This window comes from Bacillus sp. FSL K6-2944 (assembly GCF_038005385.1).
Taxonomy (GTDB): Bacteria; Bacillota; Bacilli; order Bacillales; family Bacillaceae_G; genus Bacillus_A; species Bacillus_A cereus.
On the sequence record NZ_JBBOTE010000001.1, the window covers coordinates 805,568 to 863,238 of the forward strand.

The following is a 57,671-nucleotide window of genomic DNA, read 5'->3' on the forward strand; positions in this document are numbered from 1 at the left end:
TTGTTCATCCAATGTACTTAGTGGAATTGAAAAAGGACATTTGGTCAGATAGTCCAGTGCCAGCAAAATTAACTTATGGAAAAAAGAAGTATGATATTGATATCGTATACCGAGGAGCTCATATTCGCGAATTTGAGAAAAAGTCTTATCATGTTATGTTTTATAAGCCTAAAAAATTTCAAGGTGCGAAAGAGTTTCATTTGAATTCGGAGTTTATGGATCCGTCTCTCATACGAAATAAATTATCTTTAGATTTTTTTCATGATATTGGTGTACTTTCGCCAAAATCACAACATGTATTTATAAAAATTAATGGTCAAATTCAAGGTGTGTATTTACAGTTAGAATCGGTTGATGAAAATTTTTTGAAAAATAGAGGATTACCGAGTGGTTCTATTTATTATGCGATAGATGATGATGCGAATTTTTCATTAATGAGTGAACGAGATAAAGATGTTAAGAAAGAGCTCTTTGCGGGTTATGAATTTAAATATTCGAATAAAAATAGTGAAGAACAACTGAGTGAATTTGTATTTCAAGCGAATACTTTGACGAGGGAAGCCTATGAAAAAGAAATTGGGAAGTTTCTACATGTAGATAAATATTTACGATGGTTAGCAGGAGTTATTTTTACGCAAAACTTTGATGGTTTCGTTCATAACTATGCACTATATCATAACGATGAAACAAATTTATTTGAAGTTATACCGTGGGATTATGATGCGACTTGGGGGCGAGATGTACAAGGGAGACCACTTAATCATGAATATATTCGCATTCAAGGGTATAATACGTTAAGTGCAAGATTGCTAGACATACCTGTATTTAGAAAGCAGTATCGAAGTATTTTGGAAGAAATATTAGAAAATCAATTCACAGTTTCGTTTATGAGGCCGAAAGTAGAAGGGTTGTGTGAATTGATTCGCCCATATTTACTACAAGATCCATACATGAAAGAAAAATTAGAAACATTTGATCAAGAGGCTGATATGATTTATGAATATATAAATAAAAGAAGAAAGTATATACAAGACCACTTACATGAATTGGATTAATTTTGAAAGAGATTGAAACGTTATCAATCTCTTTTTTTTGTATAATAAAGATGTATCAATAAAAATGAAGTAATATATTTGATAGAGAATGGGGATGCGGATATATGACGATTAAATGGATTGATTGGGTAAAACAAATACAATCTATAGCTCAAGCGGGTTTAACGTATTCTAAGGATGTGTATGATATTGAGCGTTTCCAGCAATTACGAGATATTTCTATTTCAATGATGTCACATTACACGAAAACAGATTGGGAAGTCGTAGAGAAATTATTTGCAAGTGAGACAGGCTATCAAACACCTAAAGTTGATATAAGAGCGGTTGTTTTTCAAAATGAAAAGTTATTATTTGTGAAAGAAAAAAGCGATGGGAAATGGGCATTGCCAGGTGGATGGGCTGATGTCAGTTATACGCCAACCGAAGTTGCAGCAAAAGAAGTTTTCGAAGAGACTGGTTATGAGGTAGGTCATTTTAAGTTACTAGCTATATTTGATAAAGAAAAACATCAACCATCTCCATCGGCGACGCATGTATATAAGATTTTCATTGGATGCGAGATTATTGGTGGAGAAAAGAAAACTAGTATTGAAACAGAAGAGGTGGAGTTTTTTGGTGAAAATGAATTGCCTAATTTATCAATTGCTAGAAATACAGAAGACCAAATTAAAGAGATGTTTGCCTACATGAAAGACCCGCAGAAAGAGAAATTAATAGATTAATCCTGCTTGAATTGTACATATTGTTAAAATGAAGATATTGGCAGATTGCAGCCTTTATGTAATAATGGGATGGTATGTGAAGAAAAAAGGAGATAAAAAAGAACATGTTAGCAAACATAATAGATCAGTTATTGCAATTTTTTGCAAGCTTAGGTTACTTTGGAGTAGCTCTTGCTTTAATGATTGAAGTAATCCCGAGTGAAATTGTACTTTCGTATGCTGGCTTTTTAGTAGCGAATGGTAAAATTAGTTTTGTGGGTGCAGTTATCGCCGGAACGATTGGTGGTACTTTAGCGCAAATCTTTTTATACTGGCTTGGATACTACGGAGGGCGTCCGGTTGTAGAGAAATATGGGAAATATCTACTTATTAATAAACATCATTTAGACATAGCGGAAGGTTGGTTTAAGCGTTATGGAGCAGGCGTAATATTTTCTGCGCGCTTTATCCCAGTAGTACGTCATGCGATCTCTATTCCAGCAGGACTAGCTAAGATGCCATTAAAACTATTTACACTTTATACGGTTGTAGCGATCATTCCATGGTCAATTCTATTTATATACTTAGGTGAAAAACTTGGTGGGAATTGGCGACAAATTAAAGAGTATGCATCTGATTACACACATTACATAATTATAGGAGCTGTTCTTTTTATTGCTCTATACTTTGGTTTAAAATATTTCAAAAAGAAAAAAGCAGCGCGTTAAAGTCAATGATTTTTCATTGGCTTTTTTTGTTTGTTTCGGTTCTAAAGAAAAGGAGTTGTCCATAATGTGTAATAATAAAGCGTAGCGGAGGAATGTGATGAAAGGGTCACCGTTTATACGTGGAACTATATTTTTAACGATGGCAACGATGATATCAAAAATGTTAGGGTTTATATATGTTATACCATTTACAGCGATGGTCGGTACGAGTGGTTACGTTCTATACACATATGCATATCGTCCTTATACCATCATGCTCAGTATAGCAACAATGGGATTACCGCTAGCTGTTTCAAAGATGGTATCAAAATATGATCAACTGAATGATTATCATACGGTTAAGAGAGTGTTGAAAAGTGGAATCGTGTTTATGTTTATAATGGGAGTCATTTCGTGTTTTACGTTATATATGCTAGCTCCGCATTTAGCTAAACTTGTCATCGATGGGAATGATCAAACGGGGAATAGTGTAGGAGCGGTTACTACTAATATTCGAATTGTAAGTTTTGCGTTAATACTTGTGCCAGTAATGAGTTTATTAAGGGGCTTCTTTCAAGGATTCCAATCGATGGGGCCTTCTGCATTAAGTGTAGTTGTAGAGCAATTTTTTCGGGTTTTAACCATTTTAATAGGAAGCTTTGTCGTTTTATATGTTTTAAAAGCTTCTGTTTCGCTAGCGGTTGGTATTTCAACGTTCGGTGCATTTATGGGAGCTGTAGGTGGATTAACTGTTTTAAGTGCGTATTATATAAGAAGGAGAAGGCACTTAAAGAAAAAAGAGATGGAAAGTATACCACAAACAACGAAATCTTGTTTCTCATTGTATAAGGAGCTCTTTACATATTCTATTCCTTTTGTTGTGGTGGGCTTAGCAATTCCGTTGTATCAGACGATTGATACATTTACAATTAATAAACTACTTATACAAATAGGGTATATGCAAGGAGAAGCGGAAAAAATTAATGCGATAATTGGTCTTGTTCAAATGGTTGTACTTATCCCGGTATCCGTTGCGACAGCTTTTAGTATGTCTCTCGTACCAGAGATGACGAAAGCTTACACAGCAGGAAATACGAAGCTATTGTACAAACATTTTACGAGAACAAATGTATTAGTAGTAGCAATTACGGTACCGGCGGCAATTGGAATGATGGTGTTAGCCAAACCTGTATATACTCTTTTATTCGGTGCTGGAAATGATCCAGAGATGGGGAGAATCATTTTACAGTATTATGCTCCTGCTTGCATACTATTTTCTCTTTTTACAGTAACGGCTGCTATGCTACAAGGAATCAATCAACAGCAGAAGACGGTGCTAGGACTAGTGATTGGAATTATTGTGAAGATAGTTTTAAATATTGTATTGCTTACGTATTTCGATTATGTAAGTTTTATCATTTCAACATACGCGGGCTATACGATTTCAGTCGGGTTTAACTTGTGGATGCTTTCTAAATATGTTATAAAGGCAACATAAGCTTTTAAGGCAGAGAGCACTCTGTCTTTTTCTATGTTTATCCCGCTTTAACGGGCAGTGAGACCCTCACCGCACAATTCAGCGAAAGAAAAGAAGTTTGGTTGGGGGCGGATAACCCGTAAAAGCCCGATTTGTAAGGGCTAATAATTAGTGAGGATGAAGCCCCCCACTGATTAAAGTTTCACTTTATAATATTTTTCTTATAAAAACGTTTTCAAAATAATTTTTCTATTGAAATTTAAACGTATGTTTCATATGCTGAGAATGGCGGTTTAAAAACTGTGATTTAAGAGAGGTAGATTCCTACATGTAAAAAGAATCGGGGTGATAGTATGTTAAATATATATTTAACAGACCGAAACGGAAAACTACAAGAGATTGAGGAAATGCAAAAGGGGTGCTGGATTAATGTACTTCATCCAACAGAAGAAGAAATTCAATATCTAGTACAAACTTTAAATGTAGACTTAGATTTCATTAAAGACCCTTTGGATGATGAAGAACGCTCTCGTATTGAAAAGGAAGACAATAATACTTTAATTATCGTGGATATTCCGACAGTTAGACATGATGAAGAAGGAAATTCGATTTATGACACGATTCCAATAGGTATGATTGTGATGCCGGATTGTTTTGTTACAATCTGCTTAGAAGAGAATCCAATTTTTGAACGTTTTATTAATCAACGTATTAAAGAATTTTATACGTTTAAGAAGACGCGCTTTGCACTTCAGCTCTTATATACGATTTCTACTTATTATTTAAGATACTTAAAGCAAATAAATCGAAAAACAATTGATTTAGAGCATCAATTAAATCAGTCAATGAAAAATAAAGAGATTTTCACATTGTTAGGCCTTGAGAAAAGTTTAGTATACTTTACAACGTCATTAAAGGCTAATAAAATTGTAATTCAAAAGTTAATGCGTAATAGTACATTTTTAAAAATGTATGAAGACGATCAAGATTTATTAGAAGATGTATTAATTGAAAATAAACAGGCTATTGAAATGGCGGAAATATATAGTCACATTTTAAGTGGAATGATGAATACTTTTAGCTCCGTTATATCAAATAATTTAAATAGTGTTATGAAACTGTTAACGTCAATTACGATCATTTTATCTTTACCGACGATGGTTTCTAGTTTCTTTGGAATGAACGTAAAGGTTCCGTTTGAAGGGGAAGCCCACGGTTTTGTAATTGTACTCATCATATGTGTAACACTATCTTTCACGTTAGCTTTTGTTTTTTGGAAGAAACGTTACTTTTAACGATAAGAAAGCTGCTCTAGCATAGTTATATAACTACGCTAGAGCAGCTTTTTTGCTATGAAATCTCAAATTTTGAATAGAATATAACTTGTACAATGTAATGTATATAAAGGGTATGTATGCCATATAAACCTTGTTCAATTAATGAAATGGGGTTAAAATTACATATTGTTAATGAAAAGTTGGAGGAAATACATCATGGAATTGTTTCAATTACCGAAAGCATTCCTGCAAATGAATACAATTTTTATCTCCATATTGATCGAAGCACTTCCTTTCGTGCTCATTGGTGTATTTATTTCAGGATTCATTCAAATGTTCGTGACAGAAGATATGGTGGCAAAATGGATGCCGAAGAACCGATTTCTGTCTGTTTTATTAGCTACTTTTTTAGGTATGTTGTTTCCAGGTTGTGAATGTGGGATTGTTCCGATTGTAAGACGATTAATTGGAAAAGGCGTTCCACCATACGCAGGGATTGCATTTATGTTAACTGGACCTATTATTAATCCAGTTGTATTATTTGCTACTTATGTTGCCTTTGGGAGTAGTATGCACATGGTATGGTATCGTTCTATTGTAGCGATTATCGTAGCCATTATCGTTGGAATTATATTATCCTTTATGTTTAAAGAACATCAATTAAGAGATGATCACTTCCCAGAAGTGAATAATAAGCGTCCACTGCGTAAAAAAATGTGGGATGTATGTACACACGCTGTTGAGGAATTCTTCTCAATGGGAAAATATTTAGTACTAGGTGCGTTAATTGCAGCAGCGGTACAAACGTTTGTACAAACTTCAACACTTCTTGCTATTGGACAAGGTCCGTTTTCTTCATCAGCTGTTATGATGGGACTTGCTTATATATTATCACTTTGTTCAGAGGCAGATGCATTTATCGCTTCTTCGTTCCAAAGTACGTTTTCAACAGCTTCACTTGTCGCGTTCCTCGTTTATGGACCGATGGTGGATATTAAAAATATGTTTATGATGCTTGCGACATTTAAAACTAAATTTGTAATTGTTGTTATAGTTACAGTTACTCTTGTTGTTTATGCAAGCTCACTACTCATTTATGCGATGGGGTGGTAGGTTATGTTTCGAGCATATATATTATTAGGTTTTACAATATTAATTGCGCAGCTTCATATTTCCGGTAACATTACGAAGTATATCAATATGAAGTATGCCTATTTATCAACAACAGCAGCAATTATTTTAGGTTTCTTAACGATTATACAAATTATCGTCGTTTTCCAAAAAGAGCACCAAAAGGAAAAAGAGAAAAATGATTGCAGTTGTGACCATAGCCATTGCGGGCATGATCATTCAAAAGATGAGAATACATGGTGGAAAAAAGCATTTTCGTACTCCTTGTTTTGTTTTCCAATTATCTCAGGGTTATTTTTCCCAATTGCGACGTTAGATTCGGATATTGTTAAAGCGAAAGGATTTCACTTTCCTGTTGCACAAGCAGAAAGTAAGGATCCATTTATGACAAGACAATTTCTAAGACCTGATACGAGCATTTATTACGGGAAAGAAGGATACCGTGGTGTAATGGAAAAAGGGAAGAAAGAGTTTGTTACGAAAGACAATATTAATTTGAAAGATGAAGACTTCCTAAAGGGTATGGAAACAATTTATAATTATCCTGGCGAGTTTACTGGGAAAAAATTATCTTTTAAAGGGTTTGTTTTTAGGGATGATTCTTCTAAAAAAGAACAATACTTCTTATTCCGTTTCGGTATTATACATTGCGTAGCAGATTCTGGTGTGTATGGTATGTTAGTGAAAAAGCCAGAAGGCGTAGAGTGGAATAATGATGACTGGATTCAAGTAGAAGGAGAGATAACTACTGAGTTTTATCAGCCGTTTCATGCGAATATTCCTGTATTAGAAGTAACAAAATGGAATAAAGTTGAACAGCCGAAAGAACAATATGTATTTAGAGGAGCCGATTGATAAAATCGGTTCTTTTTTGTGGACTAAAAGTTCTGAATGTTGTTAATATTAAACGTGTAGTTCATTTAGTATAGTGATTATTGAAATATTAGGGATAAATCATTAAAGGGGTGATAACAATGACAGAAGTAAAGGGGAAAACAGCCAATGAGTCAAGGGTGTTCAAAACGAGCCGAGTATTCCCAACAGATTTAAATGATCATAACACGCTATTTGGTGGGAAGATATTAGCGGAGATGGATATGGTTGCTTCTATTTCAGCATCCAGACATTCGAGAAAGGAATGTGTCACAGCATCTATGGACTGGGTCGATTTCTTACATCCTGTTCGTTCTTCAGATTGTGTTAGTTATGAATCATTCGTAATTTGGACGGGAAGAACTTCGATGGAAGTGTTTGTGAAGGTAGTAGCTGAAGATTTAATTTCAGGTGAGAAGCGTATAGCGGCAACGTCATTCGTTACTTTTGTGGCACTTAGTAAGGAAAATAATCCAGTTCCAGTACCGCGTGTTATCCCTGAAACAGAAGAAGAGAAAGAATTACATCGTATTGCTGTGTTACGTGCAGAACAGCGTCATATACGTAAGGCAGAGAGTAAGAAAGTAGCCACATTGTTAACCTTTTGAGATGAATATTTAGCCATTTAAGTTACTATAGCAGTCGGAAATGGTTTTAAAATGAAAAGCGGACACCTAAAAATAGGTGTCCGCTTTTATAGTTTTTTCATCCACATATCATATGACAGTAGCTACTTAGCAGAAGCAAGCAGCACCGACGATGATTAAGAGGATAAATAATACGACTAATAGCGCAAATCCATTACCATGTGCGAAGCCCATTGTTATTTCCTCCTTTTATTTTAAGATACAACATACAATATGCAAATGAGCTATTGTTTGATATGGACATATATCATGCAATGACATATTTTCTTGAATGATAATGTAATAAAAAAGGGAAGATATAGAAATAACAGTAAGTGGAGAAAGGAATTTATCCATGAAGCACTTTTTCGCTATAATCCTTTGTTTAATAGGTGTATTCATTTGGATGAACATCGATGTGGAAATGGGGAAGGAAATGGCTAGTGAATATGAATTAGGACAAGTTCGATTAGGTGAATTTCAATTATATACGAACGGTGAAGAGTTATATAGAAAATTATTTGAGGATATAAACGATGCAGAAAAGTATATATATATCCATTTTTATATTGTAGGAAAAGATGAAATAAGCCAAGAGTTTTTACAGTTATTAGAGAAAAAAGCATCTAGCGGAGTAGAAGTGAAATTGTCAGTCGATCGGATAGGTGGATATAAGCTGAAGAAAAAGGTAATTAGCCGATTAAAGGAAAACGGTGTGAAGTTTACATTTAGTAAAAAACCGAAACTGAAAAATGTGTTCTATTCTTTGCATCAACGGAATCATAGACGTATTGTTACGATAGATGGAAAGGTATCATACGTCGGTGGTTTTAATATCGGAAAGGAGTACCTTGGACAAAATCCAAAGTTTGGGCCATGGCGTGATTATCACGTGCGCATCCATGGTGAGGGTGCAGCGGATATGGAAAGAAAGTTCGCCGAAGATTGGAAAGAAGATACAGGAGAAAAAATGCCTATACATGAAAGTATACCTACATTAGGGAATGTGAAATATCAATATTTATTTTCAAATGGAAAAGGCTTATGGGAAAAGTATGGGGCACTTTTAAAAAAGGCTAAAAAGTCTTTAATTATCGCTACACCATATTTTGTACCAAGTAAAGAAATGGTGAAAGAGTTAAAAGCTGCATTAAATCGTGGTGTTAATGTGAAAATTCTCGTGCCATTTAAAAGTGATGCCATATTGTTAAAACAAGCTGCCTATCCATATTTGAAAGATATGTTACATGCTGGAGCGGAGATTTATCAATATCGAAATGGATTTTTTCATGGGAAAGTAACAATTATTGATGGAGAAATTGTTGATATTGGGACAGCGAATTTTGATAATAGAAGTTTTTATTTAAATTGTGAGTCTAACTGTATCATATATGATAAAACAGTTGTTGATGAAGTATGGAGTCGATTACAGGTAGACTTTCATAAATCAAAACGATTTTCTGAAGAAGATTTTGAGAAAATTAGTAGATGGGATTGGTTTTTAGCGAGAATAGCGAATGTTTTAGCATCATATTTATAGTATATGGACAAAAGAGAAGGGAGGCGCTTTAATGGACTGTATGAAAGAATTAATGGAATATAGTTATATGCTAATATACAAGGTTGGAGAGTATGCTGGAAAGGTCAGAGACGAAGAATTAAAAAATCTATTACAGCACCATTTACCATATATGTTACAAGCATATAATGAACAAGTAAATTTTCAAGAAGGAGAGAATGTGCAGCATATAACCTGTGAAACAACGGAGTTTGATTTGCATGAAATGGAAAAGGAAACAGTTAGTAAATATACAGGGGATATTCATATTGCAACCAGTTATATTGCGCATTTGAAACGATTAGCTTTAAAGTTTGCTCAAGTTGCAGTGGAAGTTGCTAACCCAGAGTTTCGCTCATTTTTGGAAAATTGTTTCCTGAAAATGAACCGTTACGCTTATAGTGTGTGGCAATATGTTATGAAGAAGGAATATAAGATTACACATCTATATGAAAATGAAAAGTTTGCATGAGAAACTAAGGCGAAATGGTATGCGCCTTAGTTTTTTTACGTCCATTGAGAGAAAAAAACTAATTTTATTGTGTATCGATTGGAAATGAAATATATAAATTAAAATTAGGTTTTGTTATCGGAAAATTTACAAAAATTCACCGTATATTTACTGTTTTTCAATCTCTCCTTTAAAAATAGAGAGTAATATGAGGTTGTACATATTCTATCACAAGGAGGAAACGCAAATGAACAAATGGGTTAAATCATTAACTGCTATGGCACTTGCAAGTTCTTTATTAATGGTAGGTTGTAGTAAAGGTGAGGACAAGAAGAAAGAAGACGACACAACAACACAACAAGAGGACAAAAAGGATAAAGAAACAAGCGGAACCGAGAAGTCTACTGATTCTAAAGAAAAGAAATAAAGTAATAATAAAGCTTCCTCTTATATATGAGGAAGCTTTTTTGTTGTAAATTGACTGAGATTATTGAAAAATAGAAAGAGAATGAAAGAGGGGGAAAACAAATGAAAGTATGTATATTGGGAGCAACAGGACGAGTAGGTTCAAACATAATTAATTTAGCATTAAAGGATTCAGCTGAAGTGACTGCATTAGCGCGTGATTTAAATAGAATAGAAATACAACATGAAAGGTTAAGAGTGATAGAAGGGAATGTATTGAACGAAAATGATATAAAGAAAGCGATAGAAGGAAGCGATATAGTAATTAGTGCACTTGGAACGGATCAAAATGGAACATTAGCGAAGAGTATGCCACAAATTATAAAGAAAATGGAAGAAGAAGGGATTCGTAGAATCATAACAATAGGAACAGCTGGTATTTTACAAGCAAGAACAGATCTAAATTTATATCGTTTTCAATCACCGGAATCAAAAAGGAAAACGACAACGGCAGCGGAAGATCATTTGGCTGCATATAAGGTACTAAGTAATAGTAATAATTTATGTTGGACAGTTGTTTGTCCGACACATTTAATAGATGGTGAGGCGACAGAGGTATATCGAACTGAAAAAGATATATTGCCAGAGGGTGGATCAAAAATTACAGTGGGTGATACAGCACACTTTGCATGGGATCTATGTAAGAAAAATATATATGAAAATAGTCGAGTAGGTATTGCATATTAAAAAACCATCCCGAAGTCGGGATGGTTAAAAGATGATATAACACAAGAAGATGATAATCATAATGATTTGGAGAATTGCTTTCGCTACTGTACTGCTTAAAAAACCAACTACAGTAGCGACTCCAACTAGAAAAGCATCTTTTGGCGATTTTTTATGTACTAGTTCTGTTATAAATACTGATAAGAACGGTATGATAATAAGTCCGAATGGTGGGAAGAAGAACGAGCCGACAATGATAGAAATCATTCCGACACGTTCGCCCCATTTAGAACTACCGTATTTTTTTAAGAAATATCCATTTGCAATAAAATCAGCAACGAAAATGAAAAGAGTGAAAATGACTTGAATAATCCAAAAAGAAGTTGTTAATTCGCCTCCATTTATACCGAAATGGTAAATCAAATATCCAGCCCAGACAGCTAGTATGCCAGGGATAATTGGATAAATAAAGGCGAGAAATGAAACAACGAAACAGGCAATGATACAAATTGTTAATAAAACAGTCACTTTATAGCTCCTTTTTAATATCTAGTTTATGTACAGCAACTTTTTTGACTTGATGTCCATCAAGTTCTAATACTTTAAATTGAAAACCAGCATATTCAATGGAATAGCCAGCTTCAATATTTAAGTCAACTGCTTGAGAGAGAAGCCATCCTCCGATTGTATCTAAATCACTATCATCAATATGTAGGCCAAACATATCATTTACTTCAGAAATAAGCACCTTTCCATCTAAAACAGTAAGCTTAGGTGTACGCTTTTCAATCATAGGTGATTCATCAGCATCGAATTCATCTTGAATTTCTCCAATGATTTCTTCAAGAATATCTTCCATCGTTAAAAGTCCGGCAGTACCACCATATTCATCCATAACGATTGCCATCTGAACGCGATTTTTTTGAAGGTGGACTAACGTTTTACGAATTGGAACTGTTTCAAATACAGTTAGAACAGGATGTATATAAGATTCAAGTGGTTTATAAATACCTTTCGTTTGATCATGGAATACTTCTTTCGTATTGATCATTCCAATGATATCATCTTTATCTTTTTCAATGATTGGATAGCGTGTATATTTTTCAGTAGCGACGATATCCATATTTTCTTCTAACGTATTTTCAGTAGACAAGCAAATCATTTCGGTACGAGGAACCATAATTTCTTTCGCAACTCGATCATCAAATTCAAAAATGTTATTTACATATTTATATTCGGTTTGGTTTATTTCACCGCTTTTAAAACTTTCACCTAAAATGAGTCGCAATTCCTCTTCAGAATGAGCAAGTTCACTTTCCTTCGCAGGTTCTAATCCGAGTAGTTTTGTGAAAAATATAGCTGTACTATTGAGTAGCCAAATGAATGGATACATAATTTTATCAAATAAAATAAGCGGTCTTGCAAATTTGAGTGTGATTGCTTCTGCTTTTTGAATTGCGAAAGACTTTGGAACTAATTCACCTAATACAACGTGGAAAAATGTAATAACACTAAAAGCAATAACAAAAGATAAAGTGTTAGCCATTGTTCCAGTAATATTAATTTTTTCAAAGAGCGGTCGTAGTATATGTTCCACAGTCGGTTCACCAAGCCAACCAAGCCCTAAAGAAGTGATTGTAATTCCGAGCTGACAAGCTGATAAATAAACATCTAAATTAGATAGGACGCTTCTTGCAGCTAAAGCTTGTTTATTACCTTCATTTGCAAGTTGGTCAATTCGACTTTTTCGTACTTTTACAACAGCGAATTCTGATGCAACGAAAAAGCCAGAAATAAGAATAAGTACAAAGATGAGAAAAATATTTAATATGTCCAAGCGTGTTCTCCATTCCAAGGTTTGGAATAAAGATGTCACCTCCTGCAATTATGTTATACTTTTATAATAAATCCAAATGAAAAGAATAGTCAAAGGAAAAGGGTAAATATTGGTATGTTTCTGTAATAGTTTTTGAATTTGCTGTTATTTTGTCCGCTATACAAAAGGAATAACCCCCTACTTTTAGATTATAGAGGGTTATTTTAAATTAAGGTTTTGGAACACTTCTCGTTAAAGTGTATGACTGTTGCTTGGAGTAGTTTGTGGTCCATAGTGTTTGAAGGAAAGAAAGTATGCTATATGGGATATAGAGTAGTAATAAGCCGATTGTAACAATTATAGGTGAATTTCCGCCAAATTGAACGATAAATTGTAACAGTCCATTTGCATGAAAAACGCATTCCATAAAAACGAATGAAAGAATAATGGAACCTAAAATTGATTTATGATTTGAAGTAAGCGCTAAAAACAATGTGTCTACAAGAAAAGAATCATGTTTTATTTCATATTCATTTGTGTTTTTTAAGAAAGGAATCCATTTTTTTACTGCTTGCATAACGATAATCATGGAAGTACTACATACGATGATAAATGATGAGTAGTAAGGAAGGTTTATAAATTGTGCGATGTATAGAAGTAGTAATAAGACTGAACATTGTAATACTACAGTGCAAAAAGAGTAAGGTATCCATTTCAATACAGTAGTAAACTTTTTAAACGAGTTAGGTACTTTGAAAAATAAATGGCCGATACCCAAACTTATGAAAAATCCGATCGCAAGGGTAAAAGTAAAACGAACAATCGATATAAAATATATTTCCCATATGTAAGGGAATAATGGTGTTGAATGATTAGAAGTATGTATCATTTGGTTTGCTGAGAAAAAGATAGATTCATGCATCCAATCAACCTTTGGAATTGATATAGAAGAAAGCTGTGCGAAGTTTTGAAAAATGCTAATAAATCCATTTTGATAGGAGTAATTGTGTGTAATAAAAAGAGCTGGAATAGGACTTATGGCAAAAATAACACCAATTATAAATTTACATATATGTGAGCGTAATAAGGACATATAACCACCTACTCTTAGAATATTCAGAAAATTCTTATTCTTATTTTAGCTTTTTTTGAAAGAAGTTACAATATATTTTTCATTTAGTAATTCAGAGAGAAGATTTGATAGCAAAAATATACAAGTGAAGGATTCATGAATAAATTATGACAAGAAAATGAATAATTTTCAGAAAAATAAAATAAATCATTTATTTTTTTCTGAAAATATAATATAGTTATGGCACAGAAAGTATTTTAACATAAGGAGGCTTTTTATGAGGATTAAAGGGAATTACGTGCCGAAAAGGGAAGTTTTACTGTGCTCAAGTTCGATTACGATTGGGGAAGCGTTAGAGCATTTAAATAAAACGGGGTATCGTTGTGTACCAGTTTTAGATGAAAAAAAAGAGAAATTTTTAGGGAATATATATAAAGTAGATATTTTAGAATATAAAGGATCACTTGATGAGAGTGTAATACAATTATTAAACGATAAAGAAGGATTTGTGAGAGAAGATTCATCTTTCTTTAAAGTATTTTTTACAATAAAAAAATTGCCTTATTTATCAGTAGTTGATGAAAAAGGGGTTTTCCTTGGAATTTTAACGCATAAAAAAGTTTTTGAGTTATTAGAGGATGCATGGGGCGTTCACTCTAGTAAATACTCTGTCATGATTGGAACGCAAGACTATAATGGAGCAATCCAAAAATTATCGACAGTTTTAAAGAAATACACTGGTATTCAAAGTTTGATGACTTTTGATAATGATGCCTTATTAGTTCGTAGAATTATGTTTACATTAGGAGAAGAGTTTAACGACGGTGAATTAGAGACATTATTGAAAGATTTAGAAGATCACGGATTTAGAGTTGTGTATGTGGAAGAGATGAAAAATCCACGTGAAGTTGAAACCATAGAGTAACATACAAAAGCCATCTAATTATATATTAGATGGCTTTTGTATGTTACGTGTATAAAGTTATTTGAAAATAACAATCGAATAATAGGTGAGATTGTAACAATATTTGTGTAAGAGAATAAAAAATGTAGATAATTTCGATTTTCAAAAAAATCAATTTGAAAATATGTTTTTATTTTGCAACTAAATATGTTACTATATGTGTGATAAAAACAAAGAGGTCTGACATCTACACTCCACGTAATAACACTCTAGTGATTTGAAAATTCAAAAAAATCAAAATTAAAAATAATAATTGTATTAATGATTAGAGTAAAAATAAGGGGAATGGAGAAATTATGGAGAAAGACACTGCTTTGTAAGGGGCATATTTTATCATCTTGAGCAGAGAGGAGGATGCATAGCATATTGTAAAATATAGAGATAAACAGTGAAAAAGTGCTATGCAAATGAAGAGCATGAAGGGACGTTTAAGGCCAGGTGATACGGTAGCAATTGGTTTAATGCTATTTGCATTATTTTTAGGAGCAGGAAATTTAATTTTTCCGCCAGTTTTAGGTCAACAAGCAGGAGAGAATGTTTGGATTGCTACAATAGGATTCCTTGTAACGGGAGTCGGATTACCCCTACTAGCTGTAACAGCTGTCGCGTTTGTAGAGGGGGACTTGAAAGCGCTATCTTCTAGAGTTCACCCTATATTTGCGTTTATTTTCCCATTGATTAGTTATTTAGCAATTGGACCATTTTTCGCGATTCCTCGTACTGGAGCTGTTTCGTTTGAAATGGGTATGAAGCCGTTTTTATCAGAGGCAATGGTTTCAGAGTGGTACATGCTATTTCTTTTCACGATAGTTTTCTTCGGAATAACGTGGTATTTATCATTAAATCCATCTAAATTAGTGGATTGGTTCGGAAAGTTTCTTACACCATTATTAGTATTAATTGTCGCTGTTATTGTCGGAAAGGCAATTATTGATCCAATTGGAGAGCCAGCTGCGCCGTTAGCTGCTTACAAAGAAAATGCTTTCTTTGGTGGATTTATTCAAGGATATTTAACGATGGATGCAATTAGCGCGCTCGTATTCGGAATTGTCGTTGTACAAGTTATCCGCTCTAAAGGGATAAAAGAGAGTAGTCAAATTGCAAAAATAACAGTAGTATCAGGTATTATTGCTGTACTTGGTTTAACGTTAATTTATTTATCACTTGCTTATCTTGGTTCAACAAGTACATCACTTGGTATCTCAGAAAACGGTGGCCTTATTTTAACGAATGTTGTAAATGAGCTATATGGGACGAGTGGTAAAATTTTATTAGGGCTTGTTATTATACTAGCTTGTTTAACAACTTCTGTTGGGTTAACATCTGCGTGTGCAGGTTTCTTTACAAACTTATTCCCAAAACTTTCGCATAAAACGATTGTAACAATGGTATGTGTATTTAGTTTAATTGTATCTAACCTAGGTTTAACACAATTAATCGCAGTAACATTACCTGTGTTAATGATCATTTATCCAGTTGCAATTGTATTAATCGTACTTTCGTATTTCCATAAGTGGATTGGGAAGCGTAATACAATTTATATTGGAGCTATTTTAGGTGCATTGTTAATTAGTTTCTTTAACGGTTTAGAAAGTGCGAAAATTAAAATTGACGCGATTTCTAATGTACTACAAATGTTACCGTTATATAACGAAGGAATCGGATGGTTAATTCCATCATGTATTGGCGGGATTCTTGGTTTCTTCTTCTATAAATCAAATGAATCAAGTGAATTACAAAAGAAAGGTGCTTAGGCACCTTTCTTTTTTTGAAGGGGATTTTTGTATTTTGTCTAAGTAATAATTGGGGGGAATGATAAATGGCTAATTTTGAAGATTTTTTAAATTTGGATTTGAGAATTGGAACTGTAATACATGCAGAGGAATTTAAAGAAGCGAGAGTACCAGCGATTAAACTAGCAATAGATTTTGGAGAAATCGGGATAAAGCAGTCAAGTGCTCAAATTACGAAAAGGTATATTCCAGAAGATTTAATCGGTCAACAAATCGTTGCTGTTGTAAACTTTCCACCAAAGCGTGTAGCTGGATTCAAATCAGAAGTGCTTGTGCTTGGTGGTGTTCCTGAAGCTGATGATGTTGTGTTACTTCAGCCTAATATGGAATTGCCAAATGGAACAAAAATTAGCTAGGGTGAAGGTAGGGGCTAATATGGATATCGGACGTGAATATTTGCAATGTGCGATTTCGAACTTTAAAGCAACAAAGAAACAAGGGGAACGGGCACTTTCTCAATTATCATATGAACAAATACAATGGTCTTCTCATGAAGAAACAAATAGTATAGCGATTATTATTAAGCATCTGCACGGTAATATGCGTTCTAGATGGACGGATTTTTTAACGTCTGATGGTGAAAAAACAGATCGTAATCGAGATGGTGAATTTGAAGGATGCTATCATTCAAAAGAAGAAACCCTTATAGCTTGGCAAGAAGGATGGAAATATGTTTTTAATACGATGAATACTTTAACGCCGGAACACTTATTGAAGACGGTATACATTCGCGGTGAAGCACATACTGTCATGCAAGCAATTGAAAGGCAAATTTCTCATTATGCATTGCATATTGGTCAGATTATTTACATTGGGAAGATGTTAAAAGAAAATGAGTGGGAATGTTTAAGTATTCCGAGAGGTCAGTCTGCGCGTTATGTAGAGAAAAAACGTTCAACATAATAATAAGAAAGAAACCGATAAAAAATAGGAAAAAAGAAAGTCAGCCAAATAATAGATGGTTCTGTAATCATAAGAATACTGCCAAAAATAAGTCCATATATAATAAGAAAGAAATTGAAAAGTGTATTCACAGGGAGAAATCGTGAGATAAACACTTGCTGTCGTTTAAAACAATCACTGTGAAATAAATAAAAGCGGAAGTACCATGTGGCTGTAATAAGGTCTTTCTTTCTCACAATTCTTTTTTTGCATGTATGACAGATAAATGGTGGTTGCATTTCATTACGCTCCATTTTTTATTTTCATAATAATGTGAGACAAAAGTAGGTACAAAGTGTATGTTCCTATATACGCTCCTGCAATAAGGAAAAATGGATTCAGTAAAATTCCATGAATGCTCGTCATGAAAACTAAATCTTGTATTAAAACATCGTATATATTAATGGAAATAATTGTACCAAGTACATATAGTGCCAAGTACGCAGAAATATGTAGCACAATAGAGATTTTTGGTTGCTTAGCGGACAAATAAAAAATGAATGATAGAGCGATTGGTAATATTCCTATTAATAGCTTCAATTCATTTCACCTCATTAACAATATAGCCGAAATTTTAACGGTCTATTCTCTAGGGCTTGTACATAACTTGAAATAGAGAGATAATATGAAGCGACCTCCTAGATTATCAAGTCAGGGATTTTAACCCATAATAATGAATGAAAACATTATGAATGGGGTTATACCCTATGATAATAGGAGGCCACTATGGAAAATATAATCTATATTGGGATGGATGTCCACAAGGAAAGTTTTAGCTTATGTGCACTACACGGAACAACTGGGGAAATTGTAAGAGAAGCACGATGTGCTTCAAATGTATCTCTCGTAAAAAAATTCGTTGAGAAACTGAAAACAAAATATGGTGAAGATATAAAAATTAAAGCTGGATATGAGGCTGGTTGTTTAGGGTATTCACTTCATAATCTTCTTGAACAAAATGGAATTGATTGTGATATTTTAGCTCCCACAACAATGTACAGTTCATCAAAAAATAAAATGGTTAAAAATGATAAATTCGATGCCAAAATGATTGCTCTTAATTTAGCAAATGGCACCTATAAAGAAGTATATGTTCCAGAAGAAGAGGATGTTGCCGTGAAAGAGTATATCCGCATGTTAGGTGATTTTAAAACATCTTTGAAAAAAATAAAACAACAGATAAAAGCATTCCTTTTAAGGCATGGCTATGTGTATGAAGGGAAATCAAGCTGGACAATCGCTTATATGAAATGGTTAAAGAATCTTGATCTACAAGGATTATTCAAAGAAACGTTAGGCGAATACCTATTACAGTATGATGTTCTAGTCGATAAAATTGAGCGGTTCAGTCTGAGATTAGAAGAATTATCTCATCGTGAAAGGTACGAAGAACCAATCGCAAATTTAAGATGCTTAAAAGGTATAGATACAACATCGGCAATGACTGTTCATGTGGAAATTGCAGACTTCACTCGTTTTCCCACGGCTAAAGCATTTATGGCTTATGTAGGATTGACACCAAGCGAAAGCTCAAGTGGAGAAAAAATCAGTCGACGTTCGATTACAAAACAAGGAAATTCGACCGTTAGGTCTACTCTTGTAGAATGTGCAAATGCGTTGGTAAAAGGAACAATCGGATTAAAATCGAAGCGAGTGAAAGCAAGACAAAAAGGGCAACGAAGCGAAGTGATTGCTTATGCGGATCAGGCTGTAGAAAGGTTACAAAGAAAATATTATCGCATGATATATCAAGGGAAACCTAGAAATGTTGCCGTTACAGCTATCGCAAGAGAACTGGGGTGTTTTATATGGGGATTAGAAACAGGTAAAATTCACCGAAAATAAAGAGGGAAGGATATGAAGTTGATTGATTCATTCATAGTTAGAAACCAAAGGTATCAATTGATGGCATAGATGAGCTTCAGAGATAGTGAATTACAGGTCTGGCTATCTATGACTCACCTCTTCTGGCATGGCTGAAATTCTGATAAACAAGCTATTTATTAGAATTTGAAAAGGTGTGATCCACGCAGTGAGATTATAAGAGCCTAACGACGAACCATTAACCTGAGGTAACCAATCCACGAATAACAGAGTGGTTAACTGTCGATAGATCTTATTTCTGAAGCTTTTGTATGCCATCAAGAAAAATATTATGGGTGAAAAACTATTGACAAAGGTCACTTCATAACAGGTGATAGTATGAATCGGGGCTTTTTTTTTATGAAGTTTACAAATATGCGTAAGTTAGTTTTATTTGTTATTACTACAGTGCTAGCGACTTTTTTTCTTATTAGTCTGATGGTAACCTCTATGAAAGAGACAAAGTCAACGTATTTATATAATTGGTTAAATGAGTTATCGATGAATGGTTACATGTATGTACTTGGAAAAGAGAATCATTATTTTACACAGGAGTATCGAAATTTGAATCAAGATTTTTCAATTTCTTCTTTTCTCTTTTCTATGGCTACAAATATTCGCTTTAATGATGTACGCAGTTTTGTCGGGAAAGAGCTCCCGGGATTTGGTAAGTACGATACAGAAATTGTTATTGCGGGTGAGGGTACAAATTATTCTAACTTACCGATAGAGTCGAGTGTTCCTCTTGAAGAAGTAGTGAAGGAACGGACTAGTGGAACTGGACAAGCACCTAAACAAGATACGAATAAAGAGAAAAAACAGCCGTCCCAAACGACTGGGAAGAGACAAGTTGCGTTTATTTATCATACACATAGCTGGGAATCTTATTTACCTTTACTTAACTTAACGAATGACCCGAATCCGAATAAAGCAACGAGTTCTGTGTCGAATATTTCTATATTAGGAGATCGTTTCCGTGAACAACTAGAAGGTGAAGGGATTGGAGCTACTAACGATAAGAGTGATGTTGGTCAAAAGTTAATAAGTAAAGGTTTAAACAGTAATAGTTCGTATAAAATGTCACGAGAAATTGTGCAGCAAGCTATGGCTGGAAATAAAGATCTTCAATACTTTTTTGATTTGCATCGTGATAGTGCCCGAAAGAATGTAACGACAAAAACAATTGGAGATAAATCATATGCAAAGCTTGCATTTGTAGTAGGGAAAGGAAATAAAAACTATGAAAAAAACTTACAATTAGCGACAGCTTTACATGAGGCGATTAATAAGAAATATCCAGGAGTGAGCCGTGGGGTCATTCAAAAAGGGTTCCAGACAGGAAATGGAATCTATAATCAAGACCTATCAGGACAAGCGATATTAATAGAAGTTGGTGGTGTAGATAATACAGAGGAAGAATTGAATCGATCAATTGATGCACTTGCTAAAGCATTTGGTGAATATTTTTGGCAGGCAGAAAAAGTGAATGGATAAAGTGAAATTTAAATTGGTGAGAGACCTCACCTGATGAGGAGGAATTCACAGTATTTTTGAAAAAACGTAAGTGTAATGCTTGCGTTTTTTCTTTGTAATGATGAGACGTCACAGAATAGACATAATTTGTCGTTGTTATAGTAATATCGAAATTTGTCAATTTATAGCAGGAGATTTACAAAGGGATTTTCAGGAAAGTAGAGAAAATCTTTTTATAAGGAAAACTTTTTATTATGAAACTGGTAGGGTGATTGAAGTGATTAGGGAGATCGAAATAGAAGATGCATCATCATTTTTGCAATTAAGTAAGCAATTAGATGAAGAAACGAAGTTTATGTTATATGAACCAGGAGAAAGAAAAACTACAGCTGAGCAACAAGAAAAAATGATCCATCGCTTTATAGAAAATGAATATGCAACAATATTTGTAGCAGTTGAAGATGAGAGGATAGTAGGTTTTATATTAGTGAATGGAAATAACATTCAAAGAAAGAGGCATGTGGCAACCATTGTAATTGGTATTTTGCAAGAGTATAACGGGCGAGGTATTGGGACGAGATTGTTTAAAGAGGTTGAGAAGTGGGCAAAATTACATGATGTATGGCGTTTAGAATTAACAGTAATGGCCCACAATACAAGAGCTCAGGCACTATATAAAAAAGCTGGATTTGAGAAAGAAGGTGTCAAAAAAGCTGCTCTTATTATCGATGGAAAGGGCATCGATGAGTATGAAATGGCCAAATTATTAAAATAAGAGGTCGTTATATGAAAAAAAGATGGGCACTACTTGGTATTGTAGCTGCAATAATTATTATTGGAGTAGCAGGAATCAATTATAAAATGTATAAGGATAAGCAGGCGCGGGAAGTAAGTGTAAATAGCATATTTCCGAAAGCGAAAGAAACGATTGCTAATATGGATGGGGATATTGCGGTAATTAATAATCCGAATTCAATGCTTGTACTTGTAAATAAAAGTAGGCGTTTACCAGATGGGTATAGACCGCCAGATTTAGTTATTCCGAAAGTGCGCTACTCTAGTGAAGGTGATCAAGAAAAGAAAAAGATGAGAAAAGAGGCAGCGAGGGCGCTTGAGGATATGTTTCAGCAGGCTGACAACGAGCGTATTTTTCTTTTTGCAGTTTCTGGATTTAGATCTTTTGATCGACAAAAAGCATTAAATACGATGTATAAAAAACAAGACGGGGAAGCAAAAACAGCAATGTCTAGCGCGGTTCCTGGCACAAGTGAGCATCAAACTGGACTAGCTATGGATATTACGTCTCAATCTGCTAAATTTCAGTTAGAGACAGTTTTTGGGGAAACGAAAGAAGGTCAGTGGCTTTCTGAAAATGCCCATAAATTTGGTTTTGTGGTTCGATACACAAAAGCGAAAGAAACGATTACGGGCTATCGGTATGAACCATGGCACGTAAGGTATGTGGGAAATCCACAAGCTACATATTTGTATGATAATCAACTGACGCTTGAAGAAGTAACAGAGTGAACAATTGAGGGGAGAGATGTACAATGACGATGTTATATAAGAAAAAAGTACATGCATATATTACAAGAGAACAAGAGGGGGTTATGCAATTACTTGTTTTTAAACATCGTGATATACATGAAGCTGGTATTCAAGTGCCAGGGGGAACGGTTGATGAAGGTGAAACGTTAGAAGCTGCTATATTGCGTGAAGTACAGGAAGAATCCGGATTGCGTCATTTATGCATAGAGCGGTTTTTAGCAGATTACATTATACATATGAAAGAAAAACAGGAGTATGAAAAACGCCACTTTTTCCATGTAACTTTACTAACAGATGTAAAGGATACTTGGGAACATATTGTAAGTGCTGGTGAGGAAGATAAAGGATTAGTATTTTGCTATGAATGGGTTGATATTGCAAAATGCCCTGAATTAGCTGGGAAACAAGGTGAGTTTTTACATTTATTAGATGAAGTATACGCACAGTAATGTAAGAGTCTGAAGCGAAGGTTAATCCGTTTCAGACTTTTTTTATTTTTCGGGAAATTGAAGGTGTTTAAATAAGAGTATTGAATTTCTTTAAAGGGATATTAATTTAGGATGTGTTGAGATGAAAAATTGAAAAAGTAAGGGGTATATGTTAAAAAAGTTCATATAAGGGAGAATATAAATGGAAATTCAGTTTAATTCAATCTTAAAAAAGGAATTAACAATTCAAGATATTCAAAATGAAATGGAATCTGGAAAGCTAACTTCAAAAGAGCTAGTGATGTATTATCTCTATAGAATCGCAAAGTATGATCAAGACGGGCCGAAAATTAATTCAATTTTAGAAATCAATCCAGATGCTATTTTTATTGCAGAAGCGTTAGATTATGAAAGAAAGACAAACGGCGTAAGGGGACCATTGCATGGAATACCTGTTTTGCTTAAGGATAATATTGAAACGAATGACTTCATGCATACAAGTGCAGGTACAATAGCTCTAGAACAAAATATAAGCAGTGAAGATGCATTTCTCGTTACTAAACTGCGAGAAGCAGGGGCAGTGATAATAGGAAAAACGAATATGACAGAATTAGCAAATGCAATGTCTTTTGAAATGTGGGCTGGATATAGTGCAAGAGGTGGTCAAACAATCAATCCATATGGAACGGGCAAGGATCATATGTTTGTTGGCGGATCTAGTACAGGATCTGCAATAGCAGTTGCTGCTAACTTTACAGTAGTATCTGTTGGGACAGAAACCGATGCTTCTATTTTGAGCCCCGCTGTTCAAAATTCTGTAGTAGGTATTAAACCGACTGTCGGTTTAATTAGTCGTAGAGGAATTATTCCATTTACTTATTCGCAAGATACAGCTGGACCATTTGCTAGAACGGTAACCGATGCTACTATTTTGCTAGGGAGTTTAACTGGAGTGGATGAGAAAGATGTAGTTACTCACAAAAGTGACGGTAGGGCATATCGGGATTATACATCTTACCTTGATGCAAATGGTTTAAATGGAGCGAAGATTGGTGTGTTTAACGATGCACCAAAAGATTATTACGAAAATGGTGAGTATGATGAAATCTTGTTTAAGGAAACGATACAAGTATTACGTAATGAAGGAGCGACAGTAGTAGAAAATATTGATATTCCTTCTTTTCATAGAGAATGGAGCTGGGGAGTTCCGCTTTATGAGCTGAAGCATAGTTTAGATAACTATCTTTCTAAATTACCTTCTACTATCCCGGTACATTCTATTTCGGAGTTAATGGAGTTTAATAAAAACATAGCAGAAAGAGCTTTAAAATATGGACAAACTAAGTTAGAGGGAAGAAAAGATTTTCCTAATACGTTACGAAATCCAGAATATTTAAATGCGAGATTAGAAGATATATATTTTTCTCAAGAACAAGGCATTGATTTTGCATTGGAAAAATATAATCTTGATGCGATACTGTTTCCTTCCTATATAGGTTCTACTATATGTGCGAAAGCGGGTTATCCGTCTATAGCAATACCGGCAGGGTATATGGAAAGCGGGAGGCCTTTTGGAATTACCATTGCAAGCACTGCATTTAGTGAAGGGATATTAATTAAATTAGCTTATGCTTTTGAACAAGCGACAAAGCATAGAAAAATCCCCAACTTATCATGAATAGAATAAACAAAGAGGACAGGAATCCCTGTCCTCTTTGTTTTAGTGATTAAAGTGAAATATCGTTCTGCTCTGTCTTATGATATTTTAATAAACTAAAAGATAAACAAGCGGAACATAAAATAAGAATAGAAGCGATGATATAAATTGTACGAACACCGAACATATCAGTAATAATGCCAATGCTAAGCATAGATAGTCCAGAGGCTGTTGAAAGAAGTGCGCCATGTGCTGTATACATTTTGGATAATAAAGCAGGGGTAACACTTGATTGTAAAACAGTCGTTTGAGAAATATCTCTAATTTGATAACATGGTCCCATTAGAACACATAGAAAAAGCGCAATAAATCCACTGCTCGTCGTACCATATAAAAATGTAAGAATGCTAAATATAAGAGAGCTAATCGACATAGATCGTATTAAATTGTTTTGAATATAGGAACTCATTTTCCATGCTAATAGACCACCGATTAACGTGCCAACATAATAACTTGTATTAATATATCCCCACCATTCTTCGCCCTTATGAAGGATAGTCGTAACGTATGCCATCGTAATAGCACCAATCCATATTGTTCCTGCGAAAGTTTCGATTAAGTCCATATATGTAACGGTACGGAGAGATGGATTTTGAAATAGGAGTTTCCAACCTTCCAATAAAACAGTACTTTTGGAAGAGGGAGAATCTGCTATTCTTTCAGTATGTATGGAACGTAATGAAAAATGTAATGCAATGCATCCGAAAATCATTAAAATGTTATTAATCATGAGTGTAGAAGTAGCGCCAATGAGAAGAACGACAATACTCGTAAATGAATAAGCAACGGCTTGCACAATTTGTGTTGAAAAGGAAAAGATACTATTTACTTTTACTAATTTTTCTTTCGGTGTAAGGCGCGGAAGAATACCGTATAATAATGGAGCACTCCACCCGCTACATAATGAAATGACAAAAATAAAAGTTAATAGAGCTATAATGTTTGTGGATAAGACCGGGAACAAAATCATTAATAATAGTAAAAAGACTGTTTTCAACCATTGGAGCGTATATAACAGCGTATAAGATGGAAAACGATTTATCATAAGTGGTGCAGAGATGTTAGCAATTAGATTTGTGATAACTTGTAATAATGGAAAAAGAGCAGTAATAGTAGCTGATTTAGTTGCTATATAAATATGAGTTGTAATAATCATTACATATACGATGTCAGCGAGAGTAATGCATATTTTGGAACCTAAATAGTAGATTAGTGACAGGTTTCTCAATAAGAATATCACCTCTATAAAAAAAGTATTTAGTAATTGTAATAATTGTAATTTAAAAATTAAAATTTTTAAAGAATTTAATTTTTTGTCACTTTTTGAAAGGGATTTTCATGTATAATGAAGAATATATTGATATAGTATTATATTAATGATCCATTGTAACAGTGAATATGTACAATAGTTTGTAGCAAACGCCCAAGTGTAAGAAAGGGCGGATAAACCATTCTTTTCTTCATATACATATAGAAAATGAGAAAGAAAGTGAGGGTTGCATATGGCTGCTTGGGTAATTTGGTTTATAATAGCTGGTATTTTATTTATCGCGGAAATGTTGTCGATTACATTTTACATGCTTTGGCTTGGAATTGGAGCTGTTGTCGGAGGTCTTATTGCTTTGTTTGCTCCTGATGCACTACTGTTACAAGTTACTGTTGGTGCAATTGTAAGTTTAACTTTGACATTCTTTACGAAAAGAATTTCAAAAAACTTTCGAGAAGCAAAAGGTTTTACTGATACAGTAGATATGCTTGTTGGTAAAAGAGGGATTGTTATGCAAGCGATTACAAATGAAGCGAATGGTATTGTGAAGGTGGATGGAGATACTTGGACAGCTATTGCAGATTCTTCAATTGATGCTGGAGAAAAAGTCGTTGTTATAAAGAGGCATAGTACTATATTACAAGTGAAAAAGGAGAGTGAATAAATATGGTAGCATTAACGTTAACGATTATATTCGCACTAATTGTAGTTACATTTATCGCATTAACAATTAAAATTATTCCTCAGCAAAAAGTTGGGGTTGTTGAAAGATTTGGTAAGTTTCAACGTATAATGCACCCGGGGTTAAATATTTTAATACCAATTGTAGATCGTGTTCGTGTATATCATGACTTACGCATTCAACAAACGAATGTACCACCGCAAAAGGTAATTACGAAAGATAATGTTCAAGTAGAAATTGATACAATTATTTTCTATCAAATTGTTGAACCAGAACTTGCGACATATGGTATTTCAAACTATGAATATGGTGTTCGTAATATTACTTCAGCAACGATGCGTCAAATCATCGGTAAAATGGAACTGGATGAAACGTTATCTGGTCGTGAAAAAATTTCAACAGAAATTCGCTTAGCGCTTGATGAAGCAACAGAAAAATGGGGCGTACGTATTGAACGTGTCGAAGTTGTTGATATTAACCCGCCAAAAGATGTGCAAGCATCAATGGAAAAACAAATGAAGGCTGAGCGTAATAAACGTGCGATTATTTTAGAAGCTGAAGCAGCAAAACAAGATAAAGTCCTTCGCGCTGAAGGAGAAAAGCAAAGTAAAATCTTGATGGCTGAAGGGGATAAAGAAGCACGTATTCGCGAAGCTGAAGGTATAAAAGAAGCAAAAGAATTAGAAGCACAAGGGGAAGCACGAGCAATTGAAGAAATTGCAAAAGCAGAACAAAATCGTATTGAATTGCTTCGTGAAGCGAATTTGGATGAGCGTATACTTGCTTACAAATCATTTGAGTCATTAGCTGAAGTTGCAAAAGGACCAGCAAATAAAGTCTTTATTCCGTCTAATGCAATTGAAACACTTGGTACTCTTGGTGCAATTGGAGAAATATTTAAAGAAAAACAAGCGAAGAAACTACCTTCAAATGATACAGGAAAAGAACAATAAAAGTGAGGAAGAGAAATGGTATACCATTTCTCTTTTTTTTGTGCGTATATTCTGAAAAGCTTGTACATATCCATGTATAAAGAAGGTGATGCAGTGAAAAAGTATGCAACTCGAATACATGGGAAGAAACTGATTTCGTTACTCCTTTTATATGCGCTAATAGTAATTATGATAGCGTCGATTTTGACGTCATTTTTACATACAATGAAATCGAATTATGCAAATCAATGGTTTGGAAAAGTATCGATGCAAGGTTTTGTTCAAATGATAGAAAGTGAGAATCGCTATTACGGATTTGATTATTTTAAGAAGAATAAAAGAGAGTCAGTTGGGAATTTAATGTTCTCTATCGCGACAGATTTGAAAATTAAAGATTTAAGAACATTCGTCGGTAAAGAAGTACCTGGTATGTCAAAGTATTATTCTAATATTATCGTAGCTGGGGAAGGGACAAACTTGACGAATATCCCAAATGAATCTAGTGTACCGATTGAAGAAGTAACGAAAGAACGGGAAATAGCAAAAGATAAAGTTACAGAAGCGGAAAAGAATAATCCGGTTCAGAAAAAGAACGGAGCGAAAAAAGGTGAAAGTGCAGTATATATTTATCATACACATAGCTGGGAATCCTTCTTTCCATTATTACCAGGGGCAACTGATCCATCTAGCCCAGATGTAAATGTGTCTTTACTAGGGAAACGTATGAAAGAGCAACTTGAAGGACAAGGAATTCCGGTAGTTCATGATAAAACGAATATGGGTGATTTATTAGCGAGTAAAAAGTGGGTATGGTATCAGTCATATAAAGCGTCTCATGAATATGTAAAAGAAGCATTAGCACAAAATAATAAAATTGCGTTTCCGATTGATATACACCGTGACGATCAGCGTAAGAAAGTAACAACAAAAGTAATTAACGGAAAATCGTATGCAAGATTATACTTTATAATTGGGATGGAAAATGAAGGCCGTGCTGAAAATGAAAAAATTGCAAGAGCGATCAATAGTTATTTAGATGAAAACTATTACGGATTAAGTAGAGGGATTTTTCCAAAGTATAAAAAAGATGGAAATGGCGTTTATAACCAAGATTTATCGAAAAATGCGATGTTAATTGAAGTTGGTGGTGTTGATAATACGTTAGATGAATTATATAACACAATTGATGTGTTAACAGAAGCGTTTAGTAAATATTATTGGAATGATGCGGAAAGGGTGAATGGATGAGGGACGGGAGACCGTTCCTTTTTTATTTTGGAATCTTAAAATGTGATATAATGGAATTTTATGAATGTTAAATAAAGGGAGAGAGAAACATGCAAATACTACTAATACGCCACGGAGAATCAGAAGCTGATATTTTACATGTGCATGAAGGTCGAGCTGATTTTGAGTTAACTGACAAAGGGAGACAACAAGTACAAAGACTTGTACAGAAAGTGAAAAAAGATTTTGCACCAGATTTCATTTGGGCAAGCACATTAAAACGCGCTCGTGAAACGGGTGAAACATTAGCAGAAGCAATTGGTTGTCCAATTCAATTAGAAGAGGAATTAATGGAGTTTAATAATGGAGTGCAAGCAGGCTTATCATTTGAAGAAGCAAAGAAATATCCAGAGCCAAAGTTTCTTCATGATCGTTTTGAAAACGGGGAATCGTTTATTGAGTTTCGAATGAGAATAGAAGGAATCTTTTCTAAAATCTTGACAGAGAATACATATGACCGAATTGCAATTGTTGCCCATGGGGGCGTAATTAATAGTCTATTACGTGCATTTTTCAAAATGCCAATTTCAATGGACTACTATTTCAAAATGGGAGATACGGGAATAAGTTTAATTGAAATTGAGGGTGAACAAAAAACGGTGCATTTCATTAATGATACGAATCATTTGGACGGGATGTAAAGACTTATGTACAAAGTTGTATTTTTCGATGTTGACGGTACGTTATTAAGTGAGATTGATAGAAGCATGCACGAAAGTACAAAAGAAGCGGTACAAAGATTAATAGATAAAGGAATTCACGTAGTTGTTACAACTGGAAGACCATATAGTTTATGCTCACAATTTAAGGAACTAGGTATAAATACGTTTATTTCAGCAAATGGTGCACATATAAAATGTGGGAAAGAAGTTATACATAAATCAGTACTTTCAAGCGAAATCGTTCATGATATTTCAAATTTTGCTGAATTACATGGTCACAGTGTTTCTTACTTTACAGAAGAATTTGCAATGAATAATATTGCTTCCAAAGATGAACGTGTCATGCGAGCGTTAAATGAAACCTTAAATTTAGAGCAGTATCCTGACAAAGTTAGAAACTTATCAGATGAGATGTATTGCATATGTCTGTATGCTGATGATACAGAAGCTCAAAAATTCATTGAAAGATATCCAGCACTTACGTTTGAGCGTTTTCATGGTTACGTTATAAATGTATTGGAAGATAGTAAAGTATCGAAGCTAACTGCAATTCAAAAAGTATTGGAACATTTAAACATTAGTAAATTAGAAGCCATTGCTTTTGGCGATGGTGGAAATGATATTGAGATGTTGCAGTATGTAGGATTAGGAGTTGCGATGGGAAATGGTGGAGAGGAGTTGAAGAGAAGGGCTGATTTCGTTACAACGAAGGCGAGTGAAGGCGGAATTTCTTATGCCTTAAAGAAGTTGCGCATTATTTAAAACTAATAGTTAGTCAGTGTGAAAAATCCTGTTTTATTAATGGCTTTTGTTAATATGTATACTGTTTTAGGGAATTATTTGAGCTCTCCTACTTACAATTTAACTGCAGAACAAATCCTTTATTTTCGCTTAGCAGGGCTGTTTGGTATGTTGCTCTCACCACTTGCAGGTCGTTTAACAAAGAGGTTTGAAGTAAGGAAAGTTCTTTAAGGAGGATTGTTGATTGCTATTTTTAGTCTAAGTTCAATAGGCTTTGTTTCGTATCTATCTCTACTTGTAATGATGAGTGTCTGTTTTGTAATAGGTATTGTTATATCCGTTCCGTCTTTAGTTTCTCTTGTAGGTCAATTAGGAGGGGAAATTAGGAATGATACTTTTTATTGGTTTTGTAGCTTCTCTATTTATAATTAATGAATGAGTGGAAAATCACTCAAATAAAGGAATGCGAGGATCGTTCATATGCTCGCATAATAAAATATGAATTTGTCCACGATGATGATAAAAGTGTGCAACGATTTCAAGTAACCATTCAAAGCGCGAATAAGAAATACCCCAATAGGCAGTCATAACTTCTGCTAATTCTATTTGGGAGTAGGAAAGAAATGTTTTAGAGAGAAGGTTGTAACCTTCAATCATCGTTTGTTGCATGTGAGCAACTGTTACGGGGGTACGTTCTATATAAAAGGTATGTAATTCTTTTTCTGGAATACCATTTAAAATGAGTAAATCAGCATGACAAATAAGAGAAAGATGTGCACACATTTCAAATAATGATCGTTTTGAGTGAATCGGTTGTATTTTTAAATCGTTTTCACTATATTGGTTAAGCATATCAATAGAAGTATCAATAGCAACTTTTAGTTGATGCAATGCAGATTGAACAAACATTGTAATTCTCCTCGTCTCCGTATATAATAGTTTCTTGAGGATATTATATCATACTCAAAATTCCGAAAATTCTAGTAGTTTGACTAGCATAATGAAAAGTATTATATTGTAAAAGGTCATATGAAACGTGAAATAGAATGGAATGCAATTATTGAGTTAGGAGTTAGACCAATGAGTTTGAAATATGGAAGAGATACAATTGTAGAAATTGACTTAAATGCTGTAAAACATAATGTAAAAGAATTTAAAAAACATGTAAATGATGAAGAAATTAAGATGATGGCTGCTGTAAAAGCGAATGGGTATGGCCATGGGGCAGTTGAAGTTGCCAAAGCTGCAATTGAAGCTGGGATACATCAACTTGCAGTTGCATTTGTAGATGAAGCAATAGAATTAAGAGAAGCAGGAATTACTGTGCCGATTTTAATTTTAGGATACACACCAGTAGCGGCTGTAGAAGATGTAATTCAATATGACGTTATGATGACTGTTTATAGAGTAGAAGATTTACATGGTATAAATGAAATTGCAAACCGTCTTCAAAAGAAAGTACAAATTCAAGTGAAAATTGATACAGGAATGAGTCGTATCGGTTTACAAGAAGAAGAAGTTAAACCATTTTTAGAAGAATTAAACCGTATGGAGTATGTAGAGGTAGTAGGGATATTTACGCATTACTCTACGGCAGATGAAATCGATAAATCATATACGAATATGCAAACAAGTTTATTTGAAAAAGCTGTTAATACAGCGAAAGAATTAGGAATTCAAATACCATATATTCATAGTTCAAATAGTGCGGGGTCAATGGAATTAAGTAACACATTTCAAAATATGGTACGCGTTGGAATAGGTGTGTACGGTATGTATCCGTCAAAAGAAGTGGATCATTCAGTCGTTTCTTTACAGCCTGCGTTGTCGTTAAAATCAAAAGTAGCTCATATTAAACATGCGAAGAAGAATCGTGGTGTAAGTTATGGGAATACGTATGTAACAACTGGTGAAGAATGGATTGCGACTGTACCAATTGGTTATGCTGATGGTTATAATCGTCAATTATCTAATAAAGGCTATGCGTTAATTAATGGGGTTCGAGTACCTGTTATTGGCCGTGTTTGTATGGATCAGTTAATGTTGGATGTTTCAAAAGCGATGCCAGTACAAGTAGGAGACGAAGTAGTATTCTACGGTAAACAAGGTGAAGAAAATATCGCAGTAGAAGAAATAGCGGATATGTTAGGTACAATAAACTATGAAGTTACATGTATGCTAGATAGAAGAATTCCGCGTGTCTATAAAGAAAATGACGAAACAACTGCAGTTGTAAATATATTAAGAAAAAACTGAATCATTTCGATTCAGTTTTTTTATTCATATCAAATGCGAATATACCCTCGTTATGTAATACGGAGTAAACTTTGTGAAACACACTTTTTAGTTCATCTAAATTAAACTATCACCGGCAGAGATGACCAGTCCCGCAACAAAGATCTAATATACGAGAGTAGGGAAGAGCATCTTGTAAAACGAGGCTGGGTAGGAGTATTAAACAAAATGTCTCCAATGTTTATTATAGATGTTTGCTAAAATATCATAATTAGAATAAATTGTTTTTTTAACATATGTATTCACCTAAAAATTCATTAAATTATAATAGTCATGCCTCGTTTTAATTTCAAAACCACATTGTGTATATAGTTTTAAAGCGTGGATATTTTTCGTTTCGACGTCTAATTCAATTGTTGAAACTCCTTCTGTAATAAGGGTATGTACTATATTACAAAGAATATCTTTTCCGTATCCTTTACCTTGATAAGAAGGATGAACGGCGAATCCTGATAGTGTAGTAGATTGCTCTTGTTTAGAAACTGTAATTGTTCCTATCACTTTTTCAGCAATAAGGGCACTGTAAACTTGATGGGAAGATGAATTCATCATTTTTTGTAACCATGCAGTCGTATTTTCTACTGAATCACCAAAAGCTTTACTAGAAATTTTAATAAGATCAAGAAGTGATTCTGAAGTTGCAAGAGTAAGCTGTATATTATTATCTGTTGTTTTTTGAATTTCGTTTGTTTTGCACTCCATACTATATTCACTATATAAATATGGTAACTTCATATGTTTTACAAATTCATTCCCAGAAATAGAATCCCCATTAATAATAAGAAGAGCTTCATCTGTCTCTCTATTTTGTATTTCTTTCATTGCAGTTTGTAAAAGGATAGTTCCGAAACGTTGTTTTCTAAAATGAGGATGTACAAAGCCTATTAGTTCAAGCTTTGTTGGTCTTTCGAAATCATACATATTTAAAGCGCCAATTAATTGAGTACCGTTATAAAGAAGAAAATCGTTTATATAATCTTCATTTCGATTTTTTAAAAAGTTGATATGTAAATCTGAAGAGTAATCAAGATTGTCTTGTTGCCCACAAATATAAGCCAAATCCTTCATTTGCTGTATTTCACTTTCTGTTACAGAACGCTTTTTCTGAATATCCATTGTATACTCCCTCTCATTCGTATTTAAAAATAGGATGGGTGACTTAACCATTTTTTTAATTCCACATTACCTTGCACAGATAACAGTCGGTATAAATAACGATAAGGCTGTCTATATTCTTCTAAGTGAGGAATAGACATAATTGTTTCGTAACCACTTTTAAAGGCATGTGCTTCTTTTTCTGTAAGTACATATTCTAGTCCGATAAAATCAAGTTCTCGCGGAGCAACAGCGTAAGCTTCACTATCTACTAAACCCGTAATAGTTGTACCGTCAGATAAAAATTGAGTAGGATCCATATCAATTAAGACGAGTGTAGATTCCTTTGGTACGGACAGGGAAGAAAGTTGTGATTCAAAGGTAGGGAATGCATTTTTTATGCTTTCATCATCGGAATAAAACATATTCACAAGCTCTTTACTCACGTTTAAAATATGTGATTGGAATTCATCTAGTGGAACTTGGAACGTGCCTGACGGATTTCCTATGAAATCGGCTTTAAATTTATGTATTTCTGCAAGTCCTTTTCCTAGGCTGAATAAAATAGAATCTGGTTGCTCGATAAAAGATTGAACTGTGTTACCTACTAACTTTTCGACCACCACAAATTCACGGCTATTTAAAACATGTTTTTCTAATATTGTTGGGATAGGAAGATTCGTATGTTCTTGCAGCAATGTATGTACAGTTTCTAAATGATGGACGTTCCTTGGATCAATTCCAAATAGATTTTTACATCCCCACCAAAAATCATTATTTGGTTCTTCATTCATTTTAGAAGCACGAACGATAACTTCTGTATCTTCTGTTTGAACGAGAAAAACATCACTTGCATGATCTTCATAACCTGGGTGCAAGGCTTGAACGGATAGAATAGGTGAATTGAATAGTTGTTGTAACATGAAAAGACTCCTTTTTTTGTAAATTCCATAAATTTATTATATAACAGATGATGTGTTATGAGGATAAAGATAAAAAGATAGACAGCATACTTACATTTATAGTGAAAACTCATTAAAAATATTATATTTCTCTATTTTTGTATGAATTGTCTAAAAATAATAGTGGTAATACTTGAATGTAAGACTCGTATCTTTAAATCTATGAAGAGTAAAAGTAAGCATTCATTTATAAGATTGTGAATCACAATAATGTAGACTATAGAAAATATTTCTCAATAATAAAATGAAGAGAAAAGCATGAAGAAGTAGAATGCATTCATTTATAATAGACTTAAATTAATTAATATAATTAATTGTTAATTTTATTATATTAATTGGATAGGAGAGAATGTTATGGCAAATGTACTCGTAATAAATTTTCCTGGGGAAGGTCATATTAATCCGACTTTAGCTGTTGTAAGTGAGTTAATTCAGCGAGGGGAAACAGTTGTTTCTTATTGTATTGAAGATTATAGAAAGAAGGTTGAAGCAACAGGTGCGGAATTCCGAGTGTTTGAGAATTTTCTCTCTCAAATTAATATTATGGAACGAGTAAATGAAGGTGGGAGCCCTTTGACGATGCTATCTCATATGATTGAAGCATCAGAGCGTATTGTTACTCAAATTGTAGAAGAAACAAAAGAGGAAAAATATGATTATTTAATATATGATAATCATTTTCCAGTAGGACGTATTATAGCGAATATTTTACAATTACCAAGCGTTTCATCCTGTACAACGTTTGCTGTTAATCAGTACATTAATTTTCATGATGAGCAAGAATCGAGACAAGTAGATGAAATGGATCCATTATATCAATCTTGTTTAGCGGGAATGGAAAGATGGAATAAGCAGTATGGAATGAAATGTAATAGTATGTATGATATTATGAACCATCCTGGTGATATTACGATTGTATATACTTCAAAAGAATATCAGCCACGTTCAGAGGTATTTGATGAATCGTATAAATTTGTAGGTCCATCAATTGCTACTCGAAAAGAAGTGGGGAGTTTTCCTACCGAAGATTTAAAAAATGAAAAAATGATTTTCATTTCTATGGGAACAGTTTTTAATGAACAACCTGCTTTGTATGAAAAATGTTTTGAAGCGTTTAAAGATGTTGATGCGACAGTCGTATTAGTCGTTGGTAAGAAGATAAATATAAGTCAATTTGAAAATATCCCGAAAAACTTTAAGTTGTATAATTATATCCCGCAATTAGAAGTTTTACAGCATGCTGATGTATTCGTGACACATGGTGGTATGAATAGTTCGAGTGAAGCGTTATATTACGGTGTTCCATTAGTTGTAATTCCGGTAACAGGAGATCAGCCATTCGTTGCAAAACGATTGACGGAAGTAGGGGCAGGCATAACACTTAATCGTAACGAGTTAACTTCTGAATTGTTACGTGAGACTGTAAAGAAAGTAATGGATGATGTGACGTTTAAGGAAAATAGTCGTAAAGTGGGAGAGTCGCTTAGAAATGCTGGTGGATATCAAAGGGCAGTTGAGGAAATATTCAAATTAAAAATGAAGCCGTACGTAAAGATTAAATAGATGTTAAAAACACACTTACTTTTAATTTGTAAGTGTGTTTTTAGTATTACGCGTTACATGTATTACATAAAAATAGCGATAAAGGTGAAACTTTTCTGTATATAAATCGATACCTTTGAATTAGTAGTAAAATTACGTTAAAATAATACTAAGAAAATATATAAGTTTTGGGGGTAATGAATGAAGAAAGTATTTGAATACGTATTATTAACAATTGGCTCAATTATAGTAGCAGGTTCATTAGAGCTTATTTTAGCACCTAATGGATTAGTAGATGGCGGGGTAACGGCTATTGCTATTATGGCAAATAAAGTCGCAGGATTGCCGCTTTATGGTGTGTTCTTAGGAATTAATATCCCAATTTTATTATTTACTGCAAAAGTAATGGGAAAGAAGTTTTTTATCCGTACATCTTATGCGAATGTAGTTACAACACTCGGATTAATTTATTTAAAACCATTTCCAGCAATTACGACTTCTGAGTTATTAATTGTACTTTATGGTGGAGTACTGTTTGGAATTGGTGTTGGGATTGTTGTTAAAATGGGTGGAGCAATTGACGGTTCGGAAATGTTGGCAGTTTGGATGAATAAACACTTTAATGTACCGATTAGTACATTTTTACTTGCAGTAAATGCAGTTATTTTCATTTTTGTTGCCATTTTATTTTCAATCGAACAAGCGATGTTCTCGTTAGCAATTTTCTATATTGTTACGAAGATGATTGATTTTATACTAGATGGTATTAATCAAGGTAAGAGCGTTATGATTATTTCTGGTAAGAATAAAGAAATAGGCGATTTACTTATGAAAGAATTGCAACTATCTGTTACGTATCTACATGGAGAAGGTGGTTTTTTAGGGGAGCATAAGAGAATCATTTATTGCATTACAAACCGATTCATTTATCCGAAAATGAAAGATCTCGTTCTCTCTGTAGATCCAACGGCTATAATTGAAGCTTCCTATTCAACAGAAACGACTGGTGTGAAACGTCCGGGAAGGAAAGCTAGGTCAGGTGAATAACTAGAAGAAGGCTGTCCAAAAAGTTATTTTGGAACAGCCTTCTTTTTTATTTTGTTGAATTGTTAACATGTTACAAGTTAAACCCACTGTTAACAAGTTTCCTTGCAACTAGGAAACCAAGCATCTTTCAATAATATAGCCAACGTTTCAATTTTATTTTCCGGAATACTACCAAAGCCGAGTAATACGTATGATTCCTTACGTAAATCATTCACGAAATCATATGGAGAAAGTGGGTATAATTTAACGCTTTGTTTTTTAGCGGATTCAATCAGTTCATTTTCATTCATACTGTTATTTACACATAAAACAATATGAAGTCCGGACTGTTCGCCAAGAATTTGAACATTAGCCCCCATTTCTTTCATAATGGATTTTACTAATGCATGATGTTTTCTTTTATAAAGTGTACGACTTCGATTAAGGTGACGTTCCCAATTCCCATTTTGTATAAAGTTAGCAAAAGCAAGTTGTTGTATTGTAGCGACTGTTTGTTTGAAAATTCCATGCAGTTCTTGGTATATCTTTAAAAGGTGTGGTGGTAAAACAACATATCCCATTCGTAAAGAAGGTAAAAAAGATTTTGAGAAAGTTCCCATATAAATAACGCGTTCATTTGAATCAAGACTTTGTAAAGAAGGAATCGGCTTACCAGCGTAGCGAAACTCTCCGTCATAGTCATCTTCAATAATGTATCCATTGCAATCATTAGCCCACTTTAACAATTCTAATCTTCTAGATAAAGGCATAATAATCCCGAGTGGAAATTGGTGTGATGGTGTAACGTATGCGACATTGGAATTTGTATTGTATAAACTAGAAATATCAATCCCTTTTTCATCCAATGGTATGGGATGAATTTGTCTATCACAGCTTTTAATAATTGCGTGTATACGGTGAAATCCAGGGTTTTCAATGCCGTATTCTTTTGTAGGGCCAAGCAGTTGAAGCAGTAGCCAGAGAAGTGGCTGTGTTCCGGCGCCGATCACAATTTGATCAGGTGAAGAATGTACACCGCGAGAATGATATAAATATGTTGATATATGCTCTCGAAGAGCGAATTCACCTTGAGGATCTTCTTTGGCAAATAGTGCATTTTCGTATGTAAGTATGGATTCTTGTAATGCTCGTTTCCAATTTGTAATCGGAAATGCATTTTGATCAATAAGCCCTTGGCTACAATCATATTCAAATTTTTCTTCTATCAAATTGTTCGTCTTCTTTGCTGCATTTCGTTTTTTATTTGGGATAATGTCAATATCGAAATTTGCTACAAAAATACCACGTTTCGGTTTACTTTCTGCATAACCTTCAGCTAATAACTGTTGATAAGCTGATTCAACAGTAATGCGGCTAATATTAAGTTGTGATGCTAAATTTCTGTGTGAGGGTAGACGTGTGCCAACAGAAATAGTCCCTTGTATAATTTCAGCTTTTATATATTCGTAAATTTGCAAGTAAATAGGTGTGTTACTTTGTAATTGCAATGGGATAGTAAAATCCATATAAAACTCTCCTTTAAAACTGGCCTTATAAAAAACACTTAAACTGCCACTTAAGTAAAGGGCAGTTACTTTCTATAATAATGATATAACATTTAGAAAATTATTTAAATAGTAAAGGGAGAGTTAAAAATGAATGTTAAAGAAGTAGTAACAGAAGAGCAATTACATGAAGTATTACCTGTTTTACAGCAATTAAGAACGAAACTTTCAAAAGAGGAAACAAGCTCTTTATTTCGAAATATGAAAGAAGAAAATTATAAACTATTTTCGCTGCGTAATGAGGATGATGAAGTTGTTAGCCTTGCAGGTGTAGCAATTTGTACGAACTTTTATAATAAGAAACACGTTTTCGTATATGACCTTGTAACAGCAGAAGCACATCGTTCAAAAAGACATGGGAAAGTATTACTTTCGTATATAGAGAACTGGGGAAAGGAAAACGAATGTGAGTCTATCGTCCTCACGTCAGCATTTTCAAGAATTGATGCTCATCGTTTTTATGAAAGAGAAGGGTATGATAAGATAATATGAAGCGACCTCCTAGATTATCAAGTCAGGGATTTTAACCCATAATAATGAATGAAAACATTATGAATGGGGTTATACCCTATGATAATAGGAGGCCACTATGGAAAATATAATCTATATTGGGATGGATGTCCACAAGGAAAGTTTTAGCTTATGTGCACTACACGGAACAACTGGGGAAATTGTAAGAGAAGCACGATGTGCTTCAAATGTATCTCTCGTAAAAAAATTCGTTGAGAAACTGAAAACAAAATATGGTGAAGATATAAAAATTAAAGCTGGATATGAGGCTGGTTGTTTAGGGTATTCACTTCATAATCTTCTTGAACAAAATGGAATTGATTGTGATATTTTAGCTCCCACAACAATGTACAGTTCATCAAAAAATAAAATGGTTAAAAATGATAAATTCGATGCCAAAATGATTGCTCTTAATTTAGCAAATGGCACCTATAAAGAAGTATATGTTCCAGAAGAAGAGGATGTTGCCGTGAAAGAGTATATCCGCATGTTAGGTGATTTTAAAACATCTTTGAAAAAAATAAAACAACAGATAAAAGCATTCCTTTTAAGGCATGGCTATGTGTATGAAGGGAAATCAAGCTGGACAATCGCTTATATGAAATGGTTAAAGAATCTTGATCTACAAGGATTATTCAAAGAAACGTTAGGCGAATACCTATTACAGTATGATGTTCTAGTCGATAAAATTGAGCGGTTCAGTCTGAGATTAGAAGAATTATCTCATCGTGAAAGGTACGAAGAACCAATCGCAAATTTAAGATGCTTAAAAGGTATAGATACAACATCGGCAATGACTGTTCATGTGGAAATTGCAGACTTCACTCGTTTTCCCACGGCTAAAGCATTTATGGCTTATGTAGGATTGACACCAAGCGAAAGCTCAAGTGGAGAAAAAATCAGTCGACGTTCGATTACAAAACAAGGAAATTCGACCGTTAGGTCTACTCTTGTAGAATGTGCAAATGCGTTGGTAAAAGGAACAATCGGATTAAAATCGAAGCGAGTGAAAGCAAGACAAAAAGGGCAACGAAGCGAAGTGATTGCTTATGCGGATCAGGCTGTAGAAAGGTTACAAAGAAAATATTATCGCATGATATATCAAGGGAAACCTAGAAATGTTGCCGTTACAGCTATCGCAAGAGAACTGGGGTGTTTTATATGGGGATTAGAAACAGGTAAAATTCACCGAAAATAAAGAGGGAAGGATATGAAGTTGATTGATTCATTCATAGTTAGAAACCAAAGGTATCAATTGATGGCATAGATGAGCTTCAGAGATAGTGAATTACAGGTCTGGCTATCTATGACTCACCTCTTCTGGCATGGCTGAAATTCTGATAAACAAGCTATTTATTAGAATTTGAAAAGGTGTGATCCACGCAGTGAGATTATAAGAGCCTAACGACGAACCATTAACCTGAGGTAACCAATCCACGAATAACAGAGTGGTTAACTGTCGATAGATCTTATTTCTGAAGCTTTTGTATGCCATCAAGAAAAATATTATGGGTGAAAAACTATTGACAAAGGTCACTTCATAACAGGTGAGTTATTCTTTTCATAAAGAATTATAAAAAATAAGAAGAAGTTGTCCCGCAAAAGTTGGGAACAGCTTCTTCTTATTTTTTAAGTTATTATTAAACCGTAAATAGGTTGTAAGTTATGGTATATGTATTTGAAAAGGTTATATAGTGTATTTTGTCGAATTGTTTTAATTTAATAAAGAGAATGATTGGAGCGCTTATACTTGAAAAAAATAAAGAAACTATCAATCCCTAATGATGCTAGAGTTATCGTCATATCTGATATTCATGGAGAATTAAATCTTTTAAAAGAAGCACTACATAAAGTTAACTTTAAAGATGAAGATTATTTAATTATTAATGGAGATCTTTGCGAGAAAGGACGAGATAGCGTAGGCGTAGTAAACTACGTTATGAATCTTGTAAAGAACAATTCAAAGGTTCACGTTGTTGAAGGGAATTGTGAAGTTTTAGTTGATGCTCTTCTAAATGAAAATCCTGATCTTATTAATTATTTATGTATGAGAAAGCACTCGATTTTTAATGAATGGCTAGAGCAATTAGGTTTTTCAGTTCATGAGGGCACTTCAATTCGTGAAGTGAAAGAAGCATTGTTAAGTGAATTTTCACAAGAACTATATTGGCTAACAGACTTGCCAACAGCGATTGAAACAGAAGATTATATTATTGTGCATGCCGGTCTAGAAGATAGAGTAGATTGGAAAGAAACAGAGCGCAAAAATGCGATAGCAATGCCAGAGTTTTTTAATAAATCACATAAAGCAAATAAGTATGTAATAGTTGGTCATTGGCCTGTCGTGAACTATTCTGAAGAAGCACCGTCTAACAATCCAGTTATTGATAAGGAGAAAAAAATTATTGCAATTGATGGAGGAAATGCAATTAAAGAAGCAGGACAATTAAATGCATTTATTATTCAGAGGAAACAAACGGGCGATACGTTTTCTTATACATATGTAGACTATTTTCCAGAGTATGAAGTAATAGCGGATTTTAATGCGAATTCAGAAATGCAGGGCGGAGTGACATATCCGTATTATTACATAGAGCCTATCGAGAAGATGCAAGACTACACCGTATGTAAACAAAAGGAAACGAATAATTTACTCACTGTAAAAAATGAATATATAAAACAACTTGAGTCAGGTGAATATACAGTGAAAACCGATATTTCTTGTGCGCAAATAAGCGTTAGGAAGGGAGATATCGTTTCTCTCATTGATGGTAGCTGTTCAGGATATGATTTAATTAAAAAAGATGGCGTAGAGGGTTGGATAGAGAAAGGGATTTTAGTTGAGATAGAAAAAGTGGAAAATAAAACATTAAGCTGAAATAGGAGGGATATAACCTCCTATTTTTTTAAAGGAGTATATTGCTTGCTGTCTTTAATAAGTAAATAAATCGTACTCGGCAGAATGATAAGCGTCATTCCTAAAAGAATTGCTAGTATAGCATAACCTCTATAGGGAGCAGAAACGATAAAAGGAAGTATCGCTAAAAAAATACCTGCTATCATCATTGAAATACTACTAATATTTGAAGCTCTTTTTTCAAGGTACTTATCATTCCATTCTAATGAAACGGTTGATTTAGTCGTATCAATTTTGGAACTGAAATAACCTATTAATATAAATAAAAGCCCTAATGCTAAAAATATGAAATGATCAAGAGGAAGTGAAAAGCCAAGAGCAATGAGGGCGATGACAATATCGACAAAAAATAAGAATAGTAACATTGTGTTGCCGATCCAATGGAGAAATTTCTGGTTATTCGCTGCTTTAGATAAAGCTAAAAATACAAAGAATAAGAAGGAACATATAATTATATTTACGATTACAAAAGTGCTTTTATCCATTGTTGATGTAGGCGTTCCATTGAAGTCCCATTTCGTAACAATATTTGATGGTAAGAAGAAATATAGAATAATATTTGTCGTAATAATAGTGAGAAATAAAGCAATACTAAATCGATTATTCACTAAATCACCAGCTTTCTAAATCAATAATTGGTATCTAATAACAAAATTATACAATATAATAAATGATATTAGTTTTGATTTTTCTGAAAAAACATTATAATTATATATGAAATAAAGAGGAATGCAGGAGGGAATTATGCAAAACGTTATATTAAAGGGGAAGAAAGTTACAATTCGTACAATAGAAGAATCAGATATAAAAACATTATGGAATATCGTATTTAAAGAAGAAAGCCCAGAATGGAAGAAATGGGATGCGCCATATTTCCCGTTCTCAATGCAAGAATACTCTTCCTATAAAGAGAAGGTGCAAACTCGTTTGCAAGAAGAACCACTGTCAAATTTAATTATAGAAAATAACGGTCAAATTATAGGGAAGGTCGGATTTTATTGGGAGCATAAACCGACGCGTTGGCTAGAGATGGGAATTGTTATTTATAATCCAACTTACTGGAATGGTGGATACGGTACAGAAGCGTTAACGTTATATCGAGATTTATTATTTGAAAAGATGGAAATTGGTAGAGTAGGGCTCACGACTTGGTCTGGTAATGAACGAATGATGAAAGTAGCGGAGAAAATAGGAATGAGCTTAGAAGGTAGAATGCGAAAGTGTCGTTATTATAACGGAACATACTATGATTCTATTCGAATGGGCATGATTCGTGAAGAATGGGAAGCGCTATGTGTAACGAAGGGGTGAGAAAGATTGTACGCTATTATTGCTACATTTGATCGTGTGTTTACTCATAAAATTACAGAACTGCAAAATGAATTAACAAATGTAATTGGAACAAATCAATTAGCTGGAGTAGAACCTCATATAACGATTGCGGATTATAATGAGTTAGATGTTCATTTGTATACGGAGAAACTAGGGGAGTTTGTAGCCATTCAAGAAAATATAGACGCAGTAACTTTTCCTTCTGTTGGAATTTTTCCTACTAATGGAACGGTCTTTCTAGCGCCGACCGTTACCGATGAATTGTTAAAACTTCATTATTCTTATCATGATTATTTTAAAACTTTTCATGACAACCCAAATTCATATTACGTACCGGGAAAATGGGTTCCGCATTGTACAATTGCAAATAGATTACATACAAAGCAGTTTTTAAGTGTAATGGAATATATTTATGGAAAGTTTAATTTTGCAACAGCTTCAATTGAGAAATTAAAATTAATTAAGGTGAATTATGAAAATGGTTTTGCCGTTTCTTCTAGTATATTAGCAGAATATAATTTAAAGAGAATGGAGACATCGAGATGACATATATAATTAGAGAAATGAAGCAAGAAGACATTCACGCTGTACAATCAGTAGCAAAAATAGCTTGGCATGATACATATGAAGGCATTATTCCGAGAGAAATTCAAGATAGTTTTTTAGACGAGGCATATTCTGATGAAAAAATGAAATATCGTCTTAAAAATACGCATTTATTCGTTGCGGAAGAAGAGGGTGAAGTAATAGGGTTTGCGAACTTTTCACCTGTTAGACTACAAAACGAAGCGGAATTAGGTGCGATTTATTTGTTACCAGATCAGCAAGGAAAAGGGATCGGAAGTGCTTTATTACAAAAAGGAATTAAAGCATTAAATGGGATACGGAAATTGTACATACATGTAGAAGCAGCAAATGAAAAAGGAAAACGCTTTTATGAAGCGAAAGGTTTTGCTGAATTAGAGCAATTTGAAGAAGACTTTGAAGGACATATGATGCAGACAGTAAGGATGGTTTTATACGTATAAAGAGAACTAGTAATGAAAATTTTTGATTTTAGTGAAAAAGTAGGAAAGCACCTATCAGTATTTCAATCTAATTTCATCATGTCGAAAATATTAAACCATCGAGGGAATATACATATCGGTGCTATGCATTTACACGAGAATGGAATCATCGGTAATCATGAAGCAGTTGTATCTCAACTGCTTCTTATTGTGGAAGGAGCAGGATATGTATGTGGGGTAAATAAAGAAAAGATAAAGGTAGAGGCGGGACAAGCTGTGTTTTGGAAAAAGGGAGAGCTCCATGAAACAAGTACAGAACACGGATTAACAGCAATTGTTATGGAAGCGGAGAATCTTGAACAAGCGATAGTAATGCCTATTATTCAAGGGGAGTTGTGAAAAATGATTGTTAAGGCGAATCAAGAAGATACCAATGAAATATTAAAATATGCGGCTCAATCGCTTTTTGAGGGGACGAGAGGGAATTGTCAATTAAGTACCGAGAAAGCAATTGAGATTACAAAGCCGATTGTAGAAAAAGGAGCATACTATTTAATTGTTAAAGAAGAAAATAAAGTAATGGGATGGATATTAATAGGGGAAAATACAGACTATTTTTCTCGTGAAAAACTTGGATTTATATATGAATTGTACGTTTTCCCAGAATATCGCGGGAGAGGATTATCGCGAGAACTGATGGAAGCTAGTATTAAGGAATTAAAGGAGAAGTATTCAGAAATTCGGTTGAATGTATTTGCTGGGAATTTTGCAAAAGAGATGTACGAAGAGTTTGGGTTTGTTGAAAGGCAGGTAATTATGACTTTGAAGTGAGTATTATAGTCTGAATGGGAGGGAAATAATGATTTAGTGGCTACTTTCTCGCTGGGATTTAAAGTGAATAAGTCCTTATAAATATATAAAATAGATGGTTTGCCTTTATTTTATAGTAGATTTATAGAGTGTGCTTAAAAAACAAATAAATTAGTATTATACAATATATCGTTATTATAGTAAAAGAGAAATTTTGGAAAAATATCATTTTTTTGTTTAGAAATTTTTAAATTATTGATATAATCAATTTGTAGAATTGATTATTGGTTAATTTTACTATTTTTAAATTTTAAGGGGGATTTAATAATGGCAGGACAAATTCGTATGTCACCAGAGGAGCTTAAATCGAAAGCGACTCGATATGGACAAGGTGCAAATCAAATTGAGGACATTTTACGTCAACTACAAAACTTACAAAATGAATTAAGAGGAGAATGGGAAGGTCGTGCTTTCGAAGGTTTTGACCAACAGTTCAATCAATTAAAGCCAAAAGTACAAAACTTCGCACAGCTATTACAAGAAATCAATATGCAGCTTAATAAAACTGCAGAAGCTGTTGCTAGACATGACGAAGATCTTTCTCGTAATTTCGGTCTACAATAAGACAGATAAAAAGAAATATATAATTTAGCCATGCAACCATACGTTGTATGGCTAAATTACTTTAAAACTAGAGTAAGATACGAAGTCTTTCATTAGATAGACTCGCAGTCGCAGGAGTGATAAGTAGTGAAAAAGTTCAAATGGAGCATCTTGTTGTTTATTATTTTAGCTCTTGTACTATCAACAGGGGTCTCCTATTTAGCATTAAATCAAAATGTTAAGAAAGCTAATGAGAATACTACACCAAAAATGACAGTTGCGTTGGTAAATGAAGATCAGGGCACTGTATTTGAGGGCAATAAAATAGCGTTTGGAGATCAATTTGTTAAAAATGTAAATAAAAATACGAAACAAGAATGGTACGTAGTTAGTCGCGGGGTAGCGGAAAATGGATTAAAAAATAATAATTACAATATGATGATTGTTATTCCAAATGATTTTTCTAGGAAGGCAGTTGCGATTGATTCAGAGATTCCAGAGAAATTAACGTTAAACTACAAAGTAAATGCAACTGGGAATAAGGATTTGAAAGCTGAGGCAGAAAATACAGCTTCTGTTATTTTAGAAGATTTCAATAAGCAAATAATCGACGTTTATTTTGCGAGTATTATCGGTAAGCTACAAGGTGCACAAGATAATATAGGTAAAATAATTGAAAAAGGAAACGTTCAAACAACTATGTATAAAAAAGATATACATAGTCCGTTAGCAAATTACACAAATCAATTTAAAACAGTACAGGATTATACAGGTGTTTCTGTTAATAGTTTCAAAGGATTTCAGGATGTTTTAAAAGGTTTCGGTCAAGCATTAGATGAAGGGAATAAATCTAACAGTACGTATTTAGATGGTTTTAATAACTTTCAAAAAATGCAAACTGATAACAATTTGTTAGCGAATAATTTCACAAATCAATTCAATCAATATATGAATGATATGAATACAGGCGATGCTTTAAAGCAATTAAGTGCATTGGAATCCGCTAATAAAATTATTTCAAATCAATTTACGTTTTCAGAGAAAGAACCGAATATTTTAACTGATGCTGCAGCGATTCAAAAATATTTAGCAGATGTAAAAAAACAAGTGTCTGAATATGATACAGAACTTGCAGGGAAGTTAGAAAGTGATATTCAAGAGACGGTAATTAAGAAGTTAAAGCAATCTATGTCGAATGATGGAAAGCAAGAAATCTTTATAAATACATTAATGAAACAACCAGATGCTCGAATAAAGAAACAAATCGAGAATTTAATTGCGAAATTACCTAGTTTAAACATGGAAGAAATCGGTCAAAGTGATTTGCCAGATACAACGAAATTACAACTGCAAAATGTAATTCAATTTACAAAAAAATATAATAAAGAAAATAATTTTTATTATGATCCTGTAAATAAAATATCTTTAGGAAACGCTATTAAAGAAGTAAAGGATAGACTTTATACAGAGGGAATTACATTTAGTGATACTGCGAAAGTAATTAAAATGGAATCTGCACAAACTTTGAAGATAAGTATTCCAGAAGAATTTAAACTAGATGGAAGTACAGGATTCTTACATATTGATGGTGAGGATCGTACAAGTGATTTTCTTCAAAGCGAAGCAGGAGAAATTACAATAGCTCCTCGTAATGAAGGGGATATAAAGATTGATCTGCATGTGAAGTTAAAAGATCCAAACATCAATATAGATGTTTTCTCTCCTGTAATGTGGCAGTGGGAATTGAGTGGGACTCATAAAAAAGAAACTAGTCCTGAAAAAGAAAAACCTAACAAAGAAGATAAAGGAACACAAACGGAAAATAGCAAGGTGGAAAATGTGGTTCATAAATCACAGTATGGCATAATGCCGTTAGTACACAATGCTAAAACGCCTATTATTCAAAAAACAGAACAGAGTAATAATGGTGACAGTGTCAAGCCTGATGCAGGAGGAAAACCTGATACGGGAGGAAATCCAGACACAGGAGGAAAACCTGATACAGGAGGAAAACCTGATACGGGAGGAAAACCTGATACAGGAGGAAAACCTGATACAGGAGGAAAACCTGATACAGGAGGAAATCCAGACACAGGGGGGAAACCTGATACAGGAGGAAATCCAGACACAGGGGGGAAACCTGATACAGGAGGAAATCCAGACACAGGAGGGAAACCTGATACAGGAGGAAATCCAGACACAGGAGGGAAACCTGATACAGGAGGAAATCCAGACACAGGAGGGAAACCTGATACAGGAGGAAATCCAGACACGGGAGGAAAACCTGACACAGGAGAGAAGCCAGACACTGGGACAGATAACGGTAGCAATTCAAAAACTATTGAAAGTACAACGAATCAAGTTGTACATCAAAAAGCAGAAGTATTAACAAAAAATATATCTAGTTTATTAATTAAAGAAGCAGTAGATACAGTCGAAAGTTATCAAGGTTTAATGAGCCTTTACGAAATGTATTATGGGATTGATTTAAGAACGAAAGATGTAGGTCCTAAGTTAGAAGAGGGAAGTTTAGATGCAATTGCGACGGATCAATCTTTGTACTACGTATTAAATAAACAAAGCTTAATTGATTTAATTTCAAATCTTGTTTCATCAAGTATTACTACAGAAATAAAGCAAGATATGTCAGGTTTAAAACAAAAAATAAACTCTTATCAACAATCTATTACTAGTGCGGATCAAAATTCTATGCTACTAGCGGAGAAATTAAATGGAACGACGCAACAAGCAACTAGTATGAATGAAAATTTAGGAGAGTATTTAAAAGGTTTAGCGAAATGGCGTGAGAATAGCTTAAAACTAGTTGAAGAGCAGCAAGTATTAACAACAAATCATGCTGGTGAGCAAACAGCTGTTTTATCGTTAGATTCTGGTATTAAATCATTAATGATGCAAAGTCAGTCATTGGTCGAAAGTTCGAAGCATAGTTTAGCAACTTCAGACGATGTATATAAAACATTTGATCAAATCAATGGACAAGCAAAAGAAATTCAAGACAGCGGAACGACAATTGTTTCAAAAGCTGATTTATTATTAAACGACTTTACGAAGAAAATGGAAGATGATAAATCATTCTCCAAAAACTTTACGAAAATTTTAGCGAATAGTCGTATTGGAGATCGTCAAAATGAAATGCTATATGACTTTTTAGCTAGTCCAGTTCAAAAGCAAAATGATGGAGTAATTGTAGCAGGTAATGCTTTTACACCGTACTTAATTGTATTAACTTGTTTCATTGTTGCATTATTTACAGCATACGCAATTGCGAATCAAGAAAAGAAACGAATGCAATCAGATCATTTTGAAGAGAAATTCTCATTAATTGATATGAATGTACCAACTACAGTAGTAGCTTTCGGTATATCAATTGTGGAAGGGATTAGTATAGGTATCATTTCTGGGCGTCTTTTAAAGTTTGGTCAGGATCAAAGTTTACTATGGATTGCGTTCATCACATTTATTATGATGGCGTTTGTATTGGTCTCAACCTACTTATTACGACAAATAAAAATGGTAGGTATGTTTATACTATTAGTATTTTTAAGCATGTACCTATTTTTAACTGAGGCAGTTGGAAGTAAAGTAGATCAAATGTCCTCTGTCGGAAAGATACGTCAATTCTCACCGCTTCAGTATATAGAAAGTTTTCTAAATGATTTTATTAGTGGTAAAGATACTGGGAAAGTTATTTTTGTCGTATTGTTTGTAATTGCCATTATTGGATTGGTTAGTAATCTATTTGTATGGCATAAGAAATGGGAGGAAAAAGAAGTAAATGATCAAACAATGGAGCATAGTGGCTAAGTTATCATTTCTCTCTATCCTTTTACTGTTTGTCGCGCTACCGATAAGGAGCGCGGCTGACAGTTATCTTGGTGATGATGGGAAGATTAAGTTTAAAGTGGATCGACTTGAAGAAAGCGACCAAGAAAAAAATAAAAAGGAACATAAAGAAACAGAATTAGATAAAGCATCGATTGAGTTATTTAACAAAGATATAGAGGAAGAAATTGAGAAAAAGAAAAAGAAAGAACAAAAAGATATGGAAGCTTTGCGAGATTCTCTTTTTACAAAACCAAAAGAGAATAATAGTGTTAAAGATACGAAAAATAGTTTATTTAGCAGTGAATACATTGTCAGAAAAAGTGCAGATGAAGTAGCGAGTAATGAAACAATGAATGAAGAGCCAATTAGTATAACAATAATATTATTATTTGGCGGCGGCATTCTACTTATTTGCATCGGTATTTATACGGTTCTTCGTAAAAGTTGGAGGTAAAGCGATGGCAATACAAACACATATCAATGTGACAGTAGATTTTAGTAAATGGAATGGAAATACATATGATTTGCGTATTCCGAATCATCAATCTATTAAATATTTATTAAAAAACTTATTAGATACGCTAAAGATTGATAATCATGAAGGTTCACATTTTGTAATTAAAGTGAAAAATAAGTCAATTGTTTTAACAGATAATGATCGTTTAATTGATCACCAAATAACAGATGGAGATATTTTGCAAGTTTTATAAAGAATATTTTTTACTTTTAGTTATTTGAAAATAAGTTATTACGGGTTATAAAGAAAAGGAGAAGAGGATAAACATGACGGAAAAAATAATTCAAATTGATGCAATGAACTATCAATTTCAAATAGAAAAAGAAAATTGGAAATTGGAGATGACCAAATCTCAAACACGTATAAAAGACTTCCGTCAATTCGATATAATTACGGGCGAATCATCTGAATTTGTACCATTAACAATAGAAGAAACGGATGATATGTTTACGTTTCTATATCAAGTAGATAAAAAATTATATAAGTGGGACGATCTTAGCCGTTTTGGAAGAAATGAGAAATTAAGACTACTTCGGAATGTTGCGCAGTTTCGTAAATATTTAAATAAACGAATCACGTTCTTTTTACATCCAGACAATATAGTTTTTAATGCTAATTTAATACCAAGTATTATACATAGAGGAATTCGAGATATTGTTCCGCCAACCCCGTTATTAGAAGAGCAATTTTTAACACAATATAAGTGTCTAATTATTGCTTTATTCTCCCAAAAACATAACTTTGATGATTTGTATGCTGGGTTACTAAAAGATGCAAAAGAAACAACATTTGAACAGACCGTTGCTCAAATGGAAAGCTTAGATGCATTACTGCAGTTTCTTGATGACAGCTTTGAGAAGGAACAAACAAAAACAGAAAAAAATATGCAGTTAGTACCTAAAAAAAGCTATAAATCATTTAAATACTTAGCTTTTTCCTTCATAGCGGCGACAGTTATTTTAGCTGCTCCTTTAATATATTTCACTTTTATAAAATTTCCTTATCAAAATAAATTGTTAGAAGCAAATGCAAGTTTCATAGCAACTGATTATGACAAAGTCATTACGCAATTGAATGAAGAGGAGTTTGAATCATTACCGATTGCATCTAAATATGAGTTAGCATTTGCATATATTACAGCTGAAAAACTAGGTGAAGCTCAAAAGAAATCGATTATGAAAAACATTAGTTTGAAAAGTGATGAAAAGTATTTGCTGTATTGGATGTATAACGGAAAAGGTAATTTTGATAAATCATTAGATTTAGCTAAGACACTTGATGATCCTCAGCTTATTATGTACGGCCTTGTTAAACAAATTGAATCACTGAAAAATAATCCAGATTTATCAGGGGAAGAACGTGATCAAAAGTTAAAAACATATGAGCAACAATTAGATGAATATAAAAAGAAATATGACAATTCATCAAACGATAAAAATTTGTCGGACACAGAGAAAAAAGAGTAAGCACTTGATGAGACAGTTGAAAAGGAGCAGTGAACACGGATGGAGCAACTATTAGTATTGACTTATGGAGACAAAATATATAAGTGCACATTACATCCAAATGAGCAATCAATAGTGTCGATTGGAAAAGAGTGGACAAACGATATTACGAATCCAAGTTTAGAACAAGAAGTAGAGTTAAAGTGGAATAATGAAGTAAATGCTTGGATGGTACAGGATCAATTAATAGAATTCAATAAGGAAATTGAGATTGGGAAAACAAGAGATGTGAGCTTGAAAATCTTTATATCTATTGTTGGCACAACTAAAGTGTTTGATATCGGAACGAAACATTCTCTTACAGTGAGTCAAAACGATTACGATGATATTTCTATTACCGGGACTAGTGTAGATTTAATGCTATCTCGCGAAACGTTGTACGATTCTTTTAAAGTGAACGTGTATGGCGGGGATGTATTTCATAATTATACGAAGTTAAAAGATAGCGTTATGTTGGAATCAGGAGACGTATTATATTTTGATGGTATTTTATTGGAGATTGGTAGTGAAGACATTCAAGTACTTTCTTCAGAAGATAAAGTGAAATCTGCGTTACCTATTTTAGTAGAATCAGAAACAAATTATCAAAGTGGTTATCCAGACTATCATCGTTCACCACGTATTATTTACCGTGAACCAGAAGAGAAAATGACAATTGCAAAGCCTTCAAGTATGCCATCAAAACCAACGGAGCATTTAGCAAGAATCATTGCACCTTCACTTGTCATGATTGTCGTAACTGTACTACTTGCTATTTTCATGAAATATGGAATGTTTATTATCGCATCGATTGCGATGACATTAGTAACAATCATTGTTTCTGTCACATCGTATATTAAAAATTTGAAGCAATATAAAGTCGATATTGTTGAACGAGATAAAAGCTATAGAGAGTATATAAAACAAAAAACGAAAGATTTACATGCAGAAAGTGAAAAACAGCGTCACGCATTACATTATCACAATCCAAATGTAGAAGTAATACGTAATATGGCAGTTCAAGTAAATCCTCGAATTTATGAAAAAACAATGTTACATCATGATTTCTTAACATTTAGCGTTGGAACAGGACAAGCTAATACGAGTTTTGAAATTCAATTTAATGAAGAAGAATTTAGTCAAACGAAAGATGAATTAATTGATATAGCACGTGAACTAAGACAGCGTTATCTATCGTTGGAAGATGTACCAGTTGTAACAGATTTAATGAATGGACCAGTCGGTTATATTGGTCAACGCTCTTTAGTGTTAGAGCAATTACAATTATTAGTTGCACAAACGGCTTTATTCCATAGTTATTATGACTTGCAGTTTATTACTATTTTTCCGGAAGAAGAAAAAGAAAAATGGGATTGGATGCGCTGGTTACCTCATGGAAGTGTTCGCGATATAAATGTACGTGGATTTGTATACCATGATCGTAGCCGTGATCAAGTGTTAAATAGTTTGTATCAAATATTGAAAGAACGAAAATTAAAACTAGATGAAAAAAGTTCTACTAATGAAAAAATGTACTTTGCACCGCACTATGTCGTTCTCATTACAGATGAAAAACTAATATTAGACCATGTTGTTATGGAATTCTTTAATGATGATCCGAGTCAATTAGGTGTATCACTTGTATTTGTACAAGATGTTATGCAAAGTTTACCGGAGCATGTGAAAACGGTAATAGATATAAGAGATGCAAAACAAGGGAACATCATCTTAGAGCAAGGAGAACTTGTTAACCGTCATTTTAAACTAAATCATGTGCCAAAAGGATTCAATTTAGAAGATATTTCACGGGCATTAGCACCATTAAATCATTTGCAAAACTTAAAAAATAGTATTCCAGAAAGCGTAACATTTTTAGAAATGTACGGCGTTGAAAAAGTAAAAGAACTGAATATCACAAGTCGTTGGGAGAAAAATGCAGCGCATAAATCTTTAGCTGTACCACTTGGATTACGTGGTAAAGAAGATATCGTAAACTTAAACTTACACGAAAAAGCACACGGACCACACGGATTAATAGCAGGTACAACAGGTTCAGGTAAATCGGAAATTATACAATCGTATATTTTATCTCTAGCAGTCAATTTCCACCCGTACGAAGTAGCCTTTTTACTAATTGACTATAAAGGCGGCGGAATGGCGAATTTATTCAAAAACTTACCGCATTTATTAGGAACAATTACGAACTTAGATGGAGCACAAAGTATGAGAGCGCTCGCATCAATTAAAGCTGAATTACAGAAAAGACAACGATTATTTGGTGAAAATGATGTAAACCATATTAATCAGTATCAAAAACTGTATAAAGAAGGCTTAGTAAGTGAGCCGATGCCGCATCTATTTTTAATTAGTGATGAATTCGCGGAACTGAAGTCAGAACAACCAGAATTTATGAAAGAGTTAGTTTCAACAGCGCGTATCGGTCGTTCGCTCGGAATCCATTTAATATTAGCTACGCAAAAACCGAGTGGTGTTGTAGATGATCAAATTTGGAGTAACTCGAAATTCAAATTAGCATTAAAAGTTCAAAATACGTCAGATAGTAATGAAATTTTAAAAACACCAGATGCTGCTGAAATTACATTACCAGGACGTGCTTACTTACAAGTTGGGAATAATGAAATTTATGAACTATTCCAATCAGCCTGGAGCGGAGCAGACTATGTAGAAAACAAAGAGGATAAAGAACATTTAGACGCAACAATCTATGCAATAAATGATCTAGGACAATATGAAATATTAAGTGAAGATTTAAGTGGCCTTGGTAGCAGTAAAGAAGTAATAAGCGTACCATCTGAACTGGATGCTGTTATTGACTACATTCACGATTACGCAGAAATAAATGAAATTGAAGCGTTAGCAAGACCGTGGTTACCACCACTTCCAGAAAGCGTATATTTACAAGACTTACATGCTATTCAGTTCAAAGAAGCATGGACGAAAGAAAAGAAACCATTACAAGCAACAGTTGGTCTACTAGATCAGCCAGAATTACAATCACAAACACCATTAACACTAGATATTAGTAAAGACGGACACGTAGCGGTCTTCTCAAGTCCAGGCTACGGAAAATCCACATTCTTACAATCAGTCATTATGGATGTAGCTCGTCAGCATAGTCCGGAGCATTTGCATGTGTATTTAGTGGACCTTGGAACAAATGGTCTTCTACCTTTGAAAGGATTACCTCATGTAGCGGATACGATTACGATTGATGAATCTGAAAAATGTTTAAAGTTTGTTGAAAGATTAACTCAAGAAATGAAAAATCGTAAACGATTATTAAGTGAATATGACGTTGCAAATATTGAAATGTATGAAAAGGCAAGCGGGAAAGAAATACCACATATTATTATTGCAATCGACAATTATGATGCAGTAAAAGAAGCGAAGTTCTATGAAAGCTTTGAAATGCTAATTATGCAAATTGTCCGAGATGGTGCAAGTTTAGGAATTCATACCTTAATTAGTGCAGGGCGACAAAATGCACTTAGAATTCAATTGTACAATAATATTAAAATCCAAACTTGCCTATATATGATTGATCAAAGTGAAGTAGCTAGTATTGTAGGGAGATCTGATATAAAAGTGGAAGAAACAGCAGGAAGAGCGTTAATAAAACTAGAATCTCCTACATTATTCCAGGTTGCACTACCTACGAAAGCAGAAGATGAATTACAGCAAATTCAATTATTACAACAAGAAGCAAATGATATGGATCGAGAATGGGATGGAGAACGTCCGAAGGCAATTCCAATGATGCCAGAAGTGATTGATATTGCTACTTATCGTAAAAATAAAGACGTTACAAAAGCTCTACAAGCAGCAAGAATTCCAATGGGGCTTGATTTTGCAAACGTAGAAGTTGTAGCTCATGATATTGCAGTGAATGATCATTTAATGATTTATAGTGTAGATGATAGTATGAGAAAACAAATTGTATCTAGCATCCTATCTCAATTGAATAAAGATTATTTTGAAAGTGTGACGTTGGTGGATACAGCAGAGTATAGTTTCGTTCAATATAAAGACGATGTGACGCACTACATTGTAGACGAAAATGAAATCAATATGCATGCGAAGTATTGGATGGAAGTAATTCGTGAACGAGCTCTTGAATTAGCACAAGCAAGACAAGAAGGTAGAGAAATTCCTGCATTCACAAAACAACTCATTATCATGACAAATGTTGAAGAGTTTAGTAAATTTGTTTATTTAGAAATGGAGGATGCAGCGACTTTAATTGATTTATCTCGTACAGTAGGTATTTACTTTGTATTAGCAGGTCACCACGACTACATGGACCGAAATCGTGAAGCTCTACCTATGAAAATGAGAAGTAAACTAACAGCAGCAATTATCGCAATGCCATTAAATGATCAAAGTATCTTCAACATAAAATATATAAGCAACGAAGCACCATTAGGTAAAGATGAAGTGTATTACTATCAAAAAGGGAACATAATGAAACTAAAAATGCCTAGAGTAACTAACGAGGTGACAGTATGAAATTAAAGAAGAAAGCTAAGGTGATGATAGTCGTGTCAATAATGGCAAGTTTATTAAGTGGATGTGGTTTTGGAGAGACAAAGATAGAGTATGAGAGATTAGTAGAGGCATTGGATGAAGGGGACATGAAGACAGTTATGTCTGCGAGTGATGATGGGTATGCGTATGTGAAAGAAGAGGTTAGGGATAGCACTTTTATTGAGGATAATAATAAGCAAATAGGAGTAGTTTATCAAACAACGCAAGGTATTTATAGTATTAAAGATAATATTCTTTTTGGTGAGGCACAAAAGAAAGTCAATACTCCAGTTGAGGATGAAAAACATAGTGACAACCCACAATATAAAGAAGAAGTTGTATTCAAGTCAGATATAAGATACGAAAATGGACAGCTAGAAGCTTCAAATCGAGGGGGAGATATGTCTAATATAAAATTAATGCTCAATAGAGTGCAAGGAATAAAAGAATTGAAACCAAATGTGAATAAAAAAAGCTTCAGCCAACCAGCTACGATAAGCTATAATTTATCAGAAACTCAATTTAAAGAGCTATTTAATGGGAATTTAGGATTAGAGTATGAGAAGTTTAGTTATGCAACACTACTAATTGAATTTAATTCTGCTAAGGATACAAAGGAAAATCCGATGGAAATAACAGAGATAACAATTTCGATAGGCTATAAACAAAGAAATGAAGAAAATAATATGATTAGGCATGATCAAGAAATAACAACATATTTACATAATAAAGAAGAAAATAATCGGAAATCAAAAAAAGATTACTTACAATATGAAAAGAAATTTAAAGAAAGCCATTAATATATAAAGGGGAGAATATGGTGAATGAGGAAGATTATAAATTAAGTAGTGATGTAGGAAAATTAAGATTATCGGCAAAAGATATTTATGATTATAATGCACAAGAAAAAAAATATAATAATTCTGATCCAATAATAAATAAACAGAAGTTACAAGACAACTTTAATGCTAATATTATAGCTTCTGATGATATTCATTCAGTAACTGGATTTGGGGCGTATGCTTTAGAGGATAGAAACACGCATGAAATTTTCATTGTATACGTTGGAACCCAACCGAGCCAAATAGGTGATTTAGCAACCGATGGAGCAATTGGACTGCATAATTTAACTAATTCACCTATATTGGGGTCATTAGCAGAATTTCAGTATAGTCAAGCAGAAAAATTTTATGAAAAAGTCAAGGCGGGGAATAAAGGAAAGAAGATAACTTTACTAGGGCACTCCTTAGGTGGCGGAGCAGCGAATACAGTTGCATTAAGACATCAAGAAGATAATATAAACGTATTAGCTTTAAATCCTGCGCCTGTTTTAAATAAAGATGTGGTTAAGTACGGATACGGGACCAATATGAAAAATTGCCGCAGTCTTATAAATGAATATGATCCTTTGTATGGCGCCATTAAGGCCGCAGATTTTGTA

General features: G+C 33.8%; 57 protein-coding genes and 4 pseudogenes (2 of these 61 running past the window's edge). 48 read left to right on the forward strand and 13 right to left on the reverse strand.

Annotated elements, in window-relative coordinates; all coding sequences use genetic code 11:
• From cotH to MHH55_RS04220, 8 genes are all read left to right on the forward strand, one after another.
• Positions 1-1,055 carry the 3' portion of a spore coat protein CotH gene (gene cotH / locus MHH55_RS04185; protein ID WP_017656823.1) on the forward strand. It extends 22 nt beyond the left edge of the window, so 1,055 of the gene's 1,077 nt are visible here — the last part of the coding sequence; the start codon falls outside the window, past its left edge; the stop codon is at positions 1,053-1,055.
• Positions 1,056-1,159: 104 nt separating this feature from the next.
• The gene (locus tag MHH55_RS04190) at positions 1,160-1,777 is read left to right on the forward strand and encodes an NUDIX hydrolase N-terminal domain-containing protein (protein ID WP_078186766.1); all 618 of its coding nucleotides are present in this window, start codon (positions 1,160-1,162) and stop codon (positions 1,775-1,777) included.
• Positions 1,778-1,881: 104 nt separating this feature from the next.
• Positions 1,882-2,484 carry a DedA family protein gene (locus MHH55_RS04195; RefSeq protein WP_000880691.1) on the forward strand — a complete coding sequence of 201 codons (603 nt, stop codon included), beginning with the start codon at positions 1,882-1,884 and terminating at the stop codon, positions 2,482-2,484.
• A gap of 97 nt (positions 2,485-2,581) precedes the next feature.
• Positions 2,582-3,961, forward strand: a complete 1,380-nt coding sequence (locus MHH55_RS04200; protein WP_078186765.1) for a putative polysaccharide biosynthesis protein — start codon at positions 2,582-2,584, stop codon at positions 3,959-3,961.
• Positions 3,962-4,293: 332 nt separating this feature from the next.
• The gene (locus MHH55_RS04205; RefSeq protein WP_000932389.1) at positions 4,294-5,235 is read left to right on the forward strand and encodes a magnesium transporter CorA family protein; all 942 of its coding nucleotides are present in this window, start codon (positions 4,294-4,296) and stop codon (positions 5,233-5,235) included.
• A gap of 198 nt (positions 5,236-5,433) precedes the next feature.
• A complete protein-coding gene (locus MHH55_RS04210; RefSeq protein WP_000418716.1) occupies positions 5,434-6,330 on the forward strand; it encodes a permease in 897 nt (298 codons plus the stop codon).
• Between the two features lie 3 nt (positions 6,331-6,333).
• Positions 6,334-7,203 (forward strand): TIGR03943 family putative permease subunit, encoded by an 870-nt coding sequence (locus tag MHH55_RS04215; RefSeq protein WP_000488043.1) that lies wholly within the window; start codon positions 6,334-6,336, stop codon positions 7,201-7,203.
• A 119-nt stretch (positions 7,204-7,322) separates the two neighbouring features.
• On the forward strand, positions 7,323-7,829 hold the full coding sequence (locus tag MHH55_RS04220; RefSeq protein WP_000141164.1) for an acyl-CoA thioesterase: 507 nt from the start codon (positions 7,323-7,325) through the stop codon (positions 7,827-7,829).
• A 126-nt stretch (positions 7,830-7,955) separates the two neighbouring features.
• Here the strand turns inward: MHH55_RS04220 and MHH55_RS04225 are convergent, their stop codons facing one another.
• Positions 7,956-8,042, reverse strand: coding sequence for a YjcZ family sporulation protein (locus MHH55_RS04225; RefSeq protein WP_000505094.1), 87 nt, complete (start codon positions 8,040-8,042; stop codon positions 7,956-7,958).
• 160 nt (positions 8,043-8,202) lie between these two features.
• Between MHH55_RS04225 and cls the strand changes: the two genes are divergently transcribed.
• The 4 genes from cls (at position 8,203) to MHH55_RS04245 (ending at position 11,008) form a co-directional block, all read left to right on the forward strand.
• Entirely contained in the window at positions 8,203-9,387 is a 1,185-nt protein-coding gene (gene cls / locus MHH55_RS04230; RefSeq protein ID WP_002023919.1) for a cardiolipin synthase, read from the forward strand.
• Positions 9,388-9,418: 31 nt separating this feature from the next.
• Positions 9,419-9,877, forward strand: coding sequence for a spore coat protein (locus MHH55_RS04235; protein WP_078186764.1), 459 nt, complete (start codon positions 9,419-9,421; stop codon positions 9,875-9,877).
• A 226-nt stretch (positions 9,878-10,103) separates the two neighbouring features.
• On the forward strand, positions 10,104-10,283 hold the full coding sequence (locus MHH55_RS04240) for a hypothetical protein (RefSeq protein ID WP_001045960.1): 180 nt from the start codon (positions 10,104-10,106) through the stop codon (positions 10,281-10,283).
• Between the two features lie 101 nt (positions 10,284-10,384).
• Positions 10,385-11,008, forward strand: a complete 624-nt coding sequence (locus tag MHH55_RS04245) for an NAD(P)-dependent oxidoreductase (RefSeq protein WP_000861647.1) — start codon at positions 10,385-10,387, stop codon at positions 11,006-11,008.
• Between the two features lie 24 nt (positions 11,009-11,032).
• Here MHH55_RS04245 and MHH55_RS04250 read toward each other — a convergent pair whose 3' ends face one another.
• From MHH55_RS04250 to MHH55_RS04260, 3 genes are all read right to left on the reverse strand, one after another.
• Positions 11,033-11,515 carry a DUF456 domain-containing protein gene (locus MHH55_RS04250; RefSeq protein ID WP_000217339.1) on the reverse strand — a complete coding sequence of 161 codons (483 nt, stop codon included), beginning with the start codon at positions 11,513-11,515 and terminating at the stop codon, positions 11,033-11,035.
• 1 nt (position 11,516) lies between these two features.
• Positions 11,517-12,824, reverse strand: coding sequence for a hemolysin family protein (locus tag MHH55_RS04255; RefSeq protein WP_000353738.1), 1,308 nt, complete (start codon positions 12,822-12,824; stop codon positions 11,517-11,519).
• A 208-nt stretch (positions 12,825-13,032) separates the two neighbouring features.
• Positions 13,033-13,896 (reverse strand): hypothetical protein, encoded by an 864-nt coding sequence (locus MHH55_RS04260; protein WP_078186770.1) that lies wholly within the window; start codon positions 13,894-13,896, stop codon positions 13,033-13,035.
• Between the two features lie 256 nt (positions 13,897-14,152).
• Here MHH55_RS04260 and cbpA point away from each other — a divergent pair, with 256 nt between their 5' ends.
• From cbpA to MHH55_RS04280, 4 genes are all read left to right on the forward strand, one after another.
• Positions 14,153-14,800: a cyclic di-AMP binding protein CbpA gene (cbpA, locus tag MHH55_RS04265; RefSeq protein WP_001220526.1), complete on the forward strand. Its 648-nt coding sequence runs from the start codon at positions 14,153-14,155 to the stop codon at positions 14,798-14,800.
• Between the two features lie 455 nt (positions 14,801-15,255).
• Positions 15,256-16,593, forward strand: coding sequence for a branched-chain amino acid transport system II carrier protein BrnQ4 (gene brnQ4, locus MHH55_RS04270; protein ID WP_011110049.1), 1,338 nt, complete (start codon positions 15,256-15,258; stop codon positions 16,591-16,593).
• A gap of 65 nt (positions 16,594-16,658) precedes the next feature.
• Positions 16,659-16,988, forward strand: coding sequence for a chaperone CsaA (csaA, locus tag MHH55_RS04275; protein WP_001263013.1), 330 nt, complete (start codon positions 16,659-16,661; stop codon positions 16,986-16,988).
• Complete coding sequence (locus tag MHH55_RS04280; protein WP_000435830.1) at positions 16,969-17,535, forward strand: DUF1572 domain-containing protein; 567 nt, start codon at positions 16,969-16,971, stop codon at positions 17,533-17,535. The genes csaA and MHH55_RS04280 overlap by 20 nt, the downstream gene beginning before the upstream one ends.
• On the opposite strand, the gene MHH55_RS04285 is transcribed toward MHH55_RS04280, so the two are convergent.
• Positions 17,508-17,813, reverse strand: a complete 306-nt coding sequence (locus MHH55_RS04285) for a hypothetical protein (RefSeq protein WP_002164560.1) — start codon at positions 17,811-17,813, stop codon at positions 17,508-17,510. The genes MHH55_RS04280 and MHH55_RS04285 overlap by 28 nt on opposite strands.
• A gap of 4 nt (positions 17,814-17,817) precedes the next feature.
• Positions 17,818-18,114: a hypothetical protein gene (locus MHH55_RS04290; RefSeq protein ID WP_000770738.1), complete on the reverse strand. Its 297-nt coding sequence runs from the start codon at positions 18,112-18,114 to the stop codon at positions 17,818-17,820.
• Between the two features lie 186 nt (positions 18,115-18,300).
• Here MHH55_RS04290 and MHH55_RS04295 point away from each other — a divergent pair, with 186 nt between their 5' ends.
• From MHH55_RS04295 to MHH55_RS04320, 6 genes are all read left to right on the forward strand, one after another.
• Positions 18,301-19,419 (forward strand): IS110 family transposase, encoded by a 1,119-nt coding sequence (locus MHH55_RS04295; protein WP_340880263.1) that lies wholly within the window; start codon positions 18,301-18,303, stop codon positions 19,417-19,419.
• Between the two features lie 357 nt (positions 19,420-19,776).
• Positions 19,777-20,931 (forward strand): stage II sporulation protein P, encoded by a 1,155-nt coding sequence (gene spoIIP / locus MHH55_RS04300; RefSeq protein ID WP_001079278.1) that lies wholly within the window; start codon positions 19,777-19,779, stop codon positions 20,929-20,931.
• Positions 20,932-21,187: 256 nt separating this feature from the next.
• Positions 21,188-21,685 (forward strand): GNAT family N-acetyltransferase, encoded by a 498-nt coding sequence (locus MHH55_RS04305; protein WP_000617576.1) that lies wholly within the window; start codon positions 21,188-21,190, stop codon positions 21,683-21,685.
• A gap of 11 nt (positions 21,686-21,696) precedes the next feature.
• Positions 21,697-22,437 carry a M15 family metallopeptidase gene (locus MHH55_RS04310; RefSeq protein WP_000747647.1) on the forward strand — a complete coding sequence of 247 codons (741 nt, stop codon included), beginning with the start codon at positions 21,697-21,699 and terminating at the stop codon, positions 22,435-22,437.
• A gap of 23 nt (positions 22,438-22,460) precedes the next feature.
• Positions 22,461-22,907, forward strand: a complete 447-nt coding sequence (locus MHH55_RS04315; protein WP_000178293.1) for an NUDIX hydrolase — start codon at positions 22,461-22,463, stop codon at positions 22,905-22,907.
• Positions 22,908-23,088: 181 nt separating this feature from the next.
• Entirely contained in the window at positions 23,089-24,564 is a 1,476-nt protein-coding gene (locus MHH55_RS04320; protein WP_000405417.1) for an amidase family protein, read from the forward strand.
• A gap of 49 nt (positions 24,565-24,613) precedes the next feature.
• Here the strand turns inward: MHH55_RS04320 and MHH55_RS04325 are convergent, their stop codons facing one another.
• Positions 24,614-25,831 carry an MFS transporter gene (locus tag MHH55_RS04325; protein ID WP_001245233.1) on the reverse strand — a complete coding sequence of 406 codons (1,218 nt, stop codon included), beginning with the start codon at positions 25,829-25,831 and terminating at the stop codon, positions 24,614-24,616.
• 274 nt (positions 25,832-26,105) lie between these two features.
• On the opposite strand from MHH55_RS04325, the gene MHH55_RS04330 reads away from it, so the two are divergent.
• The 6 genes and pseudogenes from MHH55_RS04330 to MHH55_RS04355 all read left to right on the forward strand — a co-directional run.
• Positions 26,106-26,534 (forward strand): NfeD family protein, encoded by a 429-nt coding sequence (locus MHH55_RS04330; protein ID WP_000741976.1) that lies wholly within the window; start codon positions 26,106-26,108, stop codon positions 26,532-26,534.
• 2 nt (positions 26,535-26,536) lie between these two features.
• Positions 26,537-27,505: an SPFH domain-containing protein gene (locus MHH55_RS04335; protein ID WP_000226252.1), complete on the forward strand. Its 969-nt coding sequence runs from the start codon at positions 26,537-26,539 to the stop codon at positions 27,503-27,505.
• A gap of 15 nt (positions 27,506-27,520) precedes the next feature.
• Positions 27,521-28,732: a stage II sporulation protein P gene (gene spoIIP / locus MHH55_RS04340; RefSeq protein ID WP_002182680.1), complete on the forward strand. Its 1,212-nt coding sequence runs from the start codon at positions 27,521-27,523 to the stop codon at positions 28,730-28,732.
• An 89-nt stretch (positions 28,733-28,821) separates the two neighbouring features.
• Positions 28,822-29,412: a histidine phosphatase family protein gene (locus MHH55_RS04345; RefSeq protein ID WP_001166435.1), complete on the forward strand. Its 591-nt coding sequence runs from the start codon at positions 28,822-28,824 to the stop codon at positions 29,410-29,412.
• A gap of 6 nt (positions 29,413-29,418) precedes the next feature.
• Positions 29,419-30,195 (forward strand): Cof-type HAD-IIB family hydrolase, encoded by a 777-nt coding sequence (locus MHH55_RS04350; RefSeq protein WP_000278973.1) that lies wholly within the window; start codon positions 29,419-29,421, stop codon positions 30,193-30,195.
• A 30-nt stretch (positions 30,196-30,225) separates the two neighbouring features.
• Positions 30,226-30,561: pseudogene (locus MHH55_RS04355) on the forward strand (multidrug transporter); the annotation flags it as partial.
• A gap of 60 nt (positions 30,562-30,621) precedes the next feature.
• Here the strand turns inward: MHH55_RS04355 and MHH55_RS04360 are convergent.
• Complete coding sequence (locus MHH55_RS04360) at positions 30,622-31,083, reverse strand: DinB family protein (RefSeq protein ID WP_000497991.1); 462 nt, start codon at positions 31,081-31,083, stop codon at positions 30,622-30,624.
• Positions 31,084-31,254: 171 nt separating this feature from the next.
• Between MHH55_RS04360 and alr the strand changes: the two genes are divergently transcribed.
• Positions 31,255-32,430 carry an alanine racemase gene (alr, locus tag MHH55_RS04365; RefSeq protein WP_002182683.1) on the forward strand — a complete coding sequence of 392 codons (1,176 nt, stop codon included), beginning with the start codon at positions 31,255-31,257 and terminating at the stop codon, positions 32,428-32,430.
• 22 nt (positions 32,431-32,452) lie between these two features.
• On the opposite strand, the pseudogene MHH55_RS04370 reads toward alr, so the two are convergent.
• From MHH55_RS04370 to MHH55_RS04380, 3 genes and pseudogenes are all read right to left on the reverse strand, one after another.
• Positions 32,453-32,715 (reverse strand): annotated as a pseudogene (locus MHH55_RS04370) (class I SAM-dependent methyltransferase); the annotation flags it as partial.
• On the reverse strand, positions 32,716-33,585 hold the full coding sequence (locus MHH55_RS04375; RefSeq protein WP_000354420.1) for a GNAT family N-acetyltransferase: 870 nt from the start codon (positions 33,583-33,585) through the stop codon (positions 32,716-32,718).
• Between the two features lie 23 nt (positions 33,586-33,608).
• Positions 33,609-34,487, reverse strand: coding sequence for a nitrate reductase (locus MHH55_RS04380; protein WP_000941374.1), 879 nt, complete (start codon positions 34,485-34,487; stop codon positions 33,609-33,611).
• A 393-nt stretch (positions 34,488-34,880) separates the two neighbouring features.
• Here MHH55_RS04380 and MHH55_RS04385 point away from each other — a divergent pair, with 393 nt between their 5' ends.
• Both MHH55_RS04385 and MHH55_RS04390 read left to right on the forward strand, forming a co-directional pair.
• Positions 34,881-36,089, forward strand: a complete 1,209-nt coding sequence (locus tag MHH55_RS04385) for a macrolide family glycosyltransferase (RefSeq protein WP_000024491.1) — start codon at positions 34,881-34,883, stop codon at positions 36,087-36,089.
• A 180-nt stretch (positions 36,090-36,269) separates the two neighbouring features.
• Entirely contained in the window at positions 36,270-37,115 is an 846-nt protein-coding gene (locus MHH55_RS04390) for a YitT family protein (RefSeq protein WP_000755126.1), read from the forward strand.
• Between the two features lie 89 nt (positions 37,116-37,204).
• Here the strand turns inward: MHH55_RS04390 and pdxR are convergent, their stop codons facing one another.
• Complete coding sequence (gene pdxR / locus MHH55_RS04395) at positions 37,205-38,620, reverse strand: MocR-like pyridoxine biosynthesis transcription factor PdxR (protein ID WP_000348028.1); 1,416 nt, start codon at positions 38,618-38,620, stop codon at positions 37,205-37,207.
• Positions 38,621-38,749: 129 nt separating this feature from the next.
• Between pdxR and MHH55_RS04400 the strand changes: the two genes are divergently transcribed.
• The 3 genes from MHH55_RS04400 to MHH55_RS04410 all read left to right on the forward strand — a co-directional run bounded on the left by MHH55_RS04400 (position 38,750) and on the right by MHH55_RS04410 (position 42,047).
• Positions 38,750-39,151, forward strand: coding sequence for a GNAT family N-acetyltransferase (locus MHH55_RS04400; protein WP_078188032.1), 402 nt, complete (start codon positions 38,750-38,752; stop codon positions 39,149-39,151).
• Positions 39,152-39,248: 97 nt separating this feature from the next.
• Entirely contained in the window at positions 39,249-40,367 is a 1,119-nt protein-coding gene (locus tag MHH55_RS04405) for an IS110 family transposase (RefSeq protein WP_340880263.1), read from the forward strand.
• Positions 40,368-40,919: 552 nt separating this feature from the next.
• Positions 40,920-42,047 (forward strand): metallophosphoesterase, encoded by a 1,128-nt coding sequence (locus MHH55_RS04410; protein ID WP_000721377.1) that lies wholly within the window; start codon positions 40,920-40,922, stop codon positions 42,045-42,047.
• A 20-nt stretch (positions 42,048-42,067) separates the two neighbouring features.
• Here MHH55_RS04410 and MHH55_RS04415 read toward each other — a convergent pair whose 3' ends face one another.
• A complete protein-coding gene (locus MHH55_RS04415) occupies positions 42,068-42,694 on the reverse strand; it encodes a DUF1648 domain-containing protein (RefSeq protein ID WP_002182685.1) in 627 nt (208 codons plus the stop codon).
• A 136-nt stretch (positions 42,695-42,830) separates the two neighbouring features.
• Here MHH55_RS04415 and MHH55_RS04420 point away from each other — a divergent pair, with 136 nt between their 5' ends.
• The 14 genes and pseudogenes from MHH55_RS04420 to MHH55_RS04480 form a co-directional block, all read left to right on the forward strand.
• Complete coding sequence (locus tag MHH55_RS04420) at positions 42,831-43,397, forward strand: GNAT family N-acetyltransferase (protein ID WP_001181783.1); 567 nt, start codon at positions 42,831-42,833, stop codon at positions 43,395-43,397.
• 6 nt (positions 43,398-43,403) lie between these two features.
• The gene (locus MHH55_RS04425) at positions 43,404-43,964 is read left to right on the forward strand and encodes a 2'-5' RNA ligase family protein (RefSeq protein WP_000270858.1); all 561 of its coding nucleotides are present in this window, start codon (positions 43,404-43,406) and stop codon (positions 43,962-43,964) included.
• On the forward strand, positions 43,961-44,446 hold the full coding sequence (locus MHH55_RS04430; protein WP_000221048.1) for a GNAT family N-acetyltransferase: 486 nt from the start codon (positions 43,961-43,963) through the stop codon (positions 44,444-44,446). The genes MHH55_RS04425 and MHH55_RS04430 overlap by 4 nt, the downstream gene beginning before the upstream one ends.
• A gap of 12 nt (positions 44,447-44,458) precedes the next feature.
• Positions 44,459-44,824 (forward strand): cupin, encoded by a 366-nt coding sequence (locus MHH55_RS04435; protein WP_000688077.1) that lies wholly within the window; start codon positions 44,459-44,461, stop codon positions 44,822-44,824.
• A 3-nt stretch (positions 44,825-44,827) separates the two neighbouring features.
• Positions 44,828-45,256, forward strand: coding sequence for a GNAT family N-acetyltransferase (locus tag MHH55_RS04440; protein WP_000635647.1), 429 nt, complete (start codon positions 44,828-44,830; stop codon positions 45,254-45,256).
• Positions 45,257-45,562: 306 nt separating this feature from the next.
• The gene (locus tag MHH55_RS04445; protein WP_000918601.1) at positions 45,563-45,859 is read left to right on the forward strand and encodes a WXG100 family type VII secretion target; all 297 of its coding nucleotides are present in this window, start codon (positions 45,563-45,565) and stop codon (positions 45,857-45,859) included.
• Positions 45,860-45,985: 126 nt separating this feature from the next.
• Positions 45,986-49,663, forward strand: a complete 3,678-nt coding sequence (esaA, locus tag MHH55_RS04450) for a type VII secretion protein EsaA (RefSeq protein ID WP_340880397.1) — start codon at positions 45,986-45,988, stop codon at positions 49,661-49,663.
• A complete protein-coding gene (essA, locus tag MHH55_RS04455) occupies positions 49,635-50,138 on the forward strand; it encodes a type VII secretion protein EssA (protein WP_000595655.1) in 504 nt (167 codons plus the stop codon). The genes esaA and essA overlap by 29 nt, the downstream gene beginning before the upstream one ends.
• A 4-nt stretch (positions 50,139-50,142) precedes the next feature.
• Complete coding sequence (locus MHH55_RS04460) at positions 50,143-50,394, forward strand: EsaB/YukD family protein (protein WP_001007571.1); 252 nt, start codon at positions 50,143-50,145, stop codon at positions 50,392-50,394.
• Positions 50,395-50,467: 73 nt separating this feature from the next.
• Positions 50,468-51,667: a type VII secretion protein EssB gene (essB, locus tag MHH55_RS04465; protein WP_030025434.1), complete on the forward strand. Its 1,200-nt coding sequence runs from the start codon at positions 50,468-50,470 to the stop codon at positions 51,665-51,667.
• Between the two features lie 39 nt (positions 51,668-51,706).
• A pseudogene (locus tag MHH55_RS36375) lies at positions 51,707-51,988 on the forward strand (FtsK/SpoIIIE N-terminal domain-containing protein); the annotation flags it as partial.
• Positions 51,983-56,212 (forward strand): annotated as a pseudogene (gene essC / locus MHH55_RS04470) (type VII secretion protein EssC); the annotation flags it as partial. The pseudogenes MHH55_RS36375 and essC, both read left to right, overlap by 6 nt.
• On the forward strand, positions 56,209-57,030 hold the full coding sequence (locus MHH55_RS04475; RefSeq protein ID WP_000768469.1) for a DUF3952 domain-containing protein: 822 nt from the start codon (positions 56,209-56,211) through the stop codon (positions 57,028-57,030). The pseudogene essC and the gene MHH55_RS04475, both read left to right, overlap by 4 nt.
• A 17-nt stretch (positions 57,031-57,047) precedes the next feature.
• Positions 57,048-57,671, forward strand: the beginning of a protein-coding gene (locus MHH55_RS04480; protein WP_029442152.1) for a lipase. Its footprint extends 840 nt past the window's final position; the window shows 624 of its 1,464 coding nt (coding positions 1-624); the start codon lies at positions 57,048-57,050; its stop codon lies off the right edge, out of view.

What these genes read in the sequence shown, in the direction of transcription:
- MHH55_RS04360 (WP_000497991.1), bottom strand. Translation starts at nt 31,083, where the DNA reads ATGTTTGTTCAATCTGCATTGCATCAACTAAAAGTTGCTATTGATACT.
- MHH55_RS04245 (WP_000861647.1), top strand. Translation starts at nt 10,385, where the DNA reads ATGAAAGTATGTATATTGGGAGCAACAGGACGAGTAGGTTCAAACATA.
- cls (WP_002023919.1), top strand. Translation starts at nt 8,203, where the DNA reads ATGAAGCACTTTTTCGCTATAATCCTTTGTTTAATAGGTGTATTCATT.
- MHH55_RS04285 (WP_002164560.1), bottom strand. Translation starts at nt 17,813, where the DNA reads ATGCAACCACCATTTATCTGTCATACATGCAAAAAAAGAATTGTGAGA.
- MHH55_RS04460 (WP_001007571.1), top strand. Translation starts at nt 50,143, where the DNA reads ATGGCAATACAAACACATATCAATGTGACAGTAGATTTTAGTAAATGG.
- MHH55_RS04295 (WP_340880263.1), top strand. Translation starts at nt 18,301, where the DNA reads ATGGAAAATATAATCTATATTGGGATGGATGTCCACAAGGAAAGTTTT.
- MHH55_RS04280 (WP_000435830.1), top strand. Translation starts at nt 16,969, where the DNA reads ATGGAACAAAAATTAGCTAGGGTGAAGGTAGGGGCTAATATGGATATC.
- MHH55_RS04235 (WP_078186764.1), top strand. Translation starts at nt 9,419, where the DNA reads ATGGACTGTATGAAAGAATTAATGGAATATAGTTATATGCTAATATAC.
- alr (WP_002182683.1), top strand. Translation starts at nt 31,255, where the DNA reads ATGAGTTTGAAATATGGAAGAGATACAATTGTAGAAATTGACTTAAAT.
- MHH55_RS04330 (WP_000741976.1), top strand. Translation starts at nt 26,106, where the DNA reads ATGGCTGCTTGGGTAATTTGGTTTATAATAGCTGGTATTTTATTTATC.
- MHH55_RS04380 (WP_000941374.1), bottom strand. Translation starts at nt 34,487, where the DNA reads ATGTTACAACAACTATTCAATTCACCTATTCTATCCGTTCAAGCCTTG.
- MHH55_RS04420 (WP_001181783.1), top strand. Translation starts at nt 42,831, where the DNA reads ATGCAAAACGTTATATTAAAGGGGAAGAAAGTTACAATTCGTACAATA.
- MHH55_RS04440 (WP_000635647.1), top strand. Translation starts at nt 44,828, where the DNA reads ATGATTGTTAAGGCGAATCAAGAAGATACCAATGAAATATTAAAATAT.
- MHH55_RS04200 (WP_078186765.1), top strand. Translation starts at nt 2,582, where the DNA reads ATGAAAGGGTCACCGTTTATACGTGGAACTATATTTTTAACGATGGCA.
- essB (WP_030025434.1), top strand. Translation starts at nt 50,468, where the DNA reads ATGACGGAAAAAATAATTCAAATTGATGCAATGAACTATCAATTTCAA.
- MHH55_RS04435 (WP_000688077.1), top strand. Translation starts at nt 44,459, where the DNA reads ATGAAAATTTTTGATTTTAGTGAAAAAGTAGGAAAGCACCTATCAGTA.
- MHH55_RS04260 (WP_078186770.1), bottom strand. Translation starts at nt 13,896, where the DNA reads ATGTCCTTATTACGCTCACATATATGTAAATTTATAATTGGTGTTATT.
- essA (WP_000595655.1), top strand. Translation starts at nt 49,635, where the DNA reads ATGATCAAACAATGGAGCATAGTGGCTAAGTTATCATTTCTCTCTATC.
- spoIIP (WP_001079278.1), top strand. Translation starts at nt 19,777, where the DNA reads ATGAATCGGGGCTTTTTTTTTATGAAGTTTACAAATATGCGTAAGTTA.
- MHH55_RS04225 (WP_000505094.1), bottom strand. Translation starts at nt 8,042, where the DNA reads ATGGGCTTCGCACATGGTAATGGATTTGCGCTATTAGTCGTATTATTT.
- MHH55_RS04400 (WP_078188032.1), top strand. Translation starts at nt 38,750, where the DNA reads ATGAATGTTAAAGAAGTAGTAACAGAAGAGCAATTACATGAAGTATTA.
- MHH55_RS04240 (WP_001045960.1), top strand. Translation starts at nt 10,104, where the DNA reads ATGAACAAATGGGTTAAATCATTAACTGCTATGGCACTTGCAAGTTCT.
- MHH55_RS04210 (WP_000418716.1), top strand. Translation starts at nt 5,434, where the DNA reads ATGGAATTGTTTCAATTACCGAAAGCATTCCTGCAAATGAATACAATT.
- MHH55_RS04195 (WP_000880691.1), top strand. Translation starts at nt 1,882, where the DNA reads ATGTTAGCAAACATAATAGATCAGTTATTGCAATTTTTTGCAAGCTTA.
- MHH55_RS04385 (WP_000024491.1), top strand. Translation starts at nt 34,881, where the DNA reads ATGGCAAATGTACTCGTAATAAATTTTCCTGGGGAAGGTCATATTAAT.
- MHH55_RS04220 (WP_000141164.1), top strand. Translation starts at nt 7,323, where the DNA reads ATGACAGAAGTAAAGGGGAAAACAGCCAATGAGTCAAGGGTGTTCAAA.
- MHH55_RS04190 (WP_078186766.1), top strand. Translation starts at nt 1,160, where the DNA reads ATGACGATTAAATGGATTGATTGGGTAAAACAAATACAATCTATAGCT.
- MHH55_RS04390 (WP_000755126.1), top strand. Translation starts at nt 36,270, where the DNA reads ATGAAGAAAGTATTTGAATACGTATTATTAACAATTGGCTCAATTATA.
- MHH55_RS04430 (WP_000221048.1), top strand. Translation starts at nt 43,961, where the DNA reads ATGACATATATAATTAGAGAAATGAAGCAAGAAGACATTCACGCTGTA.
- csaA (WP_001263013.1), top strand. Translation starts at nt 16,659, where the DNA reads ATGGCTAATTTTGAAGATTTTTTAAATTTGGATTTGAGAATTGGAACT.
- MHH55_RS04310 (WP_000747647.1), top strand. Translation starts at nt 21,697, where the DNA reads ATGAAAAAAAGATGGGCACTACTTGGTATTGTAGCTGCAATAATTATT.
- brnQ4 (WP_011110049.1), top strand. Translation starts at nt 15,256, where the DNA reads ATGAAGGGACGTTTAAGGCCAGGTGATACGGTAGCAATTGGTTTAATG.
- MHH55_RS04475 (WP_000768469.1), top strand. Translation starts at nt 56,209, where the DNA reads ATGAAATTAAAGAAGAAAGCTAAGGTGATGATAGTCGTGTCAATAATG.
- MHH55_RS04405 (WP_340880263.1), top strand. Translation starts at nt 39,249, where the DNA reads ATGGAAAATATAATCTATATTGGGATGGATGTCCACAAGGAAAGTTTT.
- MHH55_RS04320 (WP_000405417.1), top strand. Translation starts at nt 23,089, where the DNA reads ATGGAAATTCAGTTTAATTCAATCTTAAAAAAGGAATTAACAATTCAA.
- MHH55_RS04215 (WP_000488043.1), top strand. Translation starts at nt 6,334, where the DNA reads ATGTTTCGAGCATATATATTATTAGGTTTTACAATATTAATTGCGCAG.
- pdxR (WP_000348028.1), bottom strand. Translation starts at nt 38,620, where the DNA reads ATGGATTTTACTATCCCATTGCAATTACAAAGTAACACACCTATTTAC.
- MHH55_RS04205 (WP_000932389.1), top strand. Translation starts at nt 4,294, where the DNA reads ATGTTAAATATATATTTAACAGACCGAAACGGAAAACTACAAGAGATT.
- MHH55_RS04335 (WP_000226252.1), top strand. Translation starts at nt 26,537, where the DNA reads ATGGTAGCATTAACGTTAACGATTATATTCGCACTAATTGTAGTTACA.
- MHH55_RS04345 (WP_001166435.1), top strand. Translation starts at nt 28,822, where the DNA reads ATGCAAATACTACTAATACGCCACGGAGAATCAGAAGCTGATATTTTA.
- MHH55_RS04375 (WP_000354420.1), bottom strand. Translation starts at nt 33,585, where the DNA reads ATGGATATTCAGAAAAAGCGTTCTGTAACAGAAAGTGAAATACAGCAA.
- spoIIP (WP_002182680.1), top strand. Translation starts at nt 27,521, where the DNA reads ATGGTATACCATTTCTCTTTTTTTTGTGCGTATATTCTGAAAAGCTTG.
- MHH55_RS04350 (WP_000278973.1), top strand. Translation starts at nt 29,419, where the DNA reads ATGTACAAAGTTGTATTTTTCGATGTTGACGGTACGTTATTAAGTGAG.
- MHH55_RS04315 (WP_000178293.1), top strand. Translation starts at nt 22,461, where the DNA reads ATGACGATGTTATATAAGAAAAAAGTACATGCATATATTACAAGAGAA.
- cbpA (WP_001220526.1), top strand. Translation starts at nt 14,153, where the DNA reads ATGAGGATTAAAGGGAATTACGTGCCGAAAAGGGAAGTTTTACTGTGC.
- MHH55_RS04445 (WP_000918601.1), top strand. Translation starts at nt 45,563, where the DNA reads ATGGCAGGACAAATTCGTATGTCACCAGAGGAGCTTAAATCGAAAGCG.